66 protein-coding genes (2 of these 66 cut by a window edge) are annotated in these 55,818 nt (G+C 30.0%); 23 read left to right on the forward strand and 43 right to left on the reverse strand.

Features of this window, described 5'->3' with window-relative positions:
- From ACTT9U_RS05855 to hisD, 5 genes are all read left to right on the forward strand, one after another.
- Positions 1-1,371, forward strand: the 3' portion of a protein-coding gene (locus ACTT9U_RS05855) for an ABC transporter permease (RefSeq protein WP_440932231.1). It extends 555 nt beyond the left edge of the window; only the last 1,371 of its 1,926 coding nucleotides appear in the window; its start codon lies beyond the left edge, outside the window; the stop codon is at positions 1,369-1,371.
- Positions 1,371-1,565, forward strand: coding sequence for a hypothetical protein (locus ACTT9U_RS05860; RefSeq protein ID WP_440932232.1), 195 nt, complete (start codon positions 1,371-1,373; stop codon positions 1,563-1,565). Before ACTT9U_RS05855 ends, ACTT9U_RS05860 begins: the two co-directional genes overlap by 1 nt.
- The gene (locus ACTT9U_RS05865; protein ID WP_440932233.1) at positions 1,562-2,566 is read left to right on the forward strand and encodes an Ldh family oxidoreductase; all 1,005 of its coding nucleotides are present in this window, start codon (positions 1,562-1,564) and stop codon (positions 2,564-2,566) included. The genes ACTT9U_RS05860 and ACTT9U_RS05865 overlap by 4 nt, the downstream gene beginning before the upstream one ends.
- Before the next feature lie 43 nt (positions 2,567-2,609).
- The gene (locus ACTT9U_RS05870; protein WP_440932234.1) at positions 2,610-3,521 is read left to right on the forward strand and encodes a bifunctional enoyl-CoA hydratase/phosphate acetyltransferase; all 912 of its coding nucleotides are present in this window, start codon (positions 2,610-2,612) and stop codon (positions 3,519-3,521) included.
- Between the two features lie 65 nt (positions 3,522-3,586).
- Positions 3,587-4,873 carry a histidinol dehydrogenase gene (hisD, locus tag ACTT9U_RS05875; RefSeq protein ID WP_440932235.1) on the forward strand — a complete coding sequence of 429 codons (1,287 nt, stop codon included), beginning with the start codon at positions 3,587-3,589 and terminating at the stop codon, positions 4,871-4,873.
- Here hisD and ACTT9U_RS05880 read toward each other — a convergent pair.
- On the reverse strand, positions 4,870-5,844 hold the full coding sequence (locus ACTT9U_RS05880; protein WP_440932236.1) for an asparaginase: 975 nt from the start codon (positions 5,842-5,844) through the stop codon (positions 4,870-4,872). The genes hisD and ACTT9U_RS05880 overlap by 4 nt on opposite strands.
- A gap of 100 nt (positions 5,845-5,944) precedes the next feature.
- On the opposite strand from ACTT9U_RS05880, the gene ACTT9U_RS05885 reads away from it, so the two are divergent.
- Positions 5,945-6,700 (forward strand): alpha/beta fold hydrolase, encoded by a 756-nt coding sequence (locus ACTT9U_RS05885; RefSeq protein ID WP_440932237.1) that lies wholly within the window; start codon positions 5,945-5,947, stop codon positions 6,698-6,700.
- On the opposite strand, the gene ACTT9U_RS05890 is transcribed toward ACTT9U_RS05885, so the two are convergent.
- The 5 genes from ACTT9U_RS05890 to ACTT9U_RS05910 form a co-directional block, all read right to left on the reverse strand.
- Positions 6,689-7,306, reverse strand: coding sequence for a LysE/ArgO family amino acid transporter (locus ACTT9U_RS05890; RefSeq protein ID WP_440932238.1), 618 nt, complete (start codon positions 7,304-7,306; stop codon positions 6,689-6,691). The genes ACTT9U_RS05885 and ACTT9U_RS05890 overlap by 12 nt on opposite strands.
- A gap of 9 nt (positions 7,307-7,315) precedes the next feature.
- Positions 7,316-8,812, reverse strand: a complete 1,497-nt coding sequence (locus ACTT9U_RS05895; RefSeq protein ID WP_440932239.1) for an ABC transporter permease — start codon at positions 8,810-8,812, stop codon at positions 7,316-7,318.
- A complete protein-coding gene (locus ACTT9U_RS05900; RefSeq protein ID WP_440932240.1) occupies positions 8,805-9,869 on the reverse strand; it encodes a quaternary amine ABC transporter ATP-binding protein in 1,065 nt (354 codons plus the stop codon). The genes ACTT9U_RS05895 and ACTT9U_RS05900 overlap by 8 nt, the downstream gene beginning before the upstream one ends.
- 61 nt (positions 9,870-9,930) lie before the next feature.
- Positions 9,931-10,893 carry an ABC transporter substrate-binding protein gene (locus ACTT9U_RS05905; RefSeq protein WP_440930053.1) on the reverse strand — a complete coding sequence of 321 codons (963 nt, stop codon included), beginning with the start codon at positions 10,891-10,893 and terminating at the stop codon, positions 9,931-9,933.
- 115 nt (positions 10,894-11,008) lie between these two features.
- Complete coding sequence (locus ACTT9U_RS05910) at positions 11,009-11,419, reverse strand: VOC family protein (RefSeq protein ID WP_014952984.1); 411 nt, start codon at positions 11,417-11,419, stop codon at positions 11,009-11,011.
- Positions 11,420-11,492: 73 nt separating this feature from the next.
- Here ACTT9U_RS05910 and epsC point away from each other — a divergent pair, with 73 nt between their 5' ends.
- The 6 genes from epsC (at position 11,493) to ACTT9U_RS05940 (ending at position 14,940) form a co-directional block, all read left to right on the forward strand.
- Positions 11,493-12,071, forward strand: coding sequence for a serine O-acetyltransferase EpsC (epsC, locus tag ACTT9U_RS05915; protein ID WP_440932241.1), 579 nt, complete (start codon positions 11,493-11,495; stop codon positions 12,069-12,071).
- Positions 12,071-13,072, forward strand: coding sequence for a cysteine synthase A (locus tag ACTT9U_RS05920; protein ID WP_440932242.1), 1,002 nt, complete (start codon positions 12,071-12,073; stop codon positions 13,070-13,072). Before epsC ends, ACTT9U_RS05920 begins: the two co-directional genes overlap by 1 nt.
- A 121-nt stretch (positions 13,073-13,193) precedes the next feature.
- A complete protein-coding gene (locus ACTT9U_RS05925) occupies positions 13,194-13,511 on the forward strand; it encodes a hypothetical protein (protein WP_440932243.1) in 318 nt (105 codons plus the stop codon).
- A gap of 17 nt (positions 13,512-13,528) precedes the next feature.
- A complete protein-coding gene (locus ACTT9U_RS05930) occupies positions 13,529-13,951 on the forward strand; it encodes a hypothetical protein (RefSeq protein ID WP_440932244.1) in 423 nt (140 codons plus the stop codon).
- A 36-nt stretch (positions 13,952-13,987) separates the two neighbouring features.
- On the forward strand, positions 13,988-14,554 hold the full coding sequence (locus ACTT9U_RS05935) for a hypothetical protein (RefSeq protein WP_440932245.1): 567 nt from the start codon (positions 13,988-13,990) through the stop codon (positions 14,552-14,554).
- A gap of 50 nt (positions 14,555-14,604) precedes the next feature.
- Positions 14,605-14,940, forward strand: coding sequence for a DMT family transporter (locus tag ACTT9U_RS05940; RefSeq protein ID WP_440932246.1), 336 nt, complete (start codon positions 14,605-14,607; stop codon positions 14,938-14,940).
- Here ACTT9U_RS05940 and ACTT9U_RS05945 read toward each other — a convergent pair whose 3' ends face one another.
- From ACTT9U_RS05945 to ACTT9U_RS05975, 7 genes are all read right to left on the reverse strand, one after another.
- Positions 14,941-15,834: a glycosyltransferase family 2 protein gene (locus ACTT9U_RS05945; RefSeq protein ID WP_440932247.1), complete on the reverse strand. Its 894-nt coding sequence runs from the start codon at positions 15,832-15,834 to the stop codon at positions 14,941-14,943. It abuts the gene before it with no gap.
- Entirely contained in the window at positions 15,831-16,625 is a 795-nt protein-coding gene (locus ACTT9U_RS05950; protein ID WP_440932248.1) for an inositol monophosphatase family protein, read from the reverse strand. Before ACTT9U_RS05950 ends, ACTT9U_RS05945 begins: the two co-directional genes overlap by 4 nt.
- Positions 16,626-16,677: 52 nt before the next feature.
- The gene (locus ACTT9U_RS05955; protein ID WP_440932249.1) at positions 16,678-17,082 is read right to left on the reverse strand and encodes a GFA family protein; all 405 of its coding nucleotides are present in this window, start codon (positions 17,080-17,082) and stop codon (positions 16,678-16,680) included.
- A 6-nt stretch (positions 17,083-17,088) separates the two neighbouring features.
- Positions 17,089-17,271, reverse strand: coding sequence for a hypothetical protein (locus tag ACTT9U_RS05960; protein WP_440930565.1), 183 nt, complete (start codon positions 17,269-17,271; stop codon positions 17,089-17,091).
- A gap of 347 nt (positions 17,272-17,618) precedes the next feature.
- Entirely contained in the window at positions 17,619-18,152 is a 534-nt protein-coding gene (locus tag ACTT9U_RS05965) for a hypothetical protein (RefSeq protein ID WP_440932250.1), read from the reverse strand.
- A 12-nt stretch (positions 18,153-18,164) separates the two neighbouring features.
- Positions 18,165-20,594, reverse strand: a complete 2,430-nt coding sequence (locus tag ACTT9U_RS05970; protein ID WP_440932251.1) for an FAD-dependent oxidoreductase — start codon at positions 20,592-20,594, stop codon at positions 18,165-18,167.
- Positions 20,595-20,759: 165 nt separating this feature from the next.
- Positions 20,760-21,221 (reverse strand): cytochrome c, encoded by a 462-nt coding sequence (locus tag ACTT9U_RS05975; RefSeq protein WP_440932252.1) that lies wholly within the window; start codon positions 21,219-21,221, stop codon positions 20,760-20,762.
- Here ACTT9U_RS05975 and ACTT9U_RS05980 point away from each other — a divergent pair, their 5' ends adjacent.
- A complete protein-coding gene (locus ACTT9U_RS05980; protein ID WP_440932253.1) occupies positions 21,222-21,749 on the forward strand; it encodes a cytochrome b in 528 nt (175 codons plus the stop codon).
- Here ACTT9U_RS05980 and ACTT9U_RS05985 read toward each other — a convergent pair.
- Positions 21,742-22,458 carry a class I SAM-dependent methyltransferase gene (locus tag ACTT9U_RS05985; protein WP_440932254.1) on the reverse strand — a complete coding sequence of 239 codons (717 nt, stop codon included), beginning with the start codon at positions 22,456-22,458 and terminating at the stop codon, positions 21,742-21,744. The genes ACTT9U_RS05980 and ACTT9U_RS05985 overlap by 8 nt on opposite strands.
- Positions 22,459-22,509: 51 nt before the next feature.
- Here ACTT9U_RS05985 and ACTT9U_RS05990 point away from each other — a divergent pair, with 51 nt between their 5' ends.
- Together ACTT9U_RS05990 and ACTT9U_RS05995 are read left to right on the forward strand one after the other, a co-directional pair.
- On the forward strand, positions 22,510-23,463 hold the full coding sequence (locus ACTT9U_RS05990; protein ID WP_440932255.1) for an ADP-ribosylglycohydrolase family protein: 954 nt from the start codon (positions 22,510-22,512) through the stop codon (positions 23,461-23,463).
- Positions 23,463-24,773 (forward strand): MATE family efflux transporter, encoded by a 1,311-nt coding sequence (locus ACTT9U_RS05995; protein ID WP_440932256.1) that lies wholly within the window; start codon positions 23,463-23,465, stop codon positions 24,771-24,773. Before ACTT9U_RS05990 ends, ACTT9U_RS05995 begins: the two co-directional genes overlap by 1 nt.
- Here the strand turns inward: ACTT9U_RS05995 and ACTT9U_RS06000 are convergent.
- Entirely contained in the window at positions 24,770-25,207 is a 438-nt protein-coding gene (locus ACTT9U_RS06000; protein ID WP_440932257.1) for a DUF4396 domain-containing protein, read from the reverse strand. The genes ACTT9U_RS05995 and ACTT9U_RS06000 overlap by 4 nt on opposite strands.
- Before the next feature lie 51 nt (positions 25,208-25,258).
- Here ACTT9U_RS06000 and ACTT9U_RS06005 point away from each other — a divergent pair, with 51 nt between their 5' ends.
- Positions 25,259-26,272 (forward strand): MBL fold metallo-hydrolase, encoded by a 1,014-nt coding sequence (locus ACTT9U_RS06005; protein WP_440932258.1) that lies wholly within the window; start codon positions 25,259-25,261, stop codon positions 26,270-26,272.
- Positions 26,273-26,287: 15 nt separating this feature from the next.
- On the forward strand, positions 26,288-26,890 hold the full coding sequence (locus tag ACTT9U_RS06010; RefSeq protein ID WP_440909767.1) for a LysE family translocator: 603 nt from the start codon (positions 26,288-26,290) through the stop codon (positions 26,888-26,890).
- On the opposite strand, the gene ACTT9U_RS06015 is transcribed toward ACTT9U_RS06010, so the two are convergent.
- The 10 genes from ACTT9U_RS06015 to folE form a co-directional block, all read right to left on the reverse strand.
- The gene (locus tag ACTT9U_RS06015) at positions 26,885-27,253 is read right to left on the reverse strand and encodes a thioredoxin family protein (RefSeq protein WP_440932259.1); all 369 of its coding nucleotides are present in this window, start codon (positions 27,251-27,253) and stop codon (positions 26,885-26,887) included. The two genes, ACTT9U_RS06010 and ACTT9U_RS06015, sit on opposite strands and share 6 nt — an antisense overlap.
- A 95-nt stretch (positions 27,254-27,348) precedes the next feature.
- Positions 27,349-28,935 carry a CRTAC1 family protein gene (locus ACTT9U_RS06020; RefSeq protein ID WP_440932260.1) on the reverse strand — a complete coding sequence of 529 codons (1,587 nt, stop codon included), beginning with the start codon at positions 28,933-28,935 and terminating at the stop codon, positions 27,349-27,351.
- 1 nt (position 28,936) lies between these two features.
- On the reverse strand, positions 28,937-29,245 hold the full coding sequence (locus ACTT9U_RS06025) for an AzlD domain-containing protein (protein ID WP_440932261.1): 309 nt from the start codon (positions 29,243-29,245) through the stop codon (positions 28,937-28,939).
- Positions 29,242-29,940: an AzlC family ABC transporter permease gene (locus ACTT9U_RS06030; protein WP_440932262.1), complete on the reverse strand. Its 699-nt coding sequence runs from the start codon at positions 29,938-29,940 to the stop codon at positions 29,242-29,244. The genes ACTT9U_RS06025 and ACTT9U_RS06030 overlap by 4 nt, the downstream gene beginning before the upstream one ends.
- Before the next feature lie 14 nt (positions 29,941-29,954).
- Positions 29,955-31,010 carry an ABC transporter ATP-binding protein gene (locus ACTT9U_RS06035; protein WP_440932263.1) on the reverse strand — a complete coding sequence of 352 codons (1,056 nt, stop codon included), beginning with the start codon at positions 31,008-31,010 and terminating at the stop codon, positions 29,955-29,957.
- Positions 31,010-32,617: an ABC transporter permease gene (locus ACTT9U_RS06040; RefSeq protein ID WP_440932264.1), complete on the reverse strand. Its 1,608-nt coding sequence runs from the start codon at positions 32,615-32,617 to the stop codon at positions 31,010-31,012. The genes ACTT9U_RS06035 and ACTT9U_RS06040 overlap by 1 nt, the downstream gene beginning before the upstream one ends.
- A complete protein-coding gene (locus ACTT9U_RS06045) occupies positions 32,618-33,634 on the reverse strand; it encodes an extracellular solute-binding protein (protein WP_440932265.1) in 1,017 nt (338 codons plus the stop codon). It abuts the gene before it with no gap.
- A 78-nt stretch (positions 33,635-33,712) separates the two neighbouring features.
- Complete coding sequence (locus ACTT9U_RS06050; RefSeq protein ID WP_440932266.1) at positions 33,713-34,603, reverse strand: LysR family transcriptional regulator; 891 nt, start codon at positions 34,601-34,603, stop codon at positions 33,713-33,715.
- Positions 34,603-35,604 carry an MDR family oxidoreductase gene (locus ACTT9U_RS06055; protein WP_440932267.1) on the reverse strand — a complete coding sequence of 334 codons (1,002 nt, stop codon included), beginning with the start codon at positions 35,602-35,604 and terminating at the stop codon, positions 34,603-34,605. The genes ACTT9U_RS06050 and ACTT9U_RS06055 overlap by 1 nt, the downstream gene beginning before the upstream one ends.
- A 1-nt stretch (position 35,605) precedes the next feature.
- Entirely contained in the window at positions 35,606-36,211 is a 606-nt protein-coding gene (gene folE, locus ACTT9U_RS06060; RefSeq protein WP_440932268.1) for a GTP cyclohydrolase I FolE, read from the reverse strand.
- A gap of 77 nt (positions 36,212-36,288) precedes the next feature.
- On the opposite strand from folE, the gene hisI reads away from it, so the two are divergent.
- Genes hisI through ACTT9U_RS06075 form a run of 3 tightly spaced genes read left to right on the forward strand, consistent with a single transcriptional unit; the run spans position 36,289 to position 37,757 of the window.
- Entirely contained in the window at positions 36,289-36,756 is a 468-nt protein-coding gene (hisI, locus tag ACTT9U_RS06065) for a phosphoribosyl-AMP cyclohydrolase (protein WP_440932269.1), read from the forward strand.
- Positions 36,756-37,382, forward strand: a complete 627-nt coding sequence (locus ACTT9U_RS06070) for a putative 2OG-Fe(II) oxygenase (RefSeq protein ID WP_440932270.1) — start codon at positions 36,756-36,758, stop codon at positions 37,380-37,382. Before hisI ends, ACTT9U_RS06070 begins: the two co-directional genes overlap by 1 nt.
- Complete coding sequence (locus tag ACTT9U_RS06075; RefSeq protein ID WP_440932271.1) at positions 37,383-37,757, forward strand: DUF2237 family protein; 375 nt, start codon at positions 37,383-37,385, stop codon at positions 37,755-37,757.
- Between the two features lie 4 nt (positions 37,758-37,761).
- Here the strand turns inward: ACTT9U_RS06075 and ACTT9U_RS06080 are convergent, their stop codons facing one another.
- Genes ACTT9U_RS06080 through ACTT9U_RS06105 form a run of 6 tightly spaced genes read right to left on the reverse strand, consistent with a single transcriptional unit; the run spans position 37,762 to position 44,612 of the window.
- Positions 37,762-39,381, reverse strand: coding sequence for an electron transfer flavoprotein-ubiquinone oxidoreductase (locus ACTT9U_RS06080; protein ID WP_440932272.1), 1,620 nt, complete (start codon positions 39,379-39,381; stop codon positions 37,762-37,764).
- 23 nt (positions 39,382-39,404) lie between these two features.
- Positions 39,405-40,358, reverse strand: a complete 954-nt coding sequence (locus ACTT9U_RS06085) for an electron transfer flavoprotein subunit alpha/FixB family protein (RefSeq protein WP_440932273.1) — start codon at positions 40,356-40,358, stop codon at positions 39,405-39,407.
- Positions 40,358-41,107: an electron transfer flavoprotein subunit beta/FixA family protein gene (locus ACTT9U_RS06090; RefSeq protein ID WP_440932274.1), complete on the reverse strand. Its 750-nt coding sequence runs from the start codon at positions 41,105-41,107 to the stop codon at positions 40,358-40,360. Before ACTT9U_RS06090 ends, ACTT9U_RS06085 begins: the two co-directional genes overlap by 1 nt.
- The gene (locus ACTT9U_RS06095) at positions 41,107-43,539 is read right to left on the reverse strand and encodes a GcvT family protein (protein ID WP_440932275.1); all 2,433 of its coding nucleotides are present in this window, start codon (positions 43,537-43,539) and stop codon (positions 41,107-41,109) included. The genes ACTT9U_RS06090 and ACTT9U_RS06095 overlap by 1 nt, the downstream gene beginning before the upstream one ends.
- A 58-nt stretch (positions 43,540-43,597) precedes the next feature.
- Positions 43,598-44,071 (reverse strand): hypothetical protein, encoded by a 474-nt coding sequence (locus tag ACTT9U_RS06100; protein ID WP_440932276.1) that lies wholly within the window; start codon positions 44,069-44,071, stop codon positions 43,598-43,600.
- Positions 44,043-44,612: an NAD(P)H-dependent oxidoreductase gene (locus tag ACTT9U_RS06105; protein WP_440932277.1), complete on the reverse strand. Its 570-nt coding sequence runs from the start codon at positions 44,610-44,612 to the stop codon at positions 44,043-44,045. Before ACTT9U_RS06105 ends, ACTT9U_RS06100 begins: the two co-directional genes overlap by 29 nt.
- Before the next feature lie 29 nt (positions 44,613-44,641).
- On the opposite strand from ACTT9U_RS06105, the gene ACTT9U_RS06110 reads away from it, so the two are divergent.
- A complete protein-coding gene (locus ACTT9U_RS06110; RefSeq protein WP_440932278.1) occupies positions 44,642-44,839 on the forward strand; it encodes a hypothetical protein in 198 nt (65 codons plus the stop codon).
- Here the strand turns inward: ACTT9U_RS06110 and ACTT9U_RS06115 are convergent.
- The 12 genes from ACTT9U_RS06115 to ACTT9U_RS06170 form a co-directional block, all read right to left on the reverse strand.
- Entirely contained in the window at positions 44,797-45,219 is a 423-nt protein-coding gene (locus ACTT9U_RS06115) for a DUF6691 family protein (protein WP_440932279.1), read from the reverse strand. The genes ACTT9U_RS06110 and ACTT9U_RS06115 overlap by 43 nt on opposite strands.
- Entirely contained in the window at positions 45,216-45,635 is a 420-nt protein-coding gene (locus tag ACTT9U_RS06120; RefSeq protein ID WP_440932280.1) for a YeeE/YedE family protein, read from the reverse strand. The genes ACTT9U_RS06115 and ACTT9U_RS06120 overlap by 4 nt, the downstream gene beginning before the upstream one ends.
- The gene (locus ACTT9U_RS06125) at positions 45,635-46,075 is read right to left on the reverse strand and encodes a CoA-binding protein (protein ID WP_440932281.1); all 441 of its coding nucleotides are present in this window, start codon (positions 46,073-46,075) and stop codon (positions 45,635-45,637) included. The genes ACTT9U_RS06120 and ACTT9U_RS06125 overlap by 1 nt, the downstream gene beginning before the upstream one ends.
- Positions 46,075-46,848: an enoyl-CoA hydratase gene (locus ACTT9U_RS06130; protein ID WP_440932282.1), complete on the reverse strand. Its 774-nt coding sequence runs from the start codon at positions 46,846-46,848 to the stop codon at positions 46,075-46,077. Before ACTT9U_RS06130 ends, ACTT9U_RS06125 begins: the two co-directional genes overlap by 1 nt.
- A 48-nt stretch (positions 46,849-46,896) precedes the next feature.
- A complete protein-coding gene (locus ACTT9U_RS06135; protein WP_440932283.1) occupies positions 46,897-48,000 on the reverse strand; it encodes a mandelate racemase/muconate lactonizing enzyme family protein in 1,104 nt (367 codons plus the stop codon).
- Positions 47,997-49,217, reverse strand: a complete 1,221-nt coding sequence (locus ACTT9U_RS06140; protein WP_440932284.1) for a Coenzyme F420 hydrogenase/dehydrogenase, beta subunit C-terminal domain — start codon at positions 49,215-49,217, stop codon at positions 47,997-47,999. The genes ACTT9U_RS06135 and ACTT9U_RS06140 overlap by 4 nt, the downstream gene beginning before the upstream one ends.
- Complete coding sequence (locus ACTT9U_RS06145; protein WP_014953485.1) at positions 49,217-49,948, reverse strand: class II aldolase/adducin family protein; 732 nt, start codon at positions 49,946-49,948, stop codon at positions 49,217-49,219. The genes ACTT9U_RS06140 and ACTT9U_RS06145 overlap by 1 nt, the downstream gene beginning before the upstream one ends.
- Positions 49,945-50,841, reverse strand: a complete 897-nt coding sequence (locus tag ACTT9U_RS06150; protein ID WP_440932285.1) for an NAD(P)-dependent oxidoreductase — start codon at positions 50,839-50,841, stop codon at positions 49,945-49,947. The genes ACTT9U_RS06145 and ACTT9U_RS06150 overlap by 4 nt, the downstream gene beginning before the upstream one ends.
- On the reverse strand, positions 50,842-51,687 hold the full coding sequence (locus ACTT9U_RS06155) for a HalD/BesD family halogenase (protein ID WP_440932286.1): 846 nt from the start codon (positions 51,685-51,687) through the stop codon (positions 50,842-50,844).
- 224 nt (positions 51,688-51,911) lie between these two features.
- On the reverse strand, positions 51,912-52,286 hold the full coding sequence (locus tag ACTT9U_RS06160; RefSeq protein WP_440932287.1) for a cytidyltransferase: 375 nt from the start codon (positions 52,284-52,286) through the stop codon (positions 51,912-51,914).
- Complete coding sequence (locus ACTT9U_RS06165; protein WP_440932288.1) at positions 52,286-52,693, reverse strand: AAA family ATPase; 408 nt, start codon at positions 52,691-52,693, stop codon at positions 52,286-52,288. Before ACTT9U_RS06165 ends, ACTT9U_RS06160 begins: the two co-directional genes overlap by 1 nt.
- A complete protein-coding gene (locus tag ACTT9U_RS06170) occupies positions 52,690-53,883 on the reverse strand; it encodes an aromatic ring-hydroxylating oxygenase subunit alpha (protein WP_440932289.1) in 1,194 nt (397 codons plus the stop codon). Before ACTT9U_RS06170 ends, ACTT9U_RS06165 begins: the two co-directional genes overlap by 4 nt.
- Before the next feature lie 64 nt (positions 53,884-53,947).
- On the opposite strand from ACTT9U_RS06170, the gene ACTT9U_RS06175 reads away from it, so the two are divergent.
- Positions 53,948-54,715, forward strand: a complete 768-nt coding sequence (locus tag ACTT9U_RS06175; protein ID WP_440932290.1) for a methylenetetrahydrofolate reductase — start codon at positions 53,948-53,950, stop codon at positions 54,713-54,715.
- Positions 54,708-55,818: the 5' portion of an aminomethyl transferase family protein gene (locus ACTT9U_RS06180; RefSeq protein ID WP_440932291.1), read on the forward strand. It continues 248 nt past the right edge of the window; 1,111 of the gene's 1,359 nt are visible here — the first part of the coding sequence; the start codon lies at positions 54,708-54,710; its stop codon lies beyond the right edge, outside the window. The genes ACTT9U_RS06175 and ACTT9U_RS06180 overlap by 8 nt, the downstream gene beginning before the upstream one ends.

Here is a 55,818-nt window from a genome sequence, read left to right on the forward strand (position 1 = left end):
ACAGACTCTGAAAGAGCTACAAGATTAAAAGCTGTTGAAGAACAAGGTGGCTGGAGTTTAGTTAAAGTTGATGCTGGAAGTGGCTCAATTGAAAATACTATTGAGGTTCCAAATGTTGCAGCAACTGATAGAGGATTAAAGTTTCATGCAGCAGCACAGGAATTAAAGCTGATTAGTGATAAATTTTTCAAATTAAGAAATCACAATCCTCAATTTAAAAGCTCAATTAAACAAATTAAAGATGATGTAAAAGCTTACAGAAAAAGTTTAAGCGACAGTCAAGAGTTAGCTTCAACTTATGCAAAAGATATAGTCAAAATTGCAAGAAGAATAGAATTTGCAAGTATTTATCCACCTAACACATTAAATGAAATGCAAAATGCAATTATAGAATTTAATGATGCCTTAAAAACTGAACAAGGTGGATTGAGATTTATTGATATCTTTTTATTCCCAACCGGTACAATTGTTGCAAGTGGAGATAATTGCTCTGAACAAGGTACTGGAAGATGGTTACCTAAACCGTCTGATACATTCAATAAGTTTGTACTAATGTTAAAACCAAGTGTTGGTTACAAAGATGTACCATTACTTTGGATTGAATTGGTTGATGTGAGTAAGATGATTGGTTTCTTGCTTCCTGATTGGATTGCAGACATTTTACCAGGTGAATATCCTGTTCATACTAAGGATGGAAAAGTAGAACAAAACTTTAAAGGTGGAGTATTAAAAATAGTAACAGGTGACTTTGAATTATTTAAAGTTCCAGTACCATATGGACATATATGGGACTCGTTCATGAGAGTTTTCCTAGGATTAGTATTTGGAATTATAATTGGTGTGCCACTTGGATTGTTTATGGGGCTAAATAGATTTGCCAAAGGTTTCTTTGATCCACTAATTGAGCTTTATAGACCGGTCCCTCCTCTTGCTTGGGCGCCATTGATTATTTCAGTTCTTGGAATTGATAACTCTGGAAAAATATTTTTATTATTTATGGTATCACTATCTATTATGATTATTTCTGCAAGAGCTGGTGCTTCTGGTACGCAGTTATCAAAAATTCATGCAGCTCACTCTTTAGGTGCTTCTAAAAAACAAATATTAAGATATGTAATTTTTCCAAACTCATTACCAGAAATATTAACAGGTATTAGAGTTGCGGTTGGAATGTGTTGGGGAACGTTAGTTGCAGCTGAGTTTTTAGCAGGTACAACTGGAATAGGTTTTGTTGAAAACGTTGCTAAGAAATATTTCCAATATGAAGTAATTTGGATAACTATATTTATAATGGGAATGCTGGGCCTTTTATTTGATGTAACTTTAAGAAAACTAATTGATAAATACATTCCTTGGCGTGGTAAAGGTTAATGGTTAAAAACATCCTTATCTTTATTTTTTTAGTTATTGCTGTTGTTGTGATCATGAATTTTAGTGATCATAACTTTAAAAGAGCTGTTCAGGCTTGTATAGCTGGAAGTCAACTAGACGAAAAAATTAAATTTGAGAACGTTGAGGAAGCTACTAAATTTTGTGAAGACAAGATAAAAAATAAAGACAAATGAAGTCAAACAAAATTAAATCAATTGTAAAAGAAATTTTCATTAAACATAAACTTAGCTCAGACCACGCAAAAATTTGTGCTGACGCTCTAATAAATGCTGAACAAGTTGGTGCTTATGGTCATGGATTATCTAGACTAAAAATGTATTGTGATCGAATTAAAAAAAAAGTTATTAATCCAAAGCCTAAAATAAAAATCAAAAATATTTCACAATCAATCTCTCAAATAGATGCTAATGACAGTATTGGTTTTGTTGCTGCAGATATAGCAATTAAAACAGCTATAAAAAATGCAAAAAAAACTGGCTTAGGATTAGTGGGAGTTAAAAATAGCGGTCATTATGGATTATCTGGTTATTATGCAGAACAAGCAACGAAGAAAAATCTAGTGACAATGATTTTTACTAATGCTCCTCCTGCTATTGCTCCCCATGGTGCATTAAAAAGTTTATTTGGAACAAATCCAATTTGTTTTGGCACACCTACTGGCTCAAAAATTCCTTTCATTTTGGATACATCTATCTCAATGATTAATAGAGGAAAAATAAGAGTAGCAGCGAGAAATAATCAAAAAATTCCTGAGGGCGTTGCTCTAGACAATAAGGGTAGACCTACCACAGATGCAAAAAAAGCTCTTGAAGGAGTTCAGCTACCAATCGCTGGATTTAGAGGTTCTGGTTTAGCTTGGATGGTTGATATTTTAAGTGGAGTTCTAACAGGAGGAAATCATGCTGGGAAGGTTAAAGATCCTTTTGATGATTTTACAGGACCACAAAATATTGGACATTTATTTTTTACATTTAAACCAAACTTATTTGTTAATAATTACAATCAAAGAATTAAAGAGAATATTAAAACTATTAAGAAGCTTCCAAAAATTAATGGAGTTAAAGAAATTCTATATCCAGGACAAAATAAATTTAAAAGATTTCAAATCAATTCAAAGAAAGAAATTAATATTCCTTCAAATATTGCAGAAGATATAAGACTTTTAAGATCTTAAAAAAAACTATATATAAATCCAAAATAATTTATAAATACTTTTCATGCTTTCAAACAAAGAAATTCTTTGCCCAAATAATCTTCTAGATTATTCATCAAAAAAGAAAGGTATTAAAGCTGCAATTGTAAATGCTGGAAAACCTTTAGCCATGCTATCAGTACAAGATGCGGTGAATGAAAATTTAATTGAACCTATTTTTATAGGAGACAAAAAAGAAATTTTAAAATGTGCTGAAGATTTAACTTTTGATGTCTCAAAATATGAAATTATTGATGAAAGTGTAGAAAACAATACTGCACCTATTGCTGCTAAACTGGCTAGTGAAGAAAAAGTTCAAATAATTGTCAAAGGCCATATTCATACAGATATTTTGATGAAAGAGGTTTTAAAACGAGATTATGGATTAATTGGAAAAACAAGACTTAGTCATATTTGGCACATGACAATAAATAAAGATGATAAACCATTAATTATTACTGATGGTGCATTAAATGTTTTACCAAATTTAAAAACAAAAATGCACATATTAAAAAATGTAGTTAACTTTTCTAATCGAATTGGAATAAATAAACCCAAAATTGCCCTACTTTCAGCTACTGAAGAAGTTATTGAAAGTGTTCCAAGCTCAGTTGAAGCTGCTGAACTTACAAAAATAGCTAAAGATGAAAACCTTAACGCTGAAATTTTTGGACCTTTAGCATTTGATAATTGTATCTCAAAAAAATCTGCTGCTATTAAAGGTATAAAAAATGATGTTGCAGGAGATGCTGATGTTTTATTGGTACCAAATGTTGAAGCTGGGAATTCATTAGTCAAAATGATGATTTACTTTTGTGGAGCGTGTGCTGCAGGTGTGGTTGTTGGTGGTAAAGTTCCAATAGTTATTACTAGTAGATCTGATGAAGCACAGGCTAGATTAGCATCAATTGCAGCTGCAGTTGTTGCTTTAGACTAAAAGTTGCATTGCAATAATCTTGAAATTGTCTAAAACATCCTCACTAAAAATTTAAAGGAACAATAATGGCAATCACTTATTTAAAAAAATCACCAAAAACATCTTCAACTGATGACACAAAAACTACTGGGATCGTACAAGATCTTTTAAAAGATTTAGAAAACACTAAAGAACAAGGTTGCATAGATCTTACAAAAAAATTTGATAAGTATGATGGTGAAATTATTGTTTCAAAAGAAAGAATTGAAGAAATTAAAAAAACTTTAGATCAAAAAACTAAAGATGATATTCAATTTTCTTATGATCGTGTTAGAAAATTTGCAGAAGCACAACTAAAAAACTATGGACAAGATTTTGAAGTAGAATTATCTGATGGATTGTATGCTGGTCAAAAATTAGTTCCTGTGAATACAGCTGGTTGTTATATACCTGGTGGAAGATATGCTCACATTGCATCAGCTGTAATGAGTGTAACAACTGCAAAAGTTGCTGGTGTAAAAAACATTATTGCTTGTAGCCCACCAAAAGAAGGTGTGGGAGCTCATCCTACTATCGTATATACGGCTGACCTTTGTGGTGCAGATGTAATTTTAAATTTAGGTGGTGTTCCTGCTATTGCTGCAATGACAAATGGATTATTTAATAATCCTCCCGCTGATATTATTGTTGGTCCCGGTAATCAGTTTGTAGCTGAAGCAAAAAGAATTTTATTTGGTAAAGTTGGTATAGATTTATTTGCTGGTCCAACTGAAATTGGAATTATAGCGGATGCAAAAGCAGATCCTGAAATTGTTGCTGTTGATTTAGTCGGTCAAGCAGAGCATGGATATAATTCTCCTTGTTGGTTGTACACAACAAGTAAAGAGCTTGCAGAAAAAGTAATGAAGAGAGTTCCAGAACTAATCGCTGAACTTCCTGAGGTACCTAGACAAAATGCTGATGCTGCATGGAGAGATTATGGAGAAGTAATCTTATGTGATACAGATGAAGAGATGGTTAAAGTAAGTGATGAATATGCTCCAGAACATTTAGAAGTGCAAACAGAAAACTTAAAATGGTTCCATGAAAGATTAACCAATTATGGATCTTTATTTGTTGGTGAAGAAACTACAGTTGCTTACGGTGATAAATGTTCAGGAACAAATCATATTTTACCAACTAAAGGTGCCGGAAGATATACGGGTGGATTATTTGTTGGAAAATTTATTAAAACTTTAAGTTTCCAAAGAATGACTAAAGAGTCTACGGAATTAGTTGGTGCGGCTGCTGCAAGAATATCTAGATATGAAGGTATGGAAGCGCATGCAAGAACTGGTGATGTAAGATTAAAGAAATACGGTTATTCAAACTAACCACACCAAGAAATACTTCCAACAGTTTGATCTGTAGAGTTGTAAACTGGTTTATTTAAAAAACTTTCAAGTTCATCTTTATTAATAAGATTTAACTCAGATATCATCCCTGCTATTGCAGTTGATGATGCTCTAGAATTACCATCAGTTATTTTAACAACAGCAGCAATTTTTAGCTCTGGAATGATTGCAGCAAAAACTCCTTCTGCACCATTTTTAAAAAAAGCTTTTTTATTTAATATTTTAGTTAGAATTGAATTATCACTTTCTTTTCCGCCAGCATATTCTGGCTCACTAACACATGAATTATAAATTGTTTCAGCAATACCACTTAGCTCTCCTAATTTTTTAAAATCAGCAAAGTTTGCAAGTAACTGACCAAATTTTTTTAAAGGCATAAAAGGATTGGGAAGAGTACATCCATCCACTCCTACTTTATCAATTTTAAATTCTGCTAAATCCTCAATAATTGAAAAAAGTTCTTTTTGTATAGTGTGATCAGGAGAATTATAATTTTCAATTGGTAGATCTCTATCTAAAGAGACTGCTAAATGAGCGCAATGTTTTCCTGAACAATTATGAAAAATTTTTCTTCTTTTTTTATATTTATCATAAGCTTTAAACTTTTCTGGTAATTGCCAAGGCCAATCTTCACCACATGCAAGTTTACTTTCATCAGTATTAATTTCTTTTAACCATTTTAAAATTAATTCTTGGTGAATTTCTTCTGCAAAATGAGAGGATGTTGAAAATGCAATTTGTTTGGCTGACAATTTGGCTTTTTCCATGTATCCATTTTTATAAAGATTGAGTGACTGAATAGGTTTTAATGAAGATCTTGGATATATAAGATGAGAACTATCACCCCACTCTTTTAAAATTTTTCCAGACGAGTCTATGATTACGCCATGACCATAGTGTTCACTTTCAATTGATCCGTTACGTGTAACATTAACAAGTTTTTTAACCATAATTTAAGATATTATAAAATTTATTTTTTCAAATTTATCAAGTGTTCATTATGTGTAATTTTAAACAACAAGGATTTAAGATTTATGATAAAATCTTTGAATGAGTAATATTTTTATTGATGATAATGGCAGTGGCTATCCTTTTGTTTTTGTTCACGGTTTTCTTGGTTCATCAGAAATGTGGCGATATCAAAAAGAATATTTTAAAAAAAATTATAGAATAATTTCGCCTGCTTTACCTGGTTTCGGAGAAAGTTTTAATGCTCAATCATTAAATTCAATTAATGAGATGGCAAAATTTATAATAAATATAATTAAACAAAAGAATATTGATAAATTTTATTTGATTGGTCATTCAATGGGAGGAATGATTGTTCAAGAAATAGCAAAAATTTTGGGTGATAAAGTTGAAAAATTAATCTGCTTTGCAACGAGCTCTATTGGCGACATACCAGGTAGATTTGAAACAATGGATGAGTCTATTTTAAGATTAAAAAATGAAGGCATTAAAAAATTTATAGATAGAATACCGGCTAAATGGTTTGTTAAAGGCCATGATGATAGAGAGTACTATCTATGTGAAAATGCATCCAAAAATGTTTCTGAAGAAACTGCTAATAATGCTCTTCATGCTATGAAAAATTGGAATGGTTTTTCAAATTTAAAAAATATCAAAAATAAAACTCTTATTATTTGGGGAGATAAAGATGTCTCATATAATTATGAACAAGTAGAAACTTTAAATAAAAATATTTCAAATAGTAAACTTAAAGTTATTAATGGTTGTTGTCATAACGCTCATTTAGAAGAACCTGATAAAGTAAATAAAATTATTGAAGAATTTTTAAATAATTGAAATATATATTTCTCTTAAGACATAAAGAGTTAACACACTCATAATTCCTATAATCATCCAATTAATTACTATCCATATTTCTTTACTATTTAAGTGTTTTGAAAAATAATTTGATGCATAGCCTAATAAAAAGAAAAATAAAAAAGAGGCTGAAGAAGCACCTATCCCAAAAATAATTTTTTGAGTTAGATCAAAATTTTTTGAAAAGTTTCCTAAAATAAAAACAGTATCTGAATAAACATGTGGATTTAAATAAGTAAAACCCAATGTTTTAAAAACAATATTAATTACTGAGATAGTATTTTTGTTCTGATTTAAATCTACATATTCATTACGTGATTTAAATTTTGAATAAATAAAATGGCTTAAAAAAACTAATAGTACGATATTAAATAATAACTCAATTAATGAATTAAAATATTGGCTAAAATAATGAAATAAAAAGATACCAACAAATATTAGAATGCAATCAGATATTGAACAAATCAGACAGACTAAAAAAACATATTGTTTTTTTAGACCTTGTTCTATTACAAAAACATTTTGAGGTCCTATAGCTAGGATCAGACTTAGGCTAGTGAAAAAACCTAATAACAAAAACTCCATTAGGTTCTATTAAACTCTTTTCTTTCCTTGTACAATCCTATCTAATAATAAAGCAACAAATAATATAGCTATACCTGCAAGTATACCTTGACCAACATTAGCATACTGAAGCGCTTCTAATACATCTTGGCCTAAACCTTTTGCGCCAATTAGCGATGCAACAACAACCATTGCTAAACTTAACATCACGGTTTGATTTACACCTGCAAGAATAGTTGGCATTGCAAGTGGAATATCTACTTTTGTAAGTAAATACCACTTAGAAGCACCATATGCGATTGCTGCTTCTCTTATTGTTTGAGGTACTCCTCTTAAACCTAAAACTGTTAATCTTACAACAGGTGTTCCACCAAAGATCATTGTAATAATAACTGCAGCAACCTTTCCAGTACCAAAGAATGCTATAACTGGAATCATGAATACAAAGGCTGGCATTGTTTGCATGAAATCCATTATAGGTCTTATAAAAGAATAAAATCTTGGACGTGTTGAGCAATAAATTCCAAGTGGAATTCCAATTACGATACTTAATAAAGCGGCAGTTCCAAGTAATGCTAATGTTGTCATTGCTTTAATCCAAAAACCTAAAAAACCCATATAAGCTAAAAATGCTGCTGAATAAATTGCAGCCTTTGGTCCAGCTGATAAACCAGTTAATAAAACAATTGCACTTATAATTACGATCCAAGGTGTTTTAACAAACAATAACTCTAATGAGTCTAATACTGATCTAATTCCAAAAGTAATTGCATCAAATACCCTCTCTCCTTTTAAAACTAAATAATCAAATGCTCCTTCTACTCCTGCAATTGAATTTAATCTAATATCTGGATGAGTAGGAAAATCCTTCATTACATCCATATAATTTGGAAAGCTATAATGAATTGTTGAAAATAAAATTATAACTAATGAAAATACCCCACTAATCAGAAAATTCTTAATTTCCATTCCAGGACTTAAAGTTTTGTTTGATAACCACTCAGAAAATCTTTTTTCTAGAATAGTATTTGCAAACATTCCTTGAACAATTCTAATTACAATAAATAACAAAATTCCTCCAATTGCTATCCAAACTCCTGAAGCTTCTACTCTTTGGGCTTCAGCCAAAAATTCACTTACTGATTTTTCCAAAGAAGCAATTGTCCTCTCAAACATTTCAACTTTATCAGGGTTATTTTCTATAGCTGCCTGAAGTTGTTTCTTTCTAAAAGCAATCGTTGCCTCAATTTTTTCTATTTTCTCATAAGCTTCAGCACTAATGTTACCAAAAAAACCTCTTATTATTTGAACGATCGCAAATGTTTCAATTATTAAAAAAGCTAATGCATAGTTCCAAATATTTCTAATTCCAAACCAAATAGAGCCTAATAAAGAAGCTGCGATATTGAATGAAAATACATATTTTGAACTATTACCAATAGCTTCAAAGTTATTGATATAATAATCTTGATTAGTCTTTACAAAATTTCTTATCTCATCTTTGTTTTGTATTTCTAAATTACTCATCTTGGCCCTCTACTGCTGATTTTAGCAATTCTTGCTGAGTAATAACTCCAACATCATTATCATTTTTATCAGTAATAATTAATGATGCATTATTTGATACTGATTGTTCAATTAATTTACTCAGAATATCGTTTTCTTTCATTTTTATTGTTTGATCTGGAAGTTTACCATTTTCTTTTTTAAACTGTTCAATCGGTTTCATAATTGATTTAGCTTCAACAACTTTTAATCTTGAAATTCCTTTTACAAAATCCTCTACATATTCATCAGCTGGTTTAGTTACAATTTGCTCAGGTGTACCAACCTGAATTACCTTTCCATCTCTCATAATTGCAATTCTATGTCCAACCTTGACTGCTTCATCCAAATCATGAGTGATAAACACAGTTGTTTTCTTCATCTGTTTTGAAAGTTTAATAAACTCAAATTGTAATTGTCTTCTAATTAAAGGATCTAATGCACTGAAAGGTTCATCCATTAACAAAACTTCAGGATCTGCAGCTAAAGCTCTTGCTAAACCTACCCTTTGTTGCATACCTCCTGATAACTCATGTGCATATTTATTCCCCCATCCTTGGAGTTCTACAATATTCAATATTTTGTTAGCTTGATCGTATCGTCTATTTTTATTTACACCTCTAATCTCTAAAGGCATTGCAATGTTGTCAATCACCGATCGATGAGGCATTAGAGCAAAGTTTTGAAAAACCATTCCAATTTTTTTGTTTCTAAAATCTTGAAGTTTTTCTTTTTCAAGTTTCATAATATCTTGACCATCAATTAAAATTTTTCCTGATGTGGGTTCTAATAATCGATTAATATGTCTAACTAATGTTGATTTACCACTTCCAGATAAACCCATAACACAAAAAATTTCACCTGGATTTACATCAAATGAAACATTAGATACACCAATGACAGAATTGTATTTTTCTAAAGCTTCTTTTTTTGAAATATTTTTATTTTGAATAGCATCTAAAGCATCTTTGTGTGTATTACCAAAAACTTTCCAAACGTTTTCAATTTTTATTTCACAACCGACTGTTTCTTTAGACATATGAAAATTTTAAATGAAAAACCCGGCAGTTAGACTGCCGGGTCTAAGATTTGTTTTAAAATTATAAACCTAACCAACCATCAACAGTAGATTTATTTGCATCCATCCAAGCTTTAGCAACTGCAGCTGGATCTTTTTTCTCAACTGAGATTGCATATGCCATAGATGAAACATCATCTGCTGTTAATTGAAAGTTGTTGAAAAATTCAACAATAGCTGGTGATTGTTTTTCTAAAGAAGTAGCCCATCCAATTTGAATTTGCTTTAGAGCATCTTTAGAAGCAACGTAAGATTTTTTCTTCCAATCAGGATCTGCTTTTGGTTGTACCATTTTATATTTAGCAGGATCATGTTTTGGTTCTTCTAACATTACTACATCAGCCATTCCCCAGATTGCATGAGGTTTGTAACAATAGAATGCATATCCTTCACCTTTTTTAATAGAGTCTAATACTCTTGCATTCTTAACTGCTTCTGCTGCTCTGATAGGTTCAATTCCAGCATCAAGTAATTTGTAATCTCTTACTTTGATTTCATTTACATTTGCTGAAGCCCAACCGTCTGCACCAATCCAAAACTCACCTTTACCATTTCCATCACTATCCATAGCTTTAACAACTTCTGGTCTACCTAAATCAAAGATAGAAGTAATGTTCATTTTTTTAGCGAAGTCTTGAGTTACACAGTAACCTTGGTTTCCTTCATAAGGTTTGCTACTTAACTTTAATGCTCCTTTTGGAACTAAGTCATTAGTATAAGCTTCTTGGTTTGGTAACCAGATATCAGGATGAACATCGATTTCACCTTTTCCTCTTTCAATAGCTGCATAGATTGCAGTATTGTTACCTGGAACTAATTCTGCTTCTCCACCCATTTTATCATTAACTACTGCTGCAAGTAAATTTGCTATAGCAGTTGCACCTGTCCAACCTGGATCTCCAATTTTAACTTTTTCAGCGAATGATGAAAATGCAGTTAATAAAGAAATTAATCCAGCTACAAGTGTAGACTTAATTATTCTCATTTTATCTCTCTCCTTTAATTATAATTAAAAATCAATGTTAACTAAAATTAAAGATACTAGTCAAAGATTTAATTTGTCCCTTTGGACAAAATAATACCTTGTTTTTAAAGAAAAATTATTCTGGATTTGCTGTTAAAGTTTTGATCTCTAAAATATTTTCGTTAGGGTCTTTTACAAAGAAAGTCTCTTGCTCATACTTAGTTCCTTTAAATCTCAAATAAGGCTCATCATAGTATTTAACACCTCTTTCTTTTAATCTTGCTTTTAAAGCATCAAAATCTTTCCTTGATAAATGTACGCCAAAGTGTGGGACAGAAACATTTCCCATATCTACATCATGTCTTTCATTATCTAACTTATGCTCACTTGCATGAAGGGTTAATTCATTACCCCAAAAATCAACATCAGCCCATTCTTGATCTGCATTATCAAGTCTGCAGCCTAAAGACTCGCTATAAAATTTCTTGGCTTTTTCCAAGTCTCCACATGGGATTGCTAAATGAAAACAGTTGGTATTCTTATACATATTAAGTCTTTTAATTAATTTAATAGCTATTATATAAGCATCTTCCGATTGATATCAACCGGACAAAATTATTATGAATGATTATTTGCAATCAATAATTGATAGAGATCCCGCTGCTAAATCAAAAATAAGTTTAATTTTAACTTATCCAGGTGTTAAAGCAGTATTTTTTCATAAGATTTCAAATTTTTTCTATCAAGCAAAATTTGATTTAGTTGCAAGAATCATATCTCAATTCTCAAGATTCTTAACTGGTATTGAAATTCATCCTGGAGCCAAGATTGGAAAAAATTTATTTATTGATCATGGTATGGGTGTTGTAATAGGTGAAACTTCAGAAATTGGTGATAACGTAACTATTTATCATATGGTAACTTTGGGTGGTATAGCTCCAAGTATAAATTCAAATGGACAAAGAAATACTAAGAGACATCCAACTTTAAAAAATAATGTTGTAGTTGGTTCAGGTGCCCAAGTTTTAGGTCCAGTAGTTGTTGGTGAAAACGCTAAAATTGGAGCAAATGCTGTAATTACAAAAGACGTACCAGAAAATGCTGTGATGGTTGGAATACCTGCTAAAAATGTTGGCACAGCTACAAATGAATTTAAACCTTATGGTATAGCACCAGGTGGTGATACAAGATTAGACTAATGACAAAAATCCAAAATGATTTTGTTTCTGGAATAGGAAACACTCCGCTAATAAAACTTAAAGCAGCATCTGAAATTACTGGATGTAATATTTACGGTAAGGCTGAGTTTTTAAATCCAGGAGGTTCAGTTAAGGATAGAGCAGCACTTGCTTTATTAAAGGATGCTCAGGAAAAAAAACTAATCTCTAAAGGTGGTATTGTTGTTGAAGGTACAGCTGGAAATACAGGAATTGGTTTAGGTCTTTTAGGTAATTCATTAGGATATAAAACAATTATTGTAATGAATGATAACCAAACACAAGAAAAGAAAGATACTTTAAGAAATTTAGGTGCTGAACTTAGGTTGGTTGCACCAAAACCATATAAAGATGAAAATAATTTTGTAAAAATTGCAGGAAGACTTGCAGATGAGTTAAGACCAACTAATAACAATGGAGTAGTTTGGGCTAATCAATTTGATAATACTGCTAATGCAAAAGGTCATTACGAAGGAACTGGTAGAGAAATTTGGGAACAACTAGATGGCAAAATTGATGGATTTATTTGTTCATCAGGTACTGGTGGAACTATTTCTGGAGTAAGCAATGCACTCAAAGAAAAAAATAAAGATATCAAAATTTATTTATCAGATCCAAAAGGATCAGCTCTTTATAACTATATAAAGAATGGTGAATTAAAATCTGAAGGTGGGTCTATAACAGAAGGAATAGGATCAAGCAGAGTTACAAAAAACTTTGAAAATGCAAAAATTGATGATGCTTATTCAATTGAAGATACAGAAGCTTTACCAATTTTATATGACCTAATCCGAAATGAAGGTTTAAGTTTAGGAACAAGTTGCGGAATAAATATTGCAGGTGCAATTAGACTTGGAAAAGAATTAGGACCAGGAAAAACAATTGTTACTATACTTTGTGACAAATCAGACAAATACAACTCAAAGATGTTTAATAAAGAATTTTTAAAGTCAAAAAACCTACCTTTTCCTAGTTGGCTGTAAAACACATAGCAGCATTGTAATAAAACAGATACATTATTAAAATGATATTGATTAGCCTAAGAGTTTTATGAAAACATATATTTTAATTATTTTGTCATTCTTAATTTATCCATTTTGCTTAATGGCAGAAACAAAAGACCAAAAGCAATTAGTAGATTGTACTGGAATTTATTATGCTTACAGCATGATACCACAAGGTCAATTAGAATTAGATAAAATAGTCCATTCAATAGCTGCTAAAAAGTTTCTTAATTCTCATTTGATAAAGACAGGGCTTAATGAGGATAAGTTAAATAAAGATTTATTAGCCATAGTAGATGAACTATATGGGCAACCCTATGATGGAGATAAGGTTAAAAAATGTGATGATTTTGTCTACAAAACAATTTCAAATTCAAAGGAAGAAATATTAAAAATAGTAAACTCTGGAGTATATTAAATTAAGAAAGGAATAATATGTTTGAAAAATTTAATGGAATAATTTTCTTTGCAATCTTTATAATTCATTTTATAGGGTTTGCTTACTATGGATTTAGATGTGTCTTCCAAACTAAATCATTTTTAGCTCAATATGGAATGGATGATACTGGTGCTATAATGACCAGGTTTTTTGGTTCTATATTTTTAGGATCAACTGCTATGGCAATTTACGTTGGTTTTATTAGACCAAATGGTTTAGATGATACCTGGGCTTTTTTTAATGTAATATTCTTACAAAACCTTTCTGCATTCATTGTTGGTTTTTATACAAACAAAATTAATAAATTAGGACATACCGATAAGACCTCTGATGAAGGAATTTATGCTCCATTAATTTTAACAATTCTAAGTGCACTAATGTGCTACGGATTTGCAGATAAAATTTATATAAACTATTAAAAAAGTTATATATCGATACTAAAATTAATTTAGCAAGTGAAAGAAATAGCTAAGAAAATTAAACCTAGAATTAAAGCTAGGATAAGGAAAAATAGGCAGATCATTAATAAAAAAGTTACAAACTTTTTTGATTGGGTTAAAGGAGCTGAGTTAATTGAATTAAATGAGTGTGATACGTCTGAAGATCCTATAAGACCTGAATTGGACAATAATTTTAGATCAAGTTGTGGACGTAAAATATTTGGCGTTAAATATAAAGGTGAAATACATGCTGTAATGTGTTTTGCATATACAAATGAAATCCCAAAATCAGTGGAGGAATTAGATAAGCTAAGTCATGATGCTTTTTTACAAAGTGCGATGAGAGATCAAAAAGTTGGTCAAATAGCTATTGCTTATACCGTTTGGTCTAAAAAAAAAGGTGGTGGAAAATTAATTGTAAAAGAAGTATTTAAAAAAATAAAAAAATCAAACCATCTAAATCGATTAGTTACACTCTCACCTCTTACAGAAATGGCAACAAAATTTCATTCAAGAAATGGTGCTAAACTTTTGCAAATTAATGAAACTACTCAAAATTTTGAGTACTTAATTATCAAATAATAACAATATTTTTTATTCGATTAATTCATTAAAATTCATTATTATTTAATATGAAGCCTTTATTAGGATATCTATTTTTAGCAAATGGAATTATTTTCGGTATAGCTTCTAATAGCTTTGCTAAAATTTCAGAAGGTTTTACAAAATTAACTCCTTCAATATTATGTATTCTTTTTATGTGCATTACCATGTTTTCTATAGCGAAAGCAATGTCTGCTCTACCAGTTGGTTTTGCTTATGCAACGTATAGTGGTTTGACAGTAACAGGTGTTGTTTTGTTTGCAGTTCTGAAATTTAATCAAATTCCTAATCTATATGGTGTAATTGGCATCATTCTAATCATCATTGGTGTTGTGATGGTAAATTATCTAGGAAAACTTAATTAATTATAAATCCGTTCTATAAGAAGATTTTCTTTTTAAGAAGGCACTCAAAATTCCATCAGATTTTGATTTTGTATAAATATAGCCATTCTTATTTCCAGTTAATAAATAATAATACTGTTTAATAAAAAATCTTAAAAATTTAGATAAATGAACAAATACAGATTTTATATAACTATAGTTTTTTTTATGATAATAAAAGCTAGACCAATAAAAATGCCAGTTTCTTAACCTCCAGTGATTTTTAGTTTTTTTATCTTCCAAATTACTTGATGTGCCATGAAAATGATGGGTAATCATATTATTATTTATTAAATAAAATTTTTTTCCAGCTTTCTTAAGTCTTTTGCATAGATCTAAACCTTCAAAATATAAAAAAAAACTTTCATCAAAAAAATCTATGTTTTTTAGATCTAAAACATTGCAATACATGCACCATTCAGGGACCCAAGGAATCTCACTTATTTCATTGTCAGTATTAATTTTTGCTTTAAAATTTTTGTCAAGTCTATCTAAACTAGTTAGAAGTAAATCATCAAAACCATTTGAATTTGGACTTAAAATTGAAAAATTTTCAAGTTTTTGAGCATAATACTCAAGTGAAACTATATTTTCTAAATTTATAGAAACGTCTGGACCTAAAAGCAAAACATATGGGGTTAAAGTTTTTTTTATACCAATATTATTACCAGCGCCGAAACCAACATTCTCGTTAGGTATAATAATTTCAATATCAGGGTATCTATCATTAACTTTTTTTTTAAAGTTATAATCTAAATTATTTTCTATAATTATAATTTTATATTTGTCATATATTCTATCAATTACTTCATAAGATATATTTCCATTAATAGTTACAATTACAATTGTGGTAAGCTTAGAAAGCTCTTTGTTCATGAAACTGGTTTTAATAATTTTAAAAAATAATTGTGTATTTTTTTGTTTGCTGAACAAAGTATGTGGCCAGCTTTAGATGGATCTTCATTTTTCCATGTTGTCACTATACCGCCAGCAGCTTTTATTATTGGAATTAATGGATGAATGTCCCATATCTTGTTTGAACATTGTGCTACAACATCGAGTTTGCCTTCAGCAAAATGAGAATAACTCAAAGCATCAGCACAAGGAAATTGCATTAATTTCAATATTTTTGGAATTTTTTTTAGTTTATTGGGTGACAAATAATTATGAAAAGCAGCAGACACTTTTGCATTACTAACATTTGCTAGTGAGTTAATTCTAATCTTTCTTTTTTTTGTACTCTCAACAACATATGCAGCTTTATCTGTTTCATTAAAATAATATTTTTTTAATACTGGAAAATTTGCAAGCCCTACAATTGGCTTTCCTTTATAATTTAAAGATATCAAATTACTCCAAGTTGGGTTTCCAATAACATAGGATCTTGTTCCATCGATAGGATCTATGACCCATGAGTAGTCACTCTTTGTTTTTTTAAAACCAAATTCTTCACCGATTATTTGGTGATTAGGAAATTTTTTATTTATTTTAGATCTAATAAACTTTTCAAATGCTTTATCAGATGTAGTTACTGGGTCATAACCCTTACCTTTAAGTTTGTTAGAAACTTTAAAAGTTTTGTTTAGTTTAGAGTAATAATACTTTGTTAAATCCTTAGCCAAAGAATTTAAAAATGAAGAATATAATCTATAGTTAATTTTTTCCATATAAAGCGTTACTGATTATTACAATCTAAATTATAATGATTAAAGTTAAAATTTAAATTTTAGGATATTTTGAGAACTTTGGTAAATTATTGTTTAATTTATAATAATCTGATTTTCCTTTAGTAAATATATCGATAGAAGTTTTCAGTTTTGTAGGTTTATTAAAAATACCAGCAGAAATACAAATTTGTTTAGTTCCTAAAACTTTAAAAAAAATACTGGCTCCACAATTACTACAGAATCCTCTTTTTGCTCTTTTAGAAGATTTAAACCATCTAAGAGACTTTTTAGCTAAAAATTTTAGATCATTTTCTTCAACTTTTGTATAAGCAGCATAATTACCATGTGTTTTTATACATTGAACACAATGACAATTTTGGACATCTCTATGATATCCTTTTGTCTTAAAGCTTACATTTCCACATAAACATTTTGCTTTAAGCGATAATTTTTTCATTAAAAATTATTTTTTAAAACAATTATTTATAAGTATAGCCATCAATATCCAAACAATAAAAGCTTCACCGTGTGTAAAATTATAATCAGCGCCCGCAAAGCCAGCAATTATATTTAAAGCATAAATTATTATTGTTGAAGCAACTAAACTTACAACTAAGTTTATTAATCCATTTATATATTTAATCATGAGTTTATTTTGATTAAAAAAAAATTAATTGAAACAAAAAAATTTAAAATTGATACACTTGAAAGGAGAGTTAATTTTGATATCGAGATACTACTAAATCAATTGGTTGTATTCAATTAATATATTTGCCTCAAATATAAATAAATAAATTGATAGTATTTAATAGTTTTTATAAGCTTAATTTATAGGAGGTAGAGAATGCAAAACAAAACACCACCTGACACTTAGCTGATCCAAAGCTCAATTAATCAAACTAAAAAACTTAAAATCCAATCGGATTTAAAAGCCACAGAGGCAACATAAGAGGAGCCCTTTGGTAAGTTAGCTAAAGGGCGAACCTCTAAAAGTTAATTTAAAGTTTTATTAATTTCTAAAGGTAAAGGCGCTTCAGGATATTTAATCTTGCAAAGTTCTTCGTATTTTTTACAAAAATTTATTATTGTTTCATAAACTTCGTCAGATTGATTTATAGAATTTGATAAATCTAATTTTTTAATCATCTCATCTCTTTTATTTTCTAGCTCTTTAACTTGTGCTCCTGATAAATATTCACCTGTCTCAATTTCCCAAAAGGTATCATTTAACTCATCCTCTTTTAAAGTATTCAATTTATTTTGTAATTCTTTGATAACCTCATCATCTGTTTTGGTATTTCTCATTGGAGAATTTAATAACTTTCCTAAACATTTATCTTTTAAACCATCTATAAAATGATCATAAGGTCGTCCTTCAGATAAATCTCTAAAATGATTTGAGCTGAAATACTTATTAATAGCAGATTTTGTTGTTCCTTTTTCTTTTCCTTTAATAACAGCAATTTGAACATAAACTTCTTGGCAAATATATTCTTCTAAATGTTCAAGAACTGGTTGTGGAATCATGATTTTATGATTTTATGATTTTAATCGGTCGTTATTACTATCAAAAGCAGGCTCATCTATTACTACAGCTTTGATTTTTTCACCTTGGATATCAATTAAAAATTCTTTTCCAAGTTCAGCTAATTTTGTTTCGACGTAACCAAAAGCTAAACTCTTATTTACTCTGTAACCGAAGCCTCCAGATGTTGTCAATCCAACAATCTTTTCATTAAAATATATTGGTTCATTTCCATGTGCATCAGCATTTTTTGCAAAAACTTCCATATAAATTAATTTAATCTTTCCACCTTCAGAGTTTAGTTTTTTCACAACTTCTGATCCAATAAATGTATCTTTTTTTTCTAAGTTAAAAAATCTATTTAAGCCAGCCTCAACAACGCTTATTTCTGGTGTCAATTCAGTTCCCCACCCTCTGTAACCTTTTTCCATTCTTAACGAATTCATTGCATGTGCTCCAAAATCTATAATTTTAAATTCTGCACCAGCTTCACATAAAAGATCGTATAATTTTGCCATATCATTCATAGAATGATGAAGCTCCCATCCAAGTTCACCCATATAATTTACTCTTAATGCAACAACTGAAATGTCTTTTATTTTTATCTCTTTAGATTTTAACCATGGGAAATTTTCGTTACTTAAATCAGTATCGGTAATTTTTTGAAGTACCTTTCTAGAATTTGGTCCAATTATTCCTATTGCACCTTTATCTAAAGTCACATTTTTAATCTCTACTTTTTCATCTTTTAATTTGTTGTGATTTAACCAATCTAAATCTCTAATTTCAGATACAGCTGCTGACAATGCATAATAGTGATTGTCTTTTAGTTTAGTGATAGTTAACTCACTTTGAATTCTACCAATGTCATTCAATATATGAGTTAAAACAATACTCCCATCTTTTTTGGGAATTCGATTAACACACAGTCTATCTAAAAATTTATAACTATCTTCACCTGTTATTTCGTATTTTGAAAAAGTTGAAAGATCTATTAGTCCAACATTATTATGAACCTCCTCACATTCTTTTTTGATAAAAGGTTCGATATTGTTTCTTTTATAACTAAGCTCTTCTTTAATTTTATCTTTATTAAACCAAGCTGGCTTTTCCCATCCATATAAATCAAAATACTCTGCACCTTTATCTTTGAGTTTTTGATAAATAGATGTTGTTTTCATTGGTCTTCCAATTTCAACAACATCATGCGGCAAAGGTGTTACATACATTCTTCTGTATTGTTCTTTAGATTTTTCAACTGAATATTCTTTATTTACCCAGCTCATGTATCTACGTGGTTCAAATTCCATCATATTAATTTCACTATCTCCATGCACAATCCATTGAGCCATATATTTTCCAGCTCCTCCTCCATGTGCAATTCCAATACTTGCTGCACAAAACATCCAAAAGTTTTTAAGACCTGGTGCTGGACCTGCTAAAAAATTATCATCAGGTGTGTGAGTTATTGGACCACAAATTATTTTTTTAATTCCAACATCTTTAAATTGAGGAATTCGATCCATTCCTCTTTCTAAATGATCAGCAATTCGATCTAAATCTGGCTCTAATAGTTCCATATCAAACTTCCAATCCATTCCATCAAGTGCCCATGCAGCTACATCTTTTTCATAAGGTCCAATTAATAATCCTTTTCCTTCTTGCCTTAAGTAAGATGAAGAGTCTGGGTCTCTAACCACTGGTAATTCATAATCAAGTTTTTCTATCTCAGGATGAGAGTCTGTTACTAAATATTGATGCACCATATTGATACTTGGAACATTTTTTAAACCAACCATTTGAGCAACTTCAGGACAAAAACTTCCTGCAGCATTCACAACATGTTCACAAACTATATCACCCTTTTCAGTAATAACTTTCCATTCTCCAGAAGGCAACTGTTCAATATCAGTTACTCTATTTTTCCTATAAATTTTTGCTCCACCATTTCTTGCGCCTTTTGCTAATGCATTTGTTGTGCTCGTTGGATCTGTGTAACCATCCTCTGGTGTTAGGAATGCTCCTTTTATTCCATCTAGTTTTATAAATGGATGATATTTATGTATTTCTTCAGTAGAAATTATTGAACAAGGTGAACCTACCACATCCAAGAGTCCTTTTGTATAATCAAACCATTCAAGATCTTCTTTAGTGTAAGCAAGTCTTAAACTTCCTGTCTCATGAAAACCAGTTGGTTGTTCAGTTTCTTTTTCTAGAGATTTATAAAGGTTAGTTGAGTGTAAATGTATTTTTGCAAGATTTAAACTTGTCAACATGTGAGGACATTGTCCTGCAGCATGCCAAGTAGAACCAGATGTAAGCTCACTTTTTTCAATTAGTACAACATCACTCCATCCTTCTTTTGTCAGATGATAAAGAAGGCTCACACCCATAATTCCACCACCAACAATAACTAATTTTGCGTGAGATTGTATTTTATCCATTTAACTTAGTACGCTATTACACAGCGGAACTAAAATAAAAATAAATATCAATGCTATCACAATTGGTCGCATCTCAATCAGTAATTTTTTTCTCAAATCATCTCTCACTATAAAATAATTCTATTTCAATAACTTAACTATATAATTTTTATTTAAAATAATTTTTTAATGTGAGGCTCTAAACTTCGTATGACAAGATTTACAATTGGCCCACATAAGTTTGCCGATTGAACCTCTGATGTCATCAGTGGTTTCAATGATAGATGCTAATTCAATCATATCGTTTGAAGATTTAGTCATCAGAGCGTTAAACTCATCTTTGTTTTCCCATATGGCAGGAAGTGACTCTGTTTTAAAACCTTCTTTTGTATTCTCTGGAAAATATTCTAATAAACTTTTATAATTTTCACTCATCTCTTTCATTAATTCTTTGGCCTCATCAAAATCACCATTAGATACAAGAGATTGTACTCTTTTTGCTGTGTTATAATTTTTACTAAAAATTGCTTTTCTTCCTTTAATGATTTCCTCAACAGATAAATCAGAATATGCTGGAACAGTTAAAGTTATTAAAAAACTAAACAACAAAATATTTTTAAAAAGTAATTTAATATGTTTTAATTTCATATGAAGATATTTAATACTATATCGGAATACGGTGTTATTTCAAAATCATTTCATTGGATAACAGCAATTTTATTATTTTTACAAATTCCTGCTGGCTTTTATTTGGTTGGTTTAGATTTTGGAGAAGATAGAATTACTGTAGAAAATTATCATGTTATTGGTGGAATTTTAATATTTTATATTACAATTTTAAGATTAATTTATAAAATTTTTAATCCAACTCCTTCATTAAATAGCAGTATTTTTCCAGGTCAAAAATTAATTGCAAAGTTAAATCACATTTTTTTATATTTAACAATTTTCACAATCACAATTTCAGGTGCATTAAAAAAACTTTTGGGAGGTGAAAAATTAAATATTTTTATAAGTAAAATTAAAATTAAAAGTAACTTTGAACTTGCTGAAATATTTTATGAAATTCACATATATGCAAACTATACATTGATAGCTTTAATTTCTCTACACATCTTAGCTGTAATTATTCATAAAATCATTTTTCAAGAAAACATCTTAAGAAAAATTACTTAACCTGATTAATTATCAAGCAATTTAATGAATCTATAAATCTTATTATCTTAGGATATCTAATATTAATTTCTTTTACTCCTTTATTTAATTCTTTTTTATTAAAATCAAGGAGTACAGAAATATATTTTTGTTTAATCATATTTAAATATGAACTCCTTTTCATTTTTACATGAAAATCAAAAATCTTAAATTTAGTATCTTTATTATTTTTTAAAATTTTTTTTCTTATTTCAGAGTCTTTTTTTAAAGAGTGATTAAGTTTTTTCTTCATTTTTGAAAAGGTTGGAATTTGGGTTCGTTTTTCATTAATAGAAAAAATCATTAGTTTTCCATTATTATTCAATGCATTTTTGCAATATTTTATTAATCTTGGAATGTCTTTTAATGGAAAGAAATGAATAGTTTGTTTTATAACAATTAAATCAAATTTTATTTGGTTACTTCTCAAAAATTTAAAAGCATCAATTTTTTTAAATATAATGTTTCGATCTTTGTCTTTATGATTAACAGGATCAATTCCAATTGGTTTATTTCTTAATTTTGCTTTAGTTTTTATTTTTCCTAAAATCTTACCTCTGCCACAACCTATATCTAAAATATTTGAATCTTTATTAAGTTTTTTATTTTTTATTAAAAATTTAACAAAACTATCAATGTATTCTTTTGAAGAAAGCCATGTTTTATTATCCCAATTTTTAAGCTGAGGCATAATTTAATTTAAATTAATTTTATTTTAATTTAAATAAAGTATTACTAACTAATGTTAAAAAAACTTCATATTTTTTTAGGTGCAACAGTTGCTGATGCAGCTGCTAGACCGTTGCATTGGGTATACGATGAAAAAAAATTAAAATCTTATTTAAAAAATAAAAAAGAGATAGCGTTCTTAAAAACCAACAAGTGTCCTTTTTATTCAATAAATACTGGGGAAGTATCTGGATATAATGATGTTGGGCAAGTAATGTTCAAAACTCTTAAAGGCAATAAAGATAAGAAAACATTAATTGATGATTTTAAAAAAAATATAATTAGAAACTTTGGTCCAGGCTCAAATTATTGGAAAAATTTAAAATTTAGAAAAAAATATAAAAAAATTAAGTGGACAAAACCAGTTAAAGGTCCTTGGATCCATCAAAATATAATGGAAACAATTCAAAATATTAAATCAAAAAAGAGAATAACTGGTGGTAAAAAAGTGAACGAGTCAGATGGTTATTGTGCAACATTACCTTATTATCTTCAAAATCAATCTCTCAGTAAAAGCAAATCAATTATTAAAACTGTTGCGAATAAGAAGTTAAGCGAACAATTTGCTTTAGCAAAATTAGAAATAATCAACTTTGCTGATCAAAAATACAAAGATCCAGTAAATTCATTTTTAAAAAAATATAAAAACAATACCTATTTTAAGGATGTGATAGAAAATATTAAAAAAGTTAAGAAAGATAAAAATAAACCACATACTATTGTTGTAAAAAAATTTGGTAAAGCTTGTAGTTATCCTGGTACATTTAATGGATCAATTCATGCTATCATTACTTCTACTAATTTTAAAAGTGCAATTAATAAAACTATAAAAGCTGGTGGATGTAATTGTTCTAGAGCAAACTTTGTTGGAGCTTATTTTGCAGCTTTAAAAGGAATTAAAGGTATTCCTAAAGAATGGATTTCAAAAACTAAACCTGCAAAAGAAATTTTGAAACACATTTCTTAATGCAAGAACCATCAATTAGTTACATTTTAAAACTCTCTATTCCAATTTTTTTTGCAAATTTAGCAATTCCTATGGTTGGAATCATTGATACTGCATTAATGGGAAACTTAGGAAATTTATCATATCTATCAGCTACATCAGTTGCAGCTAATTTATTTTCAATGATATTTTGGAGTTTTGGTTTTTTAAGAATGGGTACTGTGGGAATGGTGTCTCAAGCAAATGGTAAAGAAGATTTTGATGAGATCACTAATATTGTTTCAAGAAATTTATTATTTGTTTTAATAATTTCTATCTTTTTAATAATTATTCAAAATTATATTCTTTATATAAGTCTCAGAGTATTTGAATTATCTGATGTAACTCAAGAGCTTTATAAAGAATATTTTAATATAAGAATTTATTCAGCACCAGGAGAGTTAACACTTTATATAATAACAGGTTTATTTGTTGGACTACAAAAAACTAAAATCTCAAGTATCGCTGTTGGTTTTTTTTCAATTCTAAATATTTTTTTGAGTATAATTTTAGTTACAAAATACGAACTAAATATCAAAGGTGTTGCTTACGGAACATTGTTTTCAGCTTTAATCACATCTACAATTTTTTTAATTTACACTTTTATTTACTTAGGAAAAATTACAAGACTAGCCCTTAATTTTGATGAAATATTTAATATTTCAAAATTAAAGAATATTTTTAATATCAATTTTAATATCTTCATAAGAACAATCCTTCTTACTTTTTCTTTTTTGTGGTTTACATTTTTAGGCACAAATATTGGGGAAGAATATGTTGCTTCCAATACAATTTTGATTAATCTAGTTTTTTTATCAGCATTTATTCTAGATGCTTACGCTTTTTCAACCGAAGGGATGGTGGGTTATTCTCTTGGGAAAAATAATTTATCTTTATTTAAAAAAATTTTAAAAAACTCATTTATTTTAAGTTCTATTACTGGATTTGTAATTTCAATTATCTATTTTCTATTTAACGATTTTGCAATTAACTTGATGTCTGACATTGATGAAGTAAAAAAATTAAGTTCATCATTTGTAGTTTGGTTAATCATTTTACCCTTTATTGCATCTTTCTGTTACCAATTTGACGGTATTTTTATCGGCGCATCTCAAACTCAAGAATTGAGAAATGCTATGATGTTTTCTGTATTTTTTTATTTGGTGATTTCAATTGTATTAACAAAATATTATTCCAATACGGGGGTTTGGATTTCACTTTGCTTGTTTATGATTTTAAGAGCTTTGTCTTTATTTTATTATTTAAAAAATATAATTAGAAGATTTAATTAATGACAAGCTATTCCATACTTTTTTAATCTCCAATAATTATATGGCCATGGAGTTAAAAACCCAACAATCAACATTATTGGAACAACCCACCAAGTTAACATAGCGCCGCCTGTTAAAATGTAGTCAGTCAAATTCATTGCTACTTCCATACTAATCATAGAAATTAAACTCATACCCGCTGCTGTTTTAAGTGCATTAGATAGACTAAAGTTTTGCAGCATTAAAATTATTGTCTCTAATATTATACTTGTAATTAATCCATTTATTATTGCTAAAACCATTATCCCTAAAACTGGAAAAGGAATTTGTGAAAGTTGAAAAAATAATATTGTTCCAAAATCACCTACTGCGCATCCTAGTACACACCAAGCAGTATTCTTAGCGCTTGTTTTCCAAGTGTGTTTACAATTCCAATCAATATTAGACGTGTTCATAACTTTTATATAATTGCTTTTAAGAAAATTCACATATGATAAATTAACATTATGATTTTTAGGCAGATGTTTGATTTAAAATCAAGCACATATACTTATTTGATAGCTTCTGGAAAAGGAAGGGAAGCAATTATTATTGATCCTGTTTTAGAAAATGTTCAACAATATTTAAGTATTTTAACAAATCTTGATTTAAAATTAGTAAAAGTGATCGATACACATATTCATGCAGATCATATTTCCGGTATAGCTGAACTTCGAGACAAAACAAACTGTGTAACTATTATGGGAGATCAAACTCCAGCAGATGTAGTTGCAATGAGAGTGAGTGATGAAGATAAAATACCTTGTGATGGTTTTAATCTTCAAGCTATCTACACCCCTGGTCATACTTCCGAGAGTTTTAGTTATCTTATGAAAGATAGAGTTTTTACTGGGGATACTTTATTAATTAAAGGTACAGGTAGAACTGATTTTCAAAATGGAAATCCAAAAGATTCATACAATTCTATATTTAATAAATTACTAAAACTTCCTGAAGACACATTGGTATATCCTGCGCATGATTATAAAGGAGAAACTGTTAGCACTATTGGAGAAGAGAAGAATTTTAATCCAAGATTACAGGTGAAATCAATAGATGAGTATGTGGAAATAATGAATAACCTTAATCTTCCAGATCCACAAATGATGGATATAGCCGTTCCTAGTAATTTGAAATTAGGAATAGATTTTAATAAGCAAAAAGTAAACAATGGAATTGAGCCTGAAAAATTCAATCAAATAAAAGAAGATGAAAAATCTTTATTAATTGATTTAAGAGAAAAATGTGAAATTGATAAAGATGGAATAATTAAAGATAGCAAAATTATTCCAATGAATAAAATTAATGAATACTTAGAAGAAAATAAAAAAGATTTGATAAATAAAAAAATACTTTTTTATTGTGCTCATGGTCATAGATCAACTCTGGCAGTTCAGATTTCAAAATCTTATAATCTTTCTAATTGTTATCATTTAATTGGTGGATTAAAAAATTGGAAAGACAAAGGTTTGGGTCTTTAAAAGTAAATAACTAAAATGACTACATATATTTCATTCATATTTACAGTAATACTATTCATGATTGTTCCTGGTCCATCAGTATCTGTCATTGTTGCTAATACGTTGAGGTATAATTTAAGTGCTGGAGTTAAAACTGTTATTGGAACTGTAAGTGGTGCAGCATCAATGTTTGTCATTTATGCATTTGGATTTGATTTATTAAGTAAAAATTTTCAAACATTTCTAAATATTATTCAATGGATTGGGATACTTTTCCTATTTTATATGGGTTTTGTAATGATAAGAGACTCAAAAAACTTAAATATTAAATTAGAAATTAAAGATAATAAAAATTTTTATTTACATGGATATTTAGTACTTTGGTCAAATCCAAAAATGTTAGTAATGATGGCAAGTATCATTCCGGTCTTTTTAGACTTAAATCAAGATACTTTTAATCAAGTAATAATATTAGGAATAATTTTTTGTACTTTAGGTTTAATTTCTGACTTAATATATGCTTATTTAGTGAACTATATTAAAGAAAATTTTTTCAAAAAAGATTTGTCTTTGATTGGTAAGTTTTCAGGAACGTGTTTAATCTTAGGATCTTTTTGGCTTTTAAGTCTTAGATTATAAAGCAGATTGAATAATTGAATAGATCTTATCTTTCTCAGTTTGGCCGATAGATCTATGAATCTCTTCGTTATTTTTAAAAATCAAAAGTGTTGTTTGATATTGTACATCAAACATTTGAGCAATTTCTTTATTTGTTACTTCAAATTTAAAATATTCAATATTATCAAAATCATTTTTAGCTTTATCTAAAACCTTCATTTGACTTGCGCAAGATGTACAATAGTTTATCCAAGAACTAACTATTACGACCTTGCCATCAGCTTGAGCTTTATCAAATAATTCTTTTTTAAAAGTTGTTTCTTTTGATATTGAGCTGCTATTAAAAACAAAAAAACAAAAAGTTATTAGAAAAATTTTTTTCATGAACCTTTTATAAAGTTTAGTTTGTTTTTTTCAAGAATTTTATAAATAAGTCAGAAATTTTTTCTGGCTGAATTATATTCTCCTGCTTAAAAAAGTTAGTTATTAATTTTTATTGTTTGATTTTTAGGTATCTTTTTAATTTCAGTTCTATTTCCGTTAATAAGATCAATCACAATGTGTTCAATTTTTTCATTTTCATCCAAACCTATAATCCAAGAATTGGTTTGATCCGACATAAAACCTTGCCCATTTGTTATTTGGAAATAAAAATTTCTATCTTTATCTGATTTAGCGCTAACTTTTGCCCCTACAAATTTTGCCGTTTCAGGGAAAATTATTTTTACAAAATCTGGTTTTGTAACAGGACCTTTGTTAATGAAAGCTCTTGTTTCTGACAATACATTGACATAGACCATATCGTAATAACCATCATTATTAAAATCTGAAATTAGTGGAATTAAACCAAAATTGAAATTTTCAACATTGGCAATCGATGTGACTGAAGAAAACTTATTGTCATGGTTTAATAATAATCTTCCTGGAGCCTTGCTCCATTTATGCACAAACCAACCTCTATAGTTTTCCATGACTATCAAGTCATTTGTTGAATCTCTGTTTATGTCACCACAAGCTGCTCCCCAGGCAAATTCTAAAGAATTTAAACCTTTTTCCTTTGAAGTATTAATGAATTTTTTTGTTTCCTTGTTGTACTCAGACAGCAACCATTCAACATCAACTTTTTGGTTATCTAACAAATCTCCCCTAACAAATCTTTTTGGAATAGTGTTTCCTGCGTTAGACATGAAAATATCTTGAAAACCATCAGAATTAAAATCGCAAATAGCAAGGCCCATCCAGAAGCCGTAATCAGACAAATGAGGTAGTTCAGTAAATTTATTCTTATTATCATTTCTAAAAACAGTAGGACGTCCAGTATTCAAAGCTGCTACAATGTCTAAATCGCCATCATTATCATAATCAACAAATGATGACAAAAAAGTATTTTGATTTACCGCTGTTCCACTTTCATTGGTTATATCTATGTATGTAAGTTTATTTTCATCAAAGTTGGAAACAAAAAGTTTATTTGGTTTTCCATGACCTACGTCGTTAAATGTTGCTTTTTTAAATTTTGATGAATTTATGAAAGTTGAAAAATAAAAATCATAGTGATTGTCATTATTCAAATCAGCAGCTGTAACTGCAATTGCTGTAACATCTTTTCCTAAATCAAAATTGAGTCTTTTTTCTTCAAATCTAAAGTTTCCTTTATTCAAATAAAGGTAAACACCATCATTTCTACAAATTATAATATCTGATTTTCCATCATTATTATAATCAATGCTCAAAACTCCATAACTTACTTCGGAACTCAAAAAATCTTGATTATTAACAACGATAAACTCATTATCTTTGAATTGAAAAAGAATATCTTGTCCTTGCCCACCAGCTATAAAAACTTCTTCTATACCATCATTGTTTGCATCAATTAATGCTGCACCTAAAAATTCGAAACCATTGCCCTCTTCAAATTCATGAACAAAAGGAAAGTCTATTTCTTTAAATTTGGGTATTGAAGTATTCAAATTTTTAGGATCAACATCTTTTACTTCATCTTGTTGATATATAAATGAGCAAGAAGATAACGATATGCTCAAAATTAATATAAATAGATATTTCATGTTAAACAAATATAATTATCCAGTAAGCTGCTAAACCTGAAATTATTGTCGCAATAATATTTTTGCTTAAAATTCCTATAGTAACAGCAACTATTGATGCATATATCTTAGGGTTATTTTCTAAATCAAAACTCCCAGTTTCATTTAAAAAAATTGCTGGAAATATAATTGCAGGAAATATGGCTGAAGGTACATATGCTAAAATTTGTCTAACTATAGGATTCATTTTGCTCGCATCAAAATAATTTAAAGATAAAAATTTTGATAAAAAATTTAAAATTCCTGCAGCAATCATTCCCGCCCAAATCATGAATTATTTCCTTTTTTAAATTTTATAATTAAGAAACCTACAAATAATGCAGTAAGACTAGACAAAATAATGTAAGATTTTAAAGGTGCATTAAATAATAAGAGAGACAAAATTCCTGAGACTAAAATAACAATAAGATGATCAATTTTTCTGAAATAATTTACCAGTAATGCAATGAATGTAAGTGGTATTGTATAGGCTAAACCAAGTTCGTCAGGAACAATTGAACCTAAAAAAATCCCTAATAAAGTTGAAATCTGCCAAATAGACCAAAGTGTAAAACCAGATCCTAGAAGATAATAATGTTTTAAACGATTATTTTCATTTGCTCTAAAATAAGTATTTGATACAGCAAACGCCTGGTCAGTTAACAAGTAAGACAAGATAATCTTCCATCCCATTGGAAGTTTATTTAAATACTCGCTTAAAGTTGCGCCGTATAAAAAATGTCTAGAATTAACAACAAATGCAGATGAAACTGCAATAATTTGAGAGGCCCCACCAGACAGTAATTGCAAAAAAACTATTTGAGACGCTCCTCCAAAGATAATAAATGAAGTTGCAAAAGTTTCTAAAACACTAAAGCCCAATTCCATTCCGATTGCACCAAGAATTATTCCAAAAGGAACAACAGGAATTAGTAAAGGTAAAATATTAACAGATCCCTTTAATGTAATTTTTAATTTTTCATTCATTTGTGAGACGTTTACTAAAAGCAAACTATATGATCAATATGAATCGGTCTTTTAATACCAAATTTTTCATCAACTTCGTGTTGATGAATGTGGTGTGAATGAACAAAAACAGGTATTAACATTTCACTTGGTGTTTTGAGGGTATAAATAAAGTTTGTACCTCTAAATTTTCTATCAACTACTTCTAATTTTAAATTACTTTTATCATCATGTTCTAGATCTTCTGGTTGTAGAAGTAATTTTACTTCTGATCCTTTTGGATAATGCTTGATAAAATTTCCTTCTATAGTCCCAAGATCTTTATTTTCTAATGAGTTTTCACCTGTAACTTTAGCAGGAATTAATATTCCTCTATTTAAAAAATTAACTACTTCTACTGAATTTGGAAAATGATAAACATTGTAAGGATCATCATATTGTTTTAGTTGACCATTTAAAATAATCCCACATTTGCTTCCTAAGTAAAATGCCTCATAAGAGTCGTGTGTAACAATTATAGTTGTTATTTTATACTCACTCAGAATTTGCTTTAACTTTACCTGAATTTCCTCTTTAAAACTTTGGTCTACATTTGAAAGAGGCTCATCTAATAATAATAGATCTGGCATTGACAATAATGATCTTGCTAAAGATGCTCTTTGAGCTTCTCCTGAACTTATTTGGTGAGGATACTTATTTACAATATGATCAAGATGTAAAAAATTTACTACATCATCAATTTTTAATTTTTTTTTTCGTTTATTTCTTTCAGCACCAAAAGAAATATTTTCTAAAACTGTATAATGTGGAAACAATGAGTTATCTTGGAAAGCTAAAGATATATTTCTTTTTTCAGGTTCAACGTGTTTTTCTTTTGATGACAACAATTTGTCATTTAAAACTATTTTACCTGAATTGATTTTTTCTAATCCTGCAATTGTTCTAAGAATTGTAGTTTTACCAATACCAGATGGCCCAAGTAAACAAACAATATCTCCTTCATTTTCAATATTAAATGAAACATTGTTAACTTTATTTTTATTGCTAGCTGCAAAAGTTACGTTTTCAATTTCTAAAAAACTTTTTTTCATTAATCTCTTAATATGTATTTAGATGTAGTTAAAATAAAAATACTTGCAATAACAATAAGTATCAATGAAGGAGCGGCGGCGGCCTCTAATAAATCTTGAGATGCAAATGTATATGCCTTAGTTGCAAATGTTTCAAAATTAAATGGTCTCATTATTAATGTAATTGGTAACTCTTTTATAATCTCAATAGATAACAAAATCCCTATTAATAAAATTGAATTTTTTAAATAAGGTAAATGAATATTTGTAAAAGTTTTAAACTTTGAATAACCTAATAAATAAGCACTTTCATCAATAGAATAATTTATTTTTAAATATCCAGATTTGATTCCATTGTTAGCCAAAGAGTAAAATCTGATAAAATAAACTAAAACTAATCCAAAGATTGATCCTATAAAAATTGATTTAAGATTTAACAAATTTGACATTGTAAAATCTACAAAAGATATGAAACTTATGAAAGCTACAGCTAAGATTACTCCTGGAATTGCGTATCCAGAAATAGAAAAAGTAGTTAACGCCTCTAAAAATTTACTTCTTGATATCCGATTTCCATAATTAGAAAGAAAGGCAAACAGAATTAACACTAAACACGACAGAATTACTAAAGTAATGGTATTAAATATTAATTCTAAGATATTTAAATCATTTAAATGTTTTGGAAAAATTATTGTCCAGTAAAGCATTTGTGATACTGGAAAAACAAAACTTATAAAAAATATACTTCCACAGATTAAACTAGCTATTTTAGATTTATAACCTTGAAGTTTAATCTTTGATTTAGTTTTAAAACCACCTTTAGCTGATGAATGATACTGGGCTTTTTTTCTTGAAAAATTTTCAATTAAAAACAAAGCTAAAATAAAGATGAGCAAGAAAAATGATATTCTATTAGCTAAAACTAAATCATCAAATGCAATCCAAGCATTATAAATTCCTGTTGTCAAAGTAGATATTCCAAAAAATGACACTGAACCAAAATCAGATAATGTTTCCATTGCAACTAAGGAAAGTCCTGCAATTATAGCTGGTCTTGCTGAAGGTAATATTATTCTAAAAAAAGATTTTGATTTGGAAAATCCTAAATTTTTTCCAAGATCAATTAAATTTTGAGATTGATAATTAAATGAAGCTCTTGTTAAGACATATACGTATCCAAATATTGAAAACGAAATAGAAATGATTGCACCTATCATACCATCCATTTTTGGAATATATTTATTGTAATCACCTTCACCAAATAGATTTGTCAAAACTGCAAATGCAGTACCATAGTTTTCAAAAAATGCTGTTAATGAATATGAATAAATATAAGCGGGCACTGCAAATGATAAAATTAAAGCCCACTTATAAAAATTAACTCCTGGAAATTCATAAAATGAAACTAAGTAAGCAGCTCCTACTCCAATAATAAAAGTAATAATTAAAACTCCAAATAAAAGTAATATTGAATTGAAAATATACTCGAATAAAAAAGTATCTTTTAAAATAGAGCTATAAGAACCAGTGGTTTCAAAAAAACTTCCAAAAACTGTTAAGATTGGGATAGCAACAAATAAAGAAATTATAAATGAACTTAAATACCAAATATTTATTCTGCTAGACATCTATTTCCATCCTGAAATAAGCATTAATTTAAATGCATCTGATTGATAATTAATAAATTCTGCCACAGGTGTTTTTAAATCTTGTTTAAAATATCCCATAGATTCTATTAATTCGTGTGACTTGACGTTATTAAGAATTGAGTATTCAAAAGTATTTTCTACAATATGCTTTTGTGCTTCTTCAGTTAGTAAAAACTCAATTAGTTTTAAAGCATTGTTAGGATTAGGAGAATTTTTTAAAATCCCCACTCCACTTATATTAATATGAGTTCCTCTATCATTCTGATTTGGGAAATAAGGTGTTACTTTTTTTGCTGCTTCTTTTTGTTCTTTGCCCTTTTGACCTGACAACATTAACGCATAATAATAAGTATTAGCGATTGCTAAATCTGCTTCACCAGCCGCAACTGCTAAAATTTGAGCACGATCATTTCCTTTAGGTGATCTTGCAAAATTAGATACAAAATTTTTTAACCAAAATTGAATTTTATCTTTTCCATTATTTTGGATTAAAGAGGCAATTAAAGATTGATTATAAATGTTATCTGATTTTCTAATTACAATTCTATTTTTCCAAATATCATTTGCTAAATCTTCGTAACGTAAATTTTTAATTTCTTCATCAGAAACTCTATCTTTTGAGTAAAAAATTATTCTTGCCCTTTTAGCTATAGCCGTCCAATTACTAGATCTTAATGTTTCTGGAACTTGTTTTTTGATAAATGGCGAAGTGGTTGTTTGAAACATTCCATCTTTTTCAAACGATCCTAATCTTCCAGCATCTGCTGTAATGTATAGATCTGCTTTTGAATTTTTACCTTCTTCTTTAATTCTTTTTTGTAGTGCTTTATCTTTTCCAGAAACAACATTAACTTTTATTCCCGTTTCAGCTGTAAATTTTTTATATAACTGAATATCAGAATCATAATGTCTTGAGCTAAAAACATTAACTTCTTCAGCAATTGCTAAATTGCTAAAAAAACTAATTACAAATAATACAACAGTTAAAAATTTCATATTTAATGATTAAATAATTGAGAATTAATCTAGTTGCGAATGATTATCAATCGCAATATGGTTTGTCAACCTTTATATTTACGAATTCCAATCTCCTATTTTACTAAATAAGAAATTTCTAAATGCCTGAACCCTTGCAGTGTTCTTTAATGATTGAGGATAGACGAAATGTGCTTCAGTAATTGGTCCCTCGGATTTTGGAAGAACTTTTATTACTTTTGATGAATTTGTTACTAAATATTCTGGCAATGCAGCTAAACCAACCCCAGCTTCTACTGCTAACAATAAACCCATAACACTATTTACTTTCATTATAGTTTTTCTTTTTTTTCCATCAGGCATACCTAATTTTAAAGCCCAATCAGGATTATAAACTGGCGAAGGAGCCCCTTTACCAAATGAAATAAATTTATGTTTATTGAGATCATTTACTGTTTTAGGCATTCCATACTTTTCTAAGTATTTATTTGAACCGTAGATATAATATTTTAAATCAATAAGTTTTTTTTGAATATAATTTAGTTGTTTTGGTCTTCTCATAAAAATACCAATATCTGCTTGTCTCGTACTTAAATCTAATTCTTTATCTTCAAATATTAATTCAATCTCAATTTCAGGATTTAGAGTCATAAATTCCTGAATTCTAGGTGTTAGCCAGTGAGTACCAAAACTTCTTACCGTTGTAATTGTAAGTTTTCCAGTTGGTTTATTTTTTTGATCTCCTAATGAAGTTTCTACCTCTTTTAGCTTACTAATTACCTCGTGAGCTGTTTTAAATACATACTCACCATTTTCAGTAAGAGTTAATCCTCTTGCATGTCTTTCAAATAGTTGGACTTTTAGATCTTGTTCTAAAGATTGAATTTGTCGACTGATAGCTGATTGACTTAAATTAAGGTTAATTGTTGCATTTGTAAAACTTCCAGCTTCTGCAACTGCATGAAAAATTTTTAGCTTATCCCAATCCATTACTTATTAAGATCAACTAAAACTCTTCCTGATATTTCTCCTTTTAATATTTTAGGATAAGTTTCAATTAACTCCTCTAAACTTACAGTTTGAACAGATGGTTCTATTAAACTAAAATCGATTAAATTTGCCGCCTCTCCCCAAATAAATTCTCTTCTTTTAATACTGCAATTTGCTGAATCCATTCCCCACAGTTTAATTCCTCTTAACATAAATGGGATTACATTAGTATTCAGTTCATTTGTATTTGCATTTCCACAAACTGCAATTATTCCATTTGGTTTTGTTTGTACAATTGTATTCGCTAAAATTTTTCCACCAACAGTATCAACCACTCCATCCCACAACCCTTTATCAATTAATTTGGGATCTTTATCAAATTCAGATCTGTTAATTACATTTTTTGCTCCAAGAGATTTTAAATAATCTGCTTTAGAATCTTTCCCAGTTACAGCAGTAACATTATAACCAAGTTTATTTAGAGCAATGACAGCAACACTTCCTACGCCACCAGTTGCACCCGTTACTAAAACATCATTTACCTTTTCACCTAATAATATTCCCTCACGCGCTTGAATTGCAAACGCACTCATTAAAGATGTGAAACCAGCTGTCCCTAAAATCATTGCTTGTTTAGAAGTAAGGTTTGATGGTTTCTTAACTAAAAAATTTCCATCTACTTTTGCAACCTGAGAATATCCACCGTAAAAAACTTCACCAACTCTAAATCCAGTTAAAATAACTTCATCACCTTCTTTAAATTTTGAATTTTCACTTTCAATGACAGTTCCTGAAAAGTCTATACCTGGAATATGAGGGAATTCTTTTACAAGTCTTCCACCATTTTTTAAAATCATTCCATCTTTAAAATTTAAGTCTGAATATTCAACTTTAACAGTTACATCGCCATGTTTTAAAAAACTTTTATCTATTGATTTTACTTCTCTTGAAAAGTTCTCACCTTCCTGATTGAGAACTATAGCTTTGAAATTATCTGACACTTTATTTACTTATAAACCTTAAATATCTATTTTGAATTGAAAGATCTTCTTTAAATTGACCTAGGAAATAGTTCGTCACTGTAGTGGCGTTCTCTTTTTTAATTCCTCTCATAGTCATACATTGATGAGCAGCATCAATTGTTACAGCAACACCTTTTGCATCTAAAGCTGTCATTAAAGATTGTGCAATTTGCATCGTTAATCTTTCTTGAGTTTGTAATCTTTTTGAAAATACCTCAACAACTCTTGCAAGTTTACTTAAACCAACAACTCTATCTTTTGGAATGTAAGCTAAATGAGCTGTACCAACTATCGGTGCCATATGATGTTCACAATGACTAGTAACTGATATATTTTTTTCAACAACCATGTCGTCATAGCCCTCGACATCACCAAAAGTCTTTTCTAAAACTTTATTTGCATCAACGCTATAACCACCAAAGTATTCTTTATAAGCTTTTAAAACTCTTTTTGGGGTTTCAACTAATCCTTCTCTGCTTGGATCTTCGCCCATCCAGCTAAGGATAGTTCTAAAGGCTTCTAAAGCTTCATCATCTGAAACTTTTTTTGACTGTTCGTTTAAATCGGTATCTTTTACTAATTTCATCGTAGGGTCTTATACATATAAATTAATATTTTTAAAATATTTAATATAAGCAAATTTATGCTACAAAATCACTTCTTATGTTCAAAAAAAGAGAAAATGTTGAGGAAATAGAAGAAGGGAATCTTCTTTCTCCAAAATTTGATAATGATGGTTTGATCCCTGTCATAACTATGTGCGCAAAAACAAAAGATATTTTAATGCATGGTTATATGAATGTTGAAGCATTTCAAAAAACTATTGAAACAAAAGAAGCACATTATTTTAGTAGATCAAGGAAAGCTATTTGGCACAAAGGAAAAACAAGTGGGTTTGTTCAAAAAGTAATAGAGATAAGAATTGATGATGACCAAGACTCTGTTTGGTTAACAGTAGATATTGGTGATGGAGCTAGTTGTCATGTTGGTTATCGTTCTTGTTTTTATAGATCTATACCTCTAGGTCCAATTGATAATGCTAGAAAAATTGAAATGAAATTTCTTGAAGATGAAAAAAAATTTGATCCAGAAAAAGTCTACAAAGGCCAACCAAACCCTACAAAAATTTAATGGAAAAAACTATCTTTAAACCATTTGGTCCATCAATTTTGAAGGTTAAACTACCTCAAGATATTATAGATAAACTAAATGACTATACTGATACTAAATCAAAAGAAAATATTGATGAACAAAATTTAAATGCTGGAGATAAACTGGCTGGTAATGTCTCGCAAGAAATTCAAGTTGAAAATGATTTTGTAAAGGAAAGTGGTTTTGGAAACTTTTTGATGACCGAAACAGCTAATTGGATTTTTTCATCTGCAAAACAAAAAAAAATTAAAAACTTTAGACTTGTTGGTTCATGGATAGTCAGACAATACAAAGATGAATTTAATCCATTGCATACACACACAGGTCATGTTTCAGGAGTTGGATATCTTAAAGTTCCAAAAAATTTAGGAGAAACTAAGCAAAAGAACAAACCAAATAAAAATGGTTTTTTGCAATTAGTTCATGGTTCAAAACTTTTTTTATCAGACTCAATTTTTAGCATTAAGCCAGAAGTAGGAGATTTTTACTTTTTCCCCCATTACTTAATGCATACTGTATATCCATTTTGCGATACTGATGAGGAGAGAAGATCTGTTTCATTCAACGCTTATATAGATCCAGAGATTTACGGATCTACTGACTAAATGGAAAAAAATCAAAAAAATGTTTTAGGAGAAAAACTGGAAGAGTGCTCTAATGATCCTTTAACAGGATGGTACAGAGATGGTTGTTGTAACACTGATGAAAATGATCATGGTATTCATACTGTTTGCGCAAAGGTTACTACTGAATTCCTTGAATGGTGTAAAGAAGCTGGCAATGATTTAATTACTCCTCATCCAGAATTTGGATTCCCAGGATTAAAAGATGGAGATGGATGGTGTGTTTGTGCAACTTGGTATGCAAGAGCGGTTGAAGCAGGTAAAGGTTGTCCAATTAAATTAAAATGTACACACGAAAATACTCTCAAGCTAATTCCAATCGAAACTTTAAAAAAATTTGCAATAGATCTTTCTTAAAGATCTACATATTTCCATACTTAGGACCACCACCACCTTCTGGTGTCACCCAAGTAATATTTTGAGACGGTTCTTTTATGTCACAAGTTTTACAGTGAATACAGTTTTGAGAATTTATAACAAATTTATTTACATCGCCTTCTTTTTGAACTTCATAAACACCAGCTGGACAATATCTTTGTGCAGGCTCATCAAATTTTTCTAAAGTATATTTTATTGGCAACTCAGGGTCTTTAAGTCTTAAATGTACTGGTTGATTATCTTCATGGTTAGTACCTGTTAAATATACTGAGCTTGTTTTATCAAATGTAATGACATTATCAGGTTTTGGATAATCAATTTTTGGCATTTCATTAGCTGGTTTCAAAGTTTCATGATCAGCATGTTTGTGCTTCAGGGTAAAAGGTAATTTTCCTCTAAATAATATTTGATCTATACCTGTAAAAATTATACCTAAAATTAGTCCCCAACTGAAACTTGGCTTTACATTTCTTGCTCTAAATAACTCCTCATATAACCAACTATTTTTAAATCTTTCTTCATAACTAGATAAATCTTTACTTTCTTTTAAATTATCAATTATTGTCTCAGCTGCAATCATTCCACTTTTCATCGCAGTATGAGATCCTTTGATTTTTGGCATATTTAATGTTCCAGCATCACATCCAATTAATAATGCTCCTGGCATAAACATTTTTGGCAAACTCTGAAAACCACCCTCAATTAACGCTCTTGCTCCATAAGAAATTCTTTTTCCACCTTCTATTATTTTTTTAATTGCTGGATGAGTTTTAAATCTTTGAAATTCATCAAATGGTGAAAGATGAGGATTTTTATAATCCAAACCAATTACATAACCCAAGAAAACTTGTTTATTTTCTGCATGATACATAAAGCTACCACCATAGGTATTATTATCTAATGGCCATCCTGCTGTATGCATAACTAAACCTTCTTCATGTGTATTATCGCTTACTTCCCAAATTTCTTTAAAACCAATTCCATATTGTTGGGGATCTTTATCTTTGTTTAATTCAAATTTACTTATTAACTGTTTACCTAAATGTCCTCTGCATCCTTCTGCAAATACAGTTACTTTTCCATGTAATTCCATACCAGGTTCATAGCTGTCTTTTTTATTCCCTTCTTTATCAATACCCATATCTTGAGTAGCTACACCTTTTACAGATCCATCATCATTATAAAGAATTTCACTTGCAGGAAAACCTGGGAATATTTCAACGCCTAAAGCTTCAGCTTGTTCTGCTAACCATCTACACAAATTAGCTAAGCTAATAATATAATTTTTATGGTTCTGCTGTACTGATGGTAATAACCAAGTAGGCCAACTAATAGATTTTTCTTTTCCTAGAAATAAAAATTTTTCTTTTGTGACTTTTGTTTTAATTGGAGAATTTAATTCTTTCCAATTTGGTAAAAGTTCATCTAAAGCTCTAGTTTCAAAAACATTACCACTCAATATGTGAGCACCTATTTCAGAAGCTTTTTCTAAAAGACAAACATTAAGATTTGAGTCTAATTGTTTTAATTTTATTGCTGTTGTTAATCCTGATGGTCCTCCACCAACGATTACAACATCATATTCCATCGACTCTCTTGTCATTAGATAATTTTGTACAGGATTTGTTATTTTTGTATAGTGTTTAATTTGTTCAATTCCTCTAAGAATTGAGGAAGTGCTTCAAATAAATCTGCTTCTAAACCATAGTCGGCTACACTGAAAATTGGTGCTTCACCATCTTTGTTAATAGCAACGATAATTTTACTTTCTTTCATTCCAGCTAAATGCTGAATTGCACCCGAAATACCTACTGCAATATATAAATCTGGAACTACTACTTTTCCTGTTTGTCCAACTTGATGATCATTGCTGATATAACCAGCATCAACAGCGGCTCTTGATGCTCCTATTGCAGCATTCAATTTATCTGCAACAGCAGTAATTAATTTAAAGTTATCGCCATTTTGCATTCCTCTTCCACCAGAAACTACTACTCTTGCTGTTCCAAGTTCTGGTCTATCAGATTTTATTTCTTCTCTTTTAACAAATTTTGTTAATGCAAATTCATCACTTGGATCAACTTTTTCTATTGGAGCTGAGCCACCGCTTGTTTCACAAGGGTCAAAAGATGTTGGTCTTATTGTTACACATTTCTTTGGATCATTGCTTTTAACTGTAGCAAATGCATTACCAGCATAGATAGGTCTTAAAAAAATATCTGCTGAAACAACTTTAGTAATATCACTAATCTGAGATGTGTCTAAATTTGCAGCAATTCTTGGCATTAAATTTTTTCCAAATGTATTTGCGGAACAAATAATGTACGAATAATTTTCAGCTAATTTAATTACAACTGGTGCAAAATTCTCTGCAACAAAATTTTCATAATGAGGAGCCTCAACAGTTAAAACTTTTTTAACTAATGGTAATTCAGACAAAGCTTTTGCTGCATCTGCACAATTGTTTCCTATTACCAATCCATGAACATCAGCATCAATTTGTGAAGCTGCTGTTACAGCATTTAAAGTAAATGGTTTTAATTCTTTATTATTGTGCTCTGCTATAAGAAGTACTGACATTATATTACCTTTGCTTCATTTTTTAATTTTTGAACAAGTTCTGCAACATTTGCAACTTTAATACCTGCTTTTCTTTTTGGTGGTTCTTCAACTTTTAAGACTTCTACTCTTGGAGCAGTATCAACACCAAGATCTGCTGCATTTAATTGATCAATCGGTTTTTTCTTTGCTTTCATGATATTAGGTAATGAAGCATATCTAGGTTCATTTAATCTAAGATCACATGTAACAATTGCTGGTACATTAATCTCAATTGTCTCCAAGCCTTCATCAATTTCTCTAACAACTTCTAATTTTCCATCATTAACATCTATTTTTGATGCAAAAGTTGCTTGAGGCCAATTTAATAATGCACTTAACATCTGACCTGTTTGGTTGCAGTCATCATCAATAGCTTGTTTTCCCATAAATACTAAATCTGGGTTTTCTTTTTCTACAACTTTTTGTAATAATTTTGAAACTGCTAAAGGTTCAATTGTTCCATCAACTTTTACATGAATGCCTCTATCAGCACCTACAGCAAGAGCTTTTCTAACAGTCTCTTGAGCTTTTTCTTCTCCAATAGTAACAGCAACTACCTCTGTTGCTTTTCCAGCCTCTTTAATTTTTACCGCTTCTTCAACTGCATTATCATCAGGTGGATTAGTAGACATTTTAACATTGTCAGTAACAACACCTGTTCCATCTTCTTTTACTCTGATTTGAACGTTGTAATCAATTACTCTTTTAACAGCGACTAGAATTTTCATTAACCTCTCAACAAATTATTTTCTGGATCGTATGGACTTTCATCCAAGACCGTAGCGTCATACATTTTTCCCAAAATATCAACTTTTAATTTTTCGCCAACTGTCGCAACCTCAGGTTTGATCATTGCTAATGCGATGGACCTGTCTAATCTAAATCCGTATTCTCCCCCTGTTGCTCTACCAACAACTTTATCATTTTGATAAATTGGGTTATTTCCTAAAACATCGGCATCCTCAGTGTTATGAACTTCTAAAGTTACTAGTTTGTTATCAAAACCCTTTTCTCTCCACTTATTTAATGCCTCAAGTCCTATAAAGTTTCCCTTATTTGGATGAATAAATCTATCTAAACCAGATTCGTATGGTGAGTACTCAATTGAAAGTTCTGTGCCTACTAATTTGTAAGATTTTTCAACTCTCAAACTATTCATTGCTCTAATTCCAAATGGTTTAATTCCAAATTCTTTTCCAGCTTCCATTAATTTATCAAATATATGATTTTGATATTCAATTGGATGATGAAGTTCCCAGCCTAATTCACCAACAAAGTTTACTCTCATTGCATTTACAGGTGCATAGCCAACATCAACTTTTTTAGCTGTTAACCATTTAAAGTTTTCATTTGAAAAATCATCTTTAGAAACTTTTTCCATTAGTTTCCTTGCTTTTGGTCCAGCTACAACTAAGACACCATTGCTGTTTGTAAGATCTTCAAATATTACTGATCCGTCTGTTGGCATCCATTTTTGTATCCAATCATGGTCTAATCTTAAGTTAGCTCCAGCTGAAACTAAATAATAACTATTCTCTGCTTCTTTCATGATTGTAAATTCTGAATGAACTCCGCCTTTTGTATTTAATGCATGACATAAATTTATTCTTCCAATTTTTTTAGGAAGTTTGTTTGCAACTAAATAATCTAAAAACTCTTCAGCTTTAGGCCCTTTAATTCTACATTTAGCAAATGCTGTCATATCAAGCAGACCAACATTTTCTTTTACATTTTGGCATTCTTTTTTTATTGCCTCAAACCATTTTGATCTTCTAAATGACCAATCATCTTTTTGTTCCATTCCATCTGTTGCAAAAAAGTTTGGTCTTTCCCATCCAAACTTTTGACCAAATACTGCACCTAAATTTTTCATTCTCTCATAACATGGAGAAGTTCTTAAAGGTCTTGCAGCAGGTCTTTCTTCATCTGGATAATGAACAATAAATACATGACTGTAAGCTTCTTCGTTTTTAGCTTTTAAATATGATTTAGAACAATAATTTCCATATCTTCTAGGCTCTACACCAAGCATATCAATAGTTGGTTCACCATCTACTATCCATTCTGCTAGCTGCCAACCTGCTCCACCTGCAGCAGTAATACCAAAACTGTGTCCTTCATTAATCCAGAAATTTTTTAAACCCCATGCAGGGCCGACAATTGGATTTCCATCAGGCGTATAACAAATTGCACCATTGTAAACTTTTTTAACACCTACTTCTCCAAAAGCTGGAACTCTATGAATTGCGCCTTCTATATGGGGTGCAAGTCTATCTAAATCTTCTTGAAATAATTCATACTCAGAATCTTTCGATGGACCTTCAACGTAACAGGCTGGTGCTCCGTCTTCATATGGGCCTAAAATTAACCCACCCGCTTCTTCTCTCATATACCATCTGCTATCACTATCTCTTAAAACACCCATCTCAGGTAACCCTTCTTTTTTTCTTTTTTGAATTTCTGGATGAGGCTCTGTAACAATATATTGATGCTCAACAGGAATAACTGGAATTTCTAAACCAACCATCTCTCCTGTTTGTCTAGCAAAATTTCCTGAACAAGAAATTATATGCTCACACTCGATCGATCCTTTATCGGTTTCAACAATCCAACCATCTTTGGTTTGCCTCATTGCTAAAACTGTAGTGTTTCTATAAATCTCTGCTCCTCTATTTCTTGCGCCTGTTGCAAGAGCTTGAGTTAAATCAGCTGGTTGAATATACCCATCTTCTGGGTGTTGAATAGCTCCAACTAAATCATCTGTATGACATAAAGGCCAAATTTCTTTTACTTGTTCTGGTTTTAAAAATTTTACATCTACACCAATTGTTTTTGCAACACCTGCATACTGATAATATTCATCCATTCTGTCTTTGGTGCTTGCAAGTCTAATATTCGATACAACACTAAAACCAACATTCTTTCCTGTCTCTTCTTCAAGTTTTTTATATAAATTTACAGCATACTTATGGAGTTGTCCTACCGAATAACTCATATTAAATAATGGAAGTAAACCTGCTGCGTGCCAAGTAGAACCAGAAGTTAATTCTTTTCTTTCAACTAAAACTACATCTGACCAACCTTTTTTTGCTAAATGATAAAGTGCACTTACACCTACAACACCACCACCAACAACAACTACTTTAGTTTTAGTTTTCATTTTTCAGATTCCTACTAAATTTTTCGATAATCTGAAAGAAAAATGTATCTGTGGATAATTAAATTGAGTTACCTAATGATATCGGTTGAGACACCATGGTCGTGAGCCAGCAGTCATTAAGTGGTCCTTCAGAGGATAATTTTTCAACCTGCCAATTGAATTTATGATAGTTCTTGTCTCTCCCTAAAATTATGACTTCAAACTGGGCCCAATTGTCGCCAAATGCTAATTGGGTAACTGTATGCTCCAAATGATCTATCATCATTGAATAAGATTTTCCTTTTAGCATAGTCTTAAATCTTGGAAGTGGACCGGTAACCTGTTTGTTGGCTGGATGTGCAAAATTCCAGGTTTGCTCAATTCCACTATCAGTAAAATCTTTGTCGTTATTCATTAATCCTTTTAACTGAATTTCCACTACTTGTTTTGGGGAAATATCTTTGTTTGGTTTTATTAAATCTGCCTTTGCCAAACAAGTAAGCAACAATAGAATAGCTAATGATCTAAACACTATTTGCAGTTTCTCTAACATCCTTTAAAAACTCTTTTCTTTTTTCTTCGCCTACAAAAGGTACAGCAAAATATCTTCTGTAGTTAATATTGTAAATTCCACACATATGGAAAACACCTCTTTTTAATCTTCTTATCGGTAAGTTTAAAAAAAAAGTTGTAATAGCTAGTCTAGGAGATCCGTATGTACAAAAAATTACAGCATTTTTATTTTTTAAGTTCCCAATTGGATAACCATAGTTTCCAACTAATTGTTTAAATCTGAAAGCCCAAGGTGGCGCTAAAACTTTATCTATCCAACCCTCGACAATTGCTGGCATTCTAAAATTCCATATTGGAGCTATTAAAACAATAGTGTCAGCTTCTTCTATTCTCTTTCTATGATCTAAAACTTCTTTATCAGGTTCTTCGCCTGCAAAAACTGGATTAAATTTCTCTTTATATAAATCAACAACATCAACATAGTTACCTTTCTCTTTAGATGTTTTTATAAATTCATCTCTAATTGCAGCATTAAATGATGCGTCATTGTAGTGTCCGTATACTAAAAAAATTTTCTTCATAATTTGAGAACTATTTATATAAAGATTTTATGGAAAATTACTATGTAATTGAAGGTGATCATGTTGATCCTAACGATATAAAATCAATAAAAGAAGATACAAAAAACCAACATGGACCTTTTTCTAAAAATAAAGCTGAAGATTTTGCTAAAAGCTTAATTCAAAAAAATATCGATAATTTCTATCATCGAGCTTGGGTTGTGGATTCAAATAACCTAACTAAATAAAACCCAATAAACATCGATATAACAAAAGTAATTGAATTATAATTAATTAGAGTAATTGATGAAATTGCTGGACCTGGACACAGACCACCAAGCCCCCAACCTACTCCAAAAATTGCTGAGCCTAAAACCAATTTTTTATTTATCTCTTTATTATTTGGAATATTGAATGAAACTTCACATATAGGTTTTTCTTTATTTTTTATAAGATGGAATAAAGGTGAAGATACCGCTAAAGCTCCTATCATTACAAAAGCTAATGAAGGATCCCAATTACCAAATAAATTTAAAAATCCTAAAACTTTTTCAGGATTGATCATTTCACTTATAACCAAACCTATTCCAAAAATAATTCCTGAAATTAATGAAATAACTCTAGTCATACAAAATTTTTAATTAAAACTGTTAAAATTCCAACAACCATAAAAGTTATTGTTGCTATAATTGATCTTAGAGAAAATCTTCCAATTCCACTTATTCCATGCCCACTTGTACAGCCTCCACTAATCCTTGTCCCAATACCAACTAATAATCCTGCTACAATTAATAAAGATAAAGAATTTGAAATTGAAATATTAATCTCTTTATTTGAAATTAAAGCATATAGAATTGGACCTACAATTAAACCTACTAAAAATAAAATGTTATCTATTCTTCTTTCTTTTTGGTTTAATGCATTAGCTGCAATTCCACTAATTCCAACTAATCTCCCATTAAATAAGAAGAAAATTACTACAGCTAAACCTATAATTGCTCCTCCAATCAACGCAGAATAAGGTGTGAAATTTACTATTGTCATTAATTACTTAGTACTGGAAACGCTTGTCTGATTTTTAGAAAGTGTTTTTGATATTCCATCTTTGTACATCGGTTTTCAATATACTCAATGTTATTTCTTGAAGTAATGCTTTTAGCTTTCTCACATTTAATTCCAAGTTGGAGCCATAAAGTTTTTGCTTTTATTTGTACAGTTTCATTAGCAAAACCTTCTGCTTCTTTAGAAGGTCTGAAAACATTAACTATATCAACTTTTTCTTTTATCTCATTTAAACTTCCAACAAACTCTTCACCTAATACTTTCTCACCTTTAGATCTTGGGTTTACAGGAATAACTTTAAATCCATATTCTTGCATATATTTCATAACTATAGTCGAAGTTTTACTTGTATCTTTGCTAACTCCAATCATTGCAATTGTTTTAGAATTTGACAAAATTTCTTTTATTTTTTCATCTGTCATTATCTATTTTTCCAAACAGGTTTTCTTTTTTGAAGAAATGCAGAAATTCCTTCTTGCGCATCCATTGCCATCATATTTAAAGTCATCATTTTACTCGTATAAGCATAAGCTTTACTTAATGGCATTTCTAATTGTTTATAAAAAGCTTGCTTACCAATTTTAATTGTAAGATTAGATTTTGAGGCAATTTTTTTAGCAACTTTTAAAACTTCATTGTTTAATTTTGATTTAGGAAAGCAATCGTTAATTAAACCTAATTCTTTTGCATAATCTGCTTTAATCGGTTCCCCAGTTAATAACATTTTCATCATAGGTTTTCTTTGAATTTTTCTGCTAACCGCAACCATAGGAGTACTACAAAATAATCCTATGTTTACTCCTGGTGTTGCAAACAACGCATCTTTTGTGCTGTAAGCTAAGTCACAACTTGCAACCAGTTGACATCCTGCAGCATAAGCAGCACCATGGACTTTAGCAATAACAGGTTTTTTTCCTTCAACAATTTGCAACATCAATTTTGAACAAAGATTAAATAACTTTTGATATTTATTTTTAACTTTTAAACTTTTGACCTCTTTCAAATTGTGTCCAGCACTAAAACCTTTGCCAGCTCCTTCTAAAATTATAACCTTAATTTTTTTATCTTTATCAAGCTTCTTAAATACTTTGATTAAATCACTTAAATTTTTAAACGATAAAGAGTTATAAGTTTTTGGTTCATTAATAGTAACTAAGGCAATACTGTTTTGAATAATCTTATATTTAATATTCATAATTAATTAGAACCTATATTAAAATAGATTTAATTTCTTTCTTTAAAATTAATCAAGAATAACAGCAGGTTTTCCCAATATATCTAAGTCTGGCTCAACTCCTAAACCTATACCATCTGGAGCTGAAATTTTTCCTTTTTTTCTAGTAGGTCCATTTTTATCCAATCTTGGAGAAACATAACCAGATAGATCACAAACATTAAGTAATCTTGAAGGTTCGCAACTAGTGCCTAGATGTAATAATGCTGAGGTTGTTATGTCACTTCCCCATGTATCTTCAATACACATCTTAGTTCCAAAATAATTACAAAGTTCTCTTGCATATCTTACTTCGCTCACTCCACCAAATTTAGAGAGTTTTAATGCAGCTACATCCATAATTCCTTTTTCATGTCCTTCTAAAAGAGTTTTTGTATCATAAACTCCTTCATCTAATTTCATCGGAAGACCTGTTGCTTGTTTTACTGAAGCACACTCAGATAAGGTAACACAAGGTTGCTCTAACATAATATCTAAATGAGCTATTGCTCGACTTGTTCTTATTGCATCAAGTGGTGTTGCTCCACAATTCCAATCACCATAAACTAAATGCTGATCATCAATCACTTCTCTAACTTTAATTAATCTTTCAGTGTCAATTCTCCAATCATTATCAACACCAAGTTTAACTTGAAACTGAGTTATACCCTCCTTTTGTTTTTCCTTTGCAATTTTAACCATTTCATCTGGAGCAATACAAGTTATGGAATGGTATAAAGGCATGTCTTTTTGTTTTTGACCACCGAGTAATTTATATAAAGGTAAATTTGCAACTTTTGCTGTTATATCCCATAACGCAATATCCAAAGGTGATTTTGCATAAGGATGCCCTTGTAAATATTTATTTACCTTTGCCATCAACGCCTCTGGTCCAACTGGATCAGATCCTATAATTACTGGTGCTATCTCTGTTAATGCGGGTGTTATTCCTTTTGCATATGCTGGCAAATAATGGGGAATAGGACAGCATTCACCCCAGCCTTTAATACCACTATCAGTATCTATTGAGATAATTATACTCTCTACTTCATCACAAGTTTTATTACCAGCCATATAATATGTTTCGTGACTTTTCAGATTTATATTCCAAATTGATAATTTAGTTATTTTCATAATTTACCAACTCTCTTTGCAACACCTTCTTCTTGTTTTTTATTAAAATCATTATCATTTAATTTATACAATTCTTCAATTCTCAAATTTTTAGTGTTTATTGATGGTAAATTATTTTTTTTCATTCCTTGGTGTCTTGCATATACTGCTTGTTTTTTTGTGGTTTGGTGAGGTTGAAAATCTTTTATATCATCAATAGTAATTTGATCACCTTTCACAAGATATCCATTTTCAACAGCTTCATTAAAAATTTTAATTCCTTTTTTTGTTCGCATTACTGCAGCATTGAAACCTTCATCTTCTCCTTTTGGAGAACCACCCCTCCAAGTATCAAGTGCTGCTATATCTGCACTTTCACCAATTGCATCTGGACAAATTTTACATCTAAAAGGAACTTTCCAATTACTTTCATCTCCCCAGAATGAATTATAATCTTTATCAAACTCTTTTTGATCTTTAGTTTTTATATACATTCTACCTGGATTTCCAAAACCTCTATACCTAAACTCCTCAAGCTCTTGTTCTTTAACATTAAAACTATCAATAAATTCTTGTGACTTTGTTAATTCTTGAAAACCACCACAAACTAATGTGAAAATATATTTGCAATATTGATCAACTCGTCCATCAAATTTAGCAAGTAATCTTATCGCTCCTGCATCACAAGGTTTTCCAACAAATGCGAAAATTTGTTTTTTATCCAATGCTTTATGGAATTCACTCAAAGGTGATGATGGACCATATCTTGATCTACTTTCGCAATTTAATAAGTCATCTTTGGAGTAGCTGTATTTAACAACATTACGCATTGGGTTTTCCTTATCACCAGCTGTATGCATAATAAAATCAACTTTATTTTTTTCTAACAAATATAAAGATAATCCATTTAACAGCCCTCCTGTAGAACTTTGAAATCTAATTTTTGGATCGGTAGACCATGAATAATATAAACCAAAATAATTTCCCCAAACAATATCTTTATTTGATCCCTTATTTTCCTCTTGATCCTCTGGTCCTTCTACAATTACCCCTGGGCAAACTTGTTTAATGTTTTCTAATATTTTATTGCTAATTGGTTTTAATTCTTTAGGTTCTAAATTGCCTTTGTCACTCATTTCCATCTTAAGTGAATTGTTGCCTGCAATACTTTTGCAAAGCCCACAGCCAATACAAAGGCCATTATCTACAATGTCAGCTAAAGAATTTATTTGTGTCATTATTCTTTGTAAGATGGATCTTTAGCATCACACCTTCTTAGTAATGCTGGCCACTCATTTAATCCTGGTGAAAATAAATCATACTGTTTTTGAGATAATTTCCACATTTCCTCAGTAGCTCTCTCAAGAGGCAAACCTGAACTTGTTGCCTGAATAGCAACTTCACACATTCTAATTGCATAATACATATTCATAAAAGCTTCACCAGCTGTAGCACCAACAGTCAATAATCCATGGTTCTTCATGATTAAAACTTTGTTATCTCCCATGTTTTCTGCAATTCTAACTCTTTCATCTTTATTTATCGATAAGCCTTCCCATTCATGATAACCAACTTTTCCATAAAGCATTGAACTATCTTGAACTAAATGAGGAATACCATCTTTAAGAGCTGTAGCAGCTAATGCTGAAGGTGGATGTGCATGAAATACAAATTTTGCATTAGGATGATTTAGATGAATTGCACTATGAATAATAAATCCTGCAGTATTTGCTTTTTCTGGTCCTTCTAAAACTTTTCCATGTTCATCAACTTTAATTAAGTTTGATGCTTTAACTTCTTCATACAACAAACCCATCTCATGCATAAAAAATGTGTGGTCTGTTCCGGGAGCCCTAGCAGTAATATGGTTCCAAACCGTATCATCCCAACCCATCATATTGGTTAATCTAAACATGGCAGCAAGATCTACTCTTACTTTCCAGTCTGCTTCACTAATATTATTTTTCATCTTCCCTCCTTTGAAAAAGTTAATTTGTTATTTTGTTCTAAAATTTTGATCACTTTTAAGTGATTAGAATTGGGACCAAATTTTTTAAGTGCGTTTTTATAAATTTTTGAAGTTAAATTCATTATTGGTAAATTTAATTTTTCTAATTTAATTATTTCATTAGCTAGATTTAAGTCCTTCATTGATAAGCCTAAAAAAAATGAGGGGTCATAATCACCATTAACCATATTTGGCCCATACCTTGTTGATGTATAGCCACCACTTGCACTTTTATCTATAATTTCTAACATTGTTTTTGCTTTAATCCCTGACTTTACACCTAGCATTAGAGACTCCGATAATGATAAATAATTTAGATAACATAAACTAACTTGTGATATTTTAGCTGCATATCCGGCGCCTGGTTTACTAAGATAATAAATATTTTTTCCCAAAATATTTAAAATAAATCTAATTTTCTTGTAAATTTTTTTTGATCCACCAACAAATATAGATAAATCACCTGATTTTGCTTTCACATTTCCACCAGAAATTGGAGCATCTACAAAATATTGTAGTTTCTTTCCTAGTTTACTTTTTAAAAAATTAAAACAACTCAAGGAATTAGTTGAACAATCTATCCAAATTTTTTTGTTATTAATAGTTTCAATTATTTTATCTTTTCCTATTGAGATTGATTTAATTTGTTTTGGTCCTGGCACACAGCTTATAATTATATCTGAAAAGTTAATGATCTCTTCGAGAGATGTTGACACTTTTCCTTTTAAAGATTTAAATCTTTTTAAAGAATTTTTATTAACATCATAACCAAGTAATTGAATTTTTTTGGACTTATTTAAATTTAAGGCCATTGGCATCCCCATATTGCCTAGACCTATGAAACCTATTTTCATTTAATCAATCAATCCGTCAACTTTAGTATTATTTCTTTCAAAATGAATAGGTAAAGCTTTTCCATAAACTTGTTTTGAATGCTCCGGTTTATTGACTCTATAAGGATCTTTGACATATGTGGGTAAAGCAATATATCTAGAAGTTTTACCCTCAATTTTAGTTACGCGATGCATAGAAAATCTACCTTTGAAAATTTGTAGATCGCCTGGTTTTAGATCTAAAGATATTACAGTTTTTCTATCTCCTCTTAAAACTTTTGTAACCTCATCAAAGTTTTCATTATTTTCGTTTCTAAGATCTGGAGAATATTCAAATAATCCACCTTTGTCTGCTTTCTGAATTAAAATACTTAAAGTAAATTCATTTCCATCAAAGTGCCATGGAAAATAATGATCTTCATGCATTACGCTATAAGGATTTTTGCCTAACGGATCTGCCCATTTATATAATGGATAAACTCCTAAACTATCAGAGACAAATTTTAACATTTCATCAGACTCATATAATGTATCTAAGTCAGAGTTCGTTTCTAAGTCATCTGAATTTAAGTAGCCGCTTTCTCTAAAAGTAAATATTCTTTTTGGATGATCTTTGGATAATTCAGGATCATCTTTGGTAAAATATGGATTATGACTATCTTTGGTCCAATGTATCTTTTTTAAATTTCTCTCCACTTCTTCTTTCATTTTAAAGAGAGATTGCGTTTTAATGAAATTTGGTAAAACACAACAGCCATCTTGATCTAAAAGCTTTTTATTTTTTTCAATTAACTTTTTGTATTCATCTGAATTAGTTTGGTTTATTGGGTATTCGTTTAAGTTTATAATATTTTCTAAATTTTTCATAAATCTCCTTTGTTAATAAAAATAGTTAGTATTAAAGAAAATTTATTTTTCTAAACTTGTGGGCTTACAAAAATTGATATGAGTGTTGCAATTTATCTTTTTTAGCAACAAATTAAAAAGTCTTGAGGTTAATTTAGCACTGAGTCCAACTCTAGTAAGTCTAGTATGATGTGAAGCTAATGTTAGATTCATTAAAAAATTCTATTAAATTTTATTGTAAAAAGCTACTTTAATTTACCCTCTTCTCTCATCTTAGCTCTAATCTTGGTAGCTGAAATTTTTTGAATTTCTTCAGATAAAACTATCTCTTCAATTTTGTAACCAACACCTCTTCCATAACAAATATTTGTAATATTTGGTACTAACATGATTTTAAATCTACCCTCAAACTCAGGATTAAGTCTTTCCTCTATATTTTTTTTAACTGTTTCAAAATCAAAAGGATTATCATCAACCCCTTGTACATCTCTAATTTGAATACAAACTTGTCCAGTTTTTTTAATTATTTCTTTAAATAAAGTGTAATGGCCATCATGAAAAGGTTGCCATCTTCCTAACATTTGTGCGGTTGGTTTTTTATTATCCCATTCGTAAGCCATTATTTTATCTCCTTTAATATTTTTGGTGCCCAGTTTTTAGCATCTTGTGTTGTTACATGAAAGTCAAACTTGTCAGGTTTCACAAACATTTTATTTGTATCGTCAAATCTACCTTCTTTTATTGTATCTACCCAAATAACAAAATCAGCTGGAAATAATTTTCTTGCTTCAGGTGTTGGGCAAATAAAATCTGCAACTACATTATTCCCATCTTCTTTCATCTTTAGAGCAAAGTCAGCCATTCTTTTTGATTGTCTTTTTCTTCCTTCCTCTGAAAAATCCCAATCATTAGCTTCTTTTCTAACTTCATCAGCATTAAGTCTCTTTGCATTAAGCAATGGTGCTAATTCATTTGATAAAGTTGTTTTTCCTGATCCTGGAAGACCCATGATTAAAATTATTTTCATAGTAAATTAGTTGCAACCCACTTATGAAATTGATGTGTTGGTTGATCCATAACTGGAGAAAAATTTCCACCATTGTATACTGGTGAATTTCTACCCTCTTGCATTCCTTCTATAGCTTTTATGTCTTCTATCATCACATCTTTCCAAAATCTGGAATTTTCTTTTCTTAATTCTTTAAGTTCTTCACCGTTAGCACTTTCATTTCCAATATAATACATTTGCATATGTTCACGGGTTTTATCCATTGCTAAAGGCTCTAACCAATAAACGTAAAAATGATCAATATGTAAACCTATCATAACATTAGGGAATAACGCTATATATTCAGAATTCTTAAGTTTTGTTTTATCCCAATTAGGAAAAGTTTCAAATTTTTTATTTCCTTTTACAGGTTGTTCATATTTTTTACTTCCTTGACCTGCAAATCTATTTGGCAAACCTTGAATGTGATAATGATCATTAATATTTGAGACTTTATTTAATTCAGGATGAATTGTTGGTAAATGATAACTTTCACAGTAATTTTCTATTGCAAACTTCCAATTACAATTTACGTCTAAATTAAAATAGCCATAATCATTAGAATGAACGATTAATTTTTGATCATCTTTATTGATAAAGCTAGACCATCTATCTTCGAGAGGTTTAATATAATCATCAAATTCTATTTCATTAGAATTGATATTTACAAAAATTATATCCATCCAAACTTTAGATTTTACCTCTTTTAAATTACTTTTATTTTTATCAAATTTTTCTGATTGGTGATTATTAAGACCACCAATATGCGGAGTTGCAATTAAGTTTCCTTTAAAATCATAAGACCAAGAATGATAAGGGCACCTGATCACATTTTTTAAAGTACATGGTTTATCAATAAGCTTAAATCCTCTATGGCTACATACATTATGAAATACTTTTATTCCCCTATCTTTGTCTCTTACCAAAATTAAAGGGATTCCAAGCAGATTATATGGTCTAGCATCTCCTGGGTTTGGAATTGAGCTTGCGACACCTATTACAATCCATTTATTACAAAAAATTTTTTCTCTTTCGTAATCCAAATAATCAGCATTTGTGTAACATTCATTAGGGAGGCCATTTGCATTTTCAATTGGCATATCTACATTTTTAAGCTTATCTATTTCCAAAATTCCTGAAAGGGTTGAATTTGTGAATTTCTGAGACATAGAAAAAATTACCATGGGTTAAATTTTTAGCAATAAATTTCCTAAGAGTAAGAAATGAATTTCTTTGACAGAGATTTTCAAAAAAGATACGAGTCAGGGAAGAATGAATTTTTCTTTAGAAATTGGTCCCCATACGGACCTTGGTACTCTTCCTGATGTAAAGGATGTTTACGTAACACTATTGCCTGGAGGAGACTATAAAGAGACAGCAAAAAAATCGGGAGATTTAGTTAAAAAAGGTTTTAACCCAGTTCCACATGTTCCAGCTCGTTCAATAAACAACGATGAAGAGCTAAAGGATTATATGAATATGTGTAAAGATTTAGGAGTAAAACAAGCTTTAGTGATTGGTGGAAGTAGAGAACCAATTGGAAAATTTGATAGTTCATTTCAAATTCTCGAAACAGGATATTTAGAAGGAATTAAAATTGGAATAGCAGGACACCCTGAGGGAAGCCCTGATATTTCTGACCAAGATTTAGAAAAAGCAATGATAGATAAGAAGCCTTATGCTGATTATATAGTTACTCAGTGGCTATTAGAAAGTCAGCCTATTATTGATTTCATTTCTAAACAAAGTGTACCAGTGCATGTTGGAATTACTGGGCCCATGAAAATTTCAAGCTTAATTAAGTTTGCAAATATCGTTGGTGCGAAAAATTCCATTAACTTTCTTAAATCTAATTTTAGTAAGGCGTTAGATTTATTAAAACCTAAAGACCCTAATGATTTAATTGGGAAGGTTAAATCGCATACTGATAACTTCCACATTTATACATTCGGCGGCTTGAAGGAAACAAACAAGTGGTTGAAGGAGAACAAATATGTCTAAAGAGTTCGATTACGACAAAGTAAGGCATGTAACGTCAGTAGATCAGTCTGACAGAAAGGTACCATACAACTTAAGACAAAGTGGTCCTACTAAAGTAGAAATGTTAATATCAACGAGAGTAAGAAAGTCTCCATATTGGCATTTATCAATGAAAGCAGGTTGTTGGAGAGCAACTGTTTACAATCGTATCTATCACCCAAGAGGATATGTAAAACCAGAAGATGGTGGTGCAATGGTGGAGTATGATGCAATTGTAAATCACGTAACAATGTGGAACGTAGCTGTAGAAAGACAAATTCAAGTCAAGGGTCCAGATGCAGAAAAATTTGTTGATTACGTTATTACAAGAGATGCAACTAAGATCTCACCTATGAGAGCTAGATATGTGATTCTATGTAATGCTTATGGAGGAGTTCTTAATGATCCAATTCTTTTAAGAATTTCTGAAGATGAGTTTTGGTTCAGTTTATCTGATAGTGATATTGGAATGTACCTGCAAGGAGTAAATGCAGATGGAAGATTTAATGTCGATATAAATGAAATCGATGTTAGTCCAGTTCAAATCCAAGGTCCAAAATCAAAAGCATTAATGAAAGATCTTTGTGGAGATCAAGTTGATTTTGATGACATGCCATTCTATGGTTTAGCTTCTGCTAAAATTGGAGGAAGAGATGTTATTATTTCTCAATCTGGTTTTTCTGGAGAAGCAGGATATGAAATTTACCTAAGAGACTCTACTTTATATGCTGAGGATATGTGGAATGCTGTTCTTGATAAAGGTAAAGCACATAACTTAATGGTTATTGCACCAGCTCACCATAGAAGAATTCAAGCTGGAATTCTTTCATGGGGTCAAGATTTAGATCAACAGCACAATCCATTTCAATGTAACCTAGGTTACCAAGTTTCATTATCTGGAAAAGGTGAATGGAAAAAGAAAGGTGATTATGTTGGAAAAGCTGCTCTTGAAAAAATGGGAGCTGATCTTAAAGCAGGAAAAAAACCATACAAACTTCAGTTAGTTGGTCTTGAGTTAGGTGGAAAACCTATTGAAGAATACGCTCCTGATTTTTGGTTAATATCAAATGAAGATGGTGGCGACC

The sequence above is a fragment of the Candidatus Pelagibacter sp. genome (genome assembly GCF_052049975.1).
In the GTDB taxonomy this organism is placed as follows: Bacteria; Pseudomonadota; Alphaproteobacteria; order Pelagibacterales; family Pelagibacteraceae; genus Pelagibacter.

Bases quoted from the DNA above. Each gene is read 5' to 3' on its own strand.
- ACTT9U_RS05860 (WP_440932232.1), top strand. From the start codon at position 1,371: ATGGTTAAAAACATCCTTATCTTTATTTTTTTAGTTATTGCTGTTGTT.
- ACTT9U_RS05865 (WP_440932233.1), top strand. From the start codon at position 1,562: ATGAAGTCAAACAAAATTAAATCAATTGTAAAAGAAATTTTCATTAAA.
- ACTT9U_RS05870 (WP_440932234.1), top strand. From the start codon at position 2,610: ATGCTTTCAAACAAAGAAATTCTTTGCCCAAATAATCTTCTAGATTAT.
- hisD (WP_440932235.1), top strand. From the start codon at position 3,587: ATGGCAATCACTTATTTAAAAAAATCACCAAAAACATCTTCAACTGAT.
- ACTT9U_RS05880 (WP_440932236.1), bottom strand. From the start codon at position 5,844: ATGGTTAAAAAACTTGTTAATGTTACACGTAACGGATCAATTGAAAGT.
- ACTT9U_RS05885 (WP_440932237.1), top strand. From the start codon at position 5,945: ATGAGTAATATTTTTATTGATGATAATGGCAGTGGCTATCCTTTTGTT.
- ACTT9U_RS05890 (WP_440932238.1), bottom strand. From the start codon at position 7,306: ATGGAGTTTTTGTTATTAGGTTTTTTCACTAGCCTAAGTCTGATCCTA.
- ACTT9U_RS05895 (WP_440932239.1), bottom strand. From the start codon at position 8,812: ATGAGTAATTTAGAAATACAAAACAAAGATGAGATAAGAAATTTTGTA.
- ACTT9U_RS05900 (WP_440932240.1), bottom strand. From the start codon at position 9,869: ATGTCTAAAGAAACAGTCGGTTGTGAAATAAAAATTGAAAACGTTTGG.
- ACTT9U_RS05905 (WP_440930053.1), bottom strand. From the start codon at position 10,893: ATGAGAATAATTAAGTCTACACTTGTAGCTGGATTAATTTCTTTATTA.
- ACTT9U_RS05910 (WP_014952984.1), bottom strand. From the start codon at position 11,419: ATGTATAAGAATACCAACTGTTTTCATTTAGCAATCCCATGTGGAGAC.
- epsC (WP_440932241.1), top strand. From the start codon at position 11,493: ATGAATGATTATTTGCAATCAATAATTGATAGAGATCCCGCTGCTAAA.
- ACTT9U_RS05920 (WP_440932242.1), top strand. From the start codon at position 12,071: ATGACAAAAATCCAAAATGATTTTGTTTCTGGAATAGGAAACACTCCG.
- ACTT9U_RS05925 (WP_440932243.1), top strand. From the start codon at position 13,194: ATGGCAGAAACAAAAGACCAAAAGCAATTAGTAGATTGTACTGGAATT.
- ACTT9U_RS05930 (WP_440932244.1), top strand. From the start codon at position 13,529: ATGTTTGAAAAATTTAATGGAATAATTTTCTTTGCAATCTTTATAATT.
- ACTT9U_RS05940 (WP_440932246.1), top strand. From the start codon at position 14,605: ATGAAGCCTTTATTAGGATATCTATTTTTAGCAAATGGAATTATTTTC.
- ACTT9U_RS05945 (WP_440932247.1), bottom strand. From the start codon at position 15,834: ATGAACAAAGAGCTTTCTAAGCTTACCACAATTGTAATTGTAACTATT.
- ACTT9U_RS05950 (WP_440932248.1), bottom strand. From the start codon at position 16,625: ATGGAAAAAATTAACTATAGATTATATTCTTCATTTTTAAATTCTTTG.
- ACTT9U_RS05955 (WP_440932249.1), bottom strand. From the start codon at position 17,082: ATGAAAAAATTATCGCTTAAAGCAAAATGTTTATGTGGAAATGTAAGC.
- ACTT9U_RS05960 (WP_440930565.1), bottom strand. From the start codon at position 17,271: ATGATTAAATATATAAATGGATTAATAAACTTAGTTGTAAGTTTAGTT.
- ACTT9U_RS05965 (WP_440932250.1), bottom strand. From the start codon at position 18,152: ATGATTCCACAACCAGTTCTTGAACATTTAGAAGAATATATTTGCCAA.
- ACTT9U_RS05970 (WP_440932251.1), bottom strand. From the start codon at position 20,594: ATGGATAAAATACAATCTCACGCAAAATTAGTTATTGTTGGTGGTGGA.
- ACTT9U_RS05975 (WP_440932252.1), bottom strand. From the start codon at position 21,221: ATGAAATTAAAACATATTAAATTACTTTTTAAAAATATTTTGTTGTTT.
- ACTT9U_RS05980 (WP_440932253.1), top strand. From the start codon at position 21,222: ATGAAGATATTTAATACTATATCGGAATACGGTGTTATTTCAAAATCA.
- ACTT9U_RS05985 (WP_440932254.1), bottom strand. From the start codon at position 22,458: ATGCCTCAGCTTAAAAATTGGGATAATAAAACATGGCTTTCTTCAAAA.
- ACTT9U_RS05990 (WP_440932255.1), top strand. From the start codon at position 22,510: ATGTTAAAAAAACTTCATATTTTTTTAGGTGCAACAGTTGCTGATGCA.
- ACTT9U_RS05995 (WP_440932256.1), top strand. From the start codon at position 23,463: ATGCAAGAACCATCAATTAGTTACATTTTAAAACTCTCTATTCCAATT.
- ACTT9U_RS06000 (WP_440932257.1), bottom strand. From the start codon at position 25,207: ATGAACACGTCTAATATTGATTGGAATTGTAAACACACTTGGAAAACA.
- ACTT9U_RS06005 (WP_440932258.1), top strand. From the start codon at position 25,259: ATGATTTTTAGGCAGATGTTTGATTTAAAATCAAGCACATATACTTAT.
- ACTT9U_RS06010 (WP_440909767.1), top strand. From the start codon at position 26,288: ATGACTACATATATTTCATTCATATTTACAGTAATACTATTCATGATT.
- ACTT9U_RS06015 (WP_440932259.1), bottom strand. From the start codon at position 27,253: ATGAAAAAAATTTTTCTAATAACTTTTTGTTTTTTTGTTTTTAATAGC.
- ACTT9U_RS06020 (WP_440932260.1), bottom strand. From the start codon at position 28,935: ATGAAATATCTATTTATATTAATTTTGAGCATATCGTTATCTTCTTGC.
- ACTT9U_RS06025 (WP_440932261.1), bottom strand. From the start codon at position 29,245: ATGATTTGGGCGGGAATGATTGCTGCAGGAATTTTAAATTTTTTATCA.
- ACTT9U_RS06030 (WP_440932262.1), bottom strand. From the start codon at position 29,940: ATGAATGAAAAATTAAAAATTACATTAAAGGGATCTGTTAATATTTTA.
- ACTT9U_RS06035 (WP_440932263.1), bottom strand. From the start codon at position 31,010: ATGAAAAAAAGTTTTTTAGAAATTGAAAACGTAACTTTTGCAGCTAGC.
- ACTT9U_RS06040 (WP_440932264.1), bottom strand. From the start codon at position 32,617: ATGTCTAGCAGAATAAATATTTGGTATTTAAGTTCATTTATAATTTCT.
- ACTT9U_RS06045 (WP_440932265.1), bottom strand. From the start codon at position 33,634: ATGAAATTTTTAACTGTTGTATTATTTGTAATTAGTTTTTTTAGCAAT.
- ACTT9U_RS06050 (WP_440932266.1), bottom strand. From the start codon at position 34,603: ATGGATTGGGATAAGCTAAAAATTTTTCATGCAGTTGCAGAAGCTGGA.
- folE (WP_440932268.1), bottom strand. From the start codon at position 36,211: ATGAAATTAGTAAAAGATACCGATTTAAACGAACAGTCAAAAAAAGTT.
- hisI (WP_440932269.1), top strand. From the start codon at position 36,289: ATGTTCAAAAAAAGAGAAAATGTTGAGGAAATAGAAGAAGGGAATCTT.
- ACTT9U_RS06070 (WP_440932270.1), top strand. From the start codon at position 36,756: ATGGAAAAAACTATCTTTAAACCATTTGGTCCATCAATTTTGAAGGTT.
- ACTT9U_RS06075 (WP_440932271.1), top strand. From the start codon at position 37,383: ATGGAAAAAAATCAAAAAAATGTTTTAGGAGAAAAACTGGAAGAGTGC.
- ACTT9U_RS06080 (WP_440932272.1), bottom strand. From the start codon at position 39,381: ATGACAAGAGAGTCGATGGAATATGATGTTGTAATCGTTGGTGGAGGA.
- ACTT9U_RS06085 (WP_440932273.1), bottom strand. From the start codon at position 40,358: ATGTCAGTACTTCTTATAGCAGAGCACAATAATAAAGAATTAAAACCA.
- ACTT9U_RS06090 (WP_440932274.1), bottom strand. From the start codon at position 41,107: ATGAAAATTCTAGTCGCTGTTAAAAGAGTAATTGATTACAACGTTCAA.
- ACTT9U_RS06095 (WP_440932275.1), bottom strand. From the start codon at position 43,539: ATGAAAACTAAAACTAAAGTAGTTGTTGTTGGTGGTGGTGTTGTAGGT.
- ACTT9U_RS06100 (WP_440932276.1), bottom strand. From the start codon at position 44,071: ATGTTAGAGAAACTGCAAATAGTGTTTAGATCATTAGCTATTCTATTG.
- ACTT9U_RS06105 (WP_440932277.1), bottom strand. From the start codon at position 44,612: ATGAAGAAAATTTTTTTAGTATACGGACACTACAATGACGCATCATTT.
- ACTT9U_RS06110 (WP_440932278.1), top strand. From the start codon at position 44,642: ATGGAAAATTACTATGTAATTGAAGGTGATCATGTTGATCCTAACGAT.
- ACTT9U_RS06115 (WP_440932279.1), bottom strand. From the start codon at position 45,219: ATGACTAGAGTTATTTCATTAATTTCAGGAATTATTTTTGGAATAGGT.
- ACTT9U_RS06120 (WP_440932280.1), bottom strand. From the start codon at position 45,635: ATGACAATAGTAAATTTCACACCTTATTCTGCGTTGATTGGAGGAGCA.
- ACTT9U_RS06125 (WP_440932281.1), bottom strand. From the start codon at position 46,075: ATGACAGATGAAAAAATAAAAGAAATTTTGTCAAATTCTAAAACAATT.
- ACTT9U_RS06130 (WP_440932282.1), bottom strand. From the start codon at position 46,848: ATGAATATTAAATATAAGATTATTCAAAACAGTATTGCCTTAGTTACT.
- ACTT9U_RS06135 (WP_440932283.1), bottom strand. From the start codon at position 48,000: ATGAAAATAACTAAATTATCAATTTGGAATATAAATCTGAAAAGTCAC.
- ACTT9U_RS06140 (WP_440932284.1), bottom strand. From the start codon at position 49,217: ATGACACAAATAAATTCTTTAGCTGACATTGTAGATAATGGCCTTTGT.
- ACTT9U_RS06145 (WP_014953485.1), bottom strand. From the start codon at position 49,948: ATGAAAAATAATATTAGTGAAGCAGACTGGAAAGTAAGAGTAGATCTT.
- ACTT9U_RS06150 (WP_440932285.1), bottom strand. From the start codon at position 50,841: ATGAAAATAGGTTTCATAGGTCTAGGCAATATGGGGATGCCAATGGCC.
- ACTT9U_RS06155 (WP_440932286.1), bottom strand. From the start codon at position 51,687: ATGAAAAATTTAGAAAATATTATAAACTTAAACGAATACCCAATAAAC.
- ACTT9U_RS06160 (WP_440932287.1), bottom strand. From the start codon at position 52,286: ATGGCTTACGAATGGGATAATAAAAAACCAACCGCACAAATGTTAGGA.
- ACTT9U_RS06165 (WP_440932288.1), bottom strand. From the start codon at position 52,693: ATGAAAATAATTTTAATCATGGGTCTTCCAGGATCAGGAAAAACAACT.
- ACTT9U_RS06170 (WP_440932289.1), bottom strand. From the start codon at position 53,883: ATGTCTCAGAAATTCACAAATTCAACCCTTTCAGGAATTTTGGAAATA.